The sequence below is a fragment of the Microbacterium sp. ZXX196 genome, assembly GCF_009709595.1.
Taxonomy (GTDB): domain Bacteria; phylum Actinomycetota; class Actinomycetes; order Actinomycetales; family Microbacteriaceae; genus Microbacterium; species Microbacterium excoecariae.
The window spans coordinates 1-43784 of sequence record NZ_WMEE01000016.1; the positions used below are offsets into that span (position 1 = coordinate 1).

Annotated in this window: 44 protein-coding genes, 1 tRNA gene, 1 other RNA gene and 1 pseudogene; 32 read left to right on the forward strand and 15 right to left on the reverse strand. The window is 70.5% G+C overall.

The features are described from left to right. Positions 1–222: 222 nt before the first annotated feature. The 4 genes and pseudogenes from GJQ66_RS11035 to erm form a co-directional block, all read right to left on the reverse strand. Positions 223–381 (reverse strand): annotated as a pseudogene (locus GJQ66_RS11035) (IS256 family transposase); the annotation flags it as partial. A 23-nt stretch (positions 382–404) separates the two neighbouring features. Then, on the reverse strand, positions 405–713 hold the full coding sequence (locus GJQ66_RS11040) for a helix-turn-helix transcriptional regulator (RefSeq protein WP_196215865.1): 309 nt from the start codon (positions 711–713) through the stop codon (positions 405–407). Between the two features lie 62 nt (positions 714–775). After that, positions 776–1291 carry an AraC family transcriptional regulator gene (locus tag GJQ66_RS15405; RefSeq protein WP_155049426.1) on the reverse strand — a complete coding sequence of 172 codons (516 nt, stop codon included), beginning with the start codon at positions 1289–1291 and terminating at the stop codon, positions 776–778. Beyond that, positions 1210–2028, reverse strand: a complete 819-nt coding sequence (gene erm / locus GJQ66_RS11050) for a 23S ribosomal RNA methyltransferase Erm (protein WP_187722554.1) — start codon at positions 2026–2028, stop codon at positions 1210–1212. Before erm ends, GJQ66_RS15405 begins: the two co-directional genes overlap by 82 nt. A 491-nt stretch (positions 2029–2519) precedes the next feature. Between erm and GJQ66_RS11055 the strand changes: the two genes are divergently transcribed. Both GJQ66_RS11055 and GJQ66_RS11060 read left to right on the forward strand, forming a co-directional pair. Further along, positions 2520–3005: a GNAT family N-acetyltransferase gene (locus GJQ66_RS11055; protein ID WP_368732901.1), complete on the forward strand. Its 486-nt coding sequence runs from the start codon at positions 2520–2522 to the stop codon at positions 3003–3005. Beyond that, the gene (locus GJQ66_RS11060; protein WP_368732902.1) at positions 3002–3298 is read left to right on the forward strand and encodes a putative quinol monooxygenase; all 297 of its coding nucleotides are present in this window, start codon (positions 3002–3004) and stop codon (positions 3296–3298) included. Before GJQ66_RS11055 ends, GJQ66_RS11060 begins: the two co-directional genes overlap by 4 nt. Positions 3299–3314: 16 nt before the next feature. On the opposite strand, the gene GJQ66_RS11065 is transcribed toward GJQ66_RS11060, so the two are convergent. Further along, a complete protein-coding gene (locus GJQ66_RS11065) occupies positions 3315–3803 on the reverse strand; it encodes a tetratricopeptide repeat protein (protein ID WP_155049427.1) in 489 nt (162 codons plus the stop codon). Between the two features lie 107 nt (positions 3804–3910). Here GJQ66_RS11065 and GJQ66_RS11070 point away from each other — a divergent pair, with 107 nt between their 5' ends. Next, positions 3911–4132 (forward strand): dihydrofolate reductase family protein, encoded by a 222-nt coding sequence (locus tag GJQ66_RS11070; protein ID WP_155049428.1) that lies wholly within the window; start codon positions 3911–3913, stop codon positions 4130–4132. 15 nt (positions 4133–4147) lie between these two features. Here the strand turns inward: GJQ66_RS11070 and GJQ66_RS11075 are convergent, their stop codons facing one another. Beyond that, entirely contained in the window at positions 4148–4309 is a 162-nt protein-coding gene (locus tag GJQ66_RS11075) for a hypothetical protein (protein WP_155049429.1), read from the reverse strand. A gap of 108 nt (positions 4310–4417) precedes the next feature. On the opposite strand from GJQ66_RS11075, the gene GJQ66_RS11080 reads away from it, so the two are divergent. Continuing rightward, entirely contained in the window at positions 4418–4783 is a 366-nt protein-coding gene (locus GJQ66_RS11080; protein WP_155049430.1) for a hypothetical protein, read from the forward strand. Further along, a complete protein-coding gene (locus GJQ66_RS11085) occupies positions 4780–5400 on the forward strand; it encodes a mismatch-specific DNA-glycosylase (protein WP_368732903.1) in 621 nt (206 codons plus the stop codon). Before GJQ66_RS11080 ends, GJQ66_RS11085 begins: the two co-directional genes overlap by 4 nt. A gap of 49 nt (positions 5401–5449) precedes the next feature. Here GJQ66_RS11085 and GJQ66_RS11090 read toward each other — a convergent pair whose 3' ends face one another. Further along, the gene (locus GJQ66_RS11090; RefSeq protein ID WP_155049431.1) at positions 5450–5998 is read right to left on the reverse strand and encodes a type 1 glutamine amidotransferase domain-containing protein; all 549 of its coding nucleotides are present in this window, start codon (positions 5996–5998) and stop codon (positions 5450–5452) included. A gap of 126 nt (positions 5999–6124) precedes the next feature. On the opposite strand from GJQ66_RS11090, the gene GJQ66_RS11095 reads away from it, so the two are divergent. Together GJQ66_RS11095 and ssrA are read left to right on the forward strand one after the other, a co-directional pair. Further along, positions 6125–6793 (forward strand): DNA alkylation repair protein, encoded by a 669-nt coding sequence (locus tag GJQ66_RS11095; RefSeq protein WP_155049432.1) that lies wholly within the window; start codon positions 6125–6127, stop codon positions 6791–6793. Positions 6794–6928: 135 nt separating this feature from the next. Next, positions 6929–7298: a transfer-messenger RNA gene (ssrA, locus tag GJQ66_RS11100) on the forward strand. A 71-nt stretch (positions 7299–7369) separates the two neighbouring features. Here ssrA and GJQ66_RS14120 read toward each other — a convergent pair. From GJQ66_RS14120 to GJQ66_RS11115, 3 genes are all read right to left on the reverse strand, one after another. Then, positions 7370–7990 carry a GntR family transcriptional regulator gene (locus GJQ66_RS14120; protein ID WP_196215866.1) on the reverse strand — a complete coding sequence of 207 codons (621 nt, stop codon included), beginning with the start codon at positions 7988–7990 and terminating at the stop codon, positions 7370–7372. 180 nt (positions 7991–8170) lie between these two features. Continuing rightward, a complete protein-coding gene (locus tag GJQ66_RS11110) occupies positions 8171–8686 on the reverse strand; it encodes a hypothetical protein (RefSeq protein ID WP_155049433.1) in 516 nt (171 codons plus the stop codon). Next, a complete protein-coding gene (locus GJQ66_RS11115; RefSeq protein ID WP_155049434.1) occupies positions 8683–9489 on the reverse strand; it encodes an inositol monophosphatase family protein in 807 nt (268 codons plus the stop codon). The genes GJQ66_RS11110 and GJQ66_RS11115 overlap by 4 nt, the downstream gene beginning before the upstream one ends. Positions 9490–9629: 140 nt before the next feature. Between GJQ66_RS11115 and GJQ66_RS11120 the strand changes: the two genes are divergently transcribed. The 8 genes from GJQ66_RS11120 (at position 9630) to GJQ66_RS11155 (ending at position 17992) form a co-directional block, all read left to right on the forward strand. Next, a tRNA-Lys gene (locus tag GJQ66_RS11120) sits at positions 9630–9705 on the forward strand. A gap of 71 nt (positions 9706–9776) precedes the next feature. Beyond that, on the forward strand, positions 9777–10781 hold the full coding sequence (locus tag GJQ66_RS11125; RefSeq protein ID WP_196215867.1) for a LacI family DNA-binding transcriptional regulator: 1005 nt from the start codon (positions 9777–9779) through the stop codon (positions 10779–10781). An 89-nt stretch (positions 10782–10870) separates the two neighbouring features. After that, on the forward strand, positions 10871–12502 hold the full coding sequence (locus GJQ66_RS11130; protein ID WP_155049436.1) for a xylulokinase: 1632 nt from the start codon (positions 10871–10873) through the stop codon (positions 12500–12502). Beyond that, positions 12499–13191, forward strand: coding sequence for an L-ribulose-5-phosphate 4-epimerase (locus GJQ66_RS11135; protein ID WP_155049437.1), 693 nt, complete (start codon positions 12499–12501; stop codon positions 13189–13191). The genes GJQ66_RS11130 and GJQ66_RS11135 overlap by 4 nt, the downstream gene beginning before the upstream one ends. A gap of 29 nt (positions 13192–13220) precedes the next feature. Then, positions 13221–14726, forward strand: a complete 1506-nt coding sequence (gene araA / locus GJQ66_RS11140) for an L-arabinose isomerase (protein ID WP_155049438.1) — start codon at positions 13221–13223, stop codon at positions 14724–14726. 158 nt (positions 14727–14884) lie between these two features. Beyond that, entirely contained in the window at positions 14885–15661 is a 777-nt protein-coding gene (locus GJQ66_RS11145) for an ABC transporter substrate-binding protein (RefSeq protein WP_155049439.1), read from the forward strand. A gap of 29 nt (positions 15662–15690) precedes the next feature. Then, positions 15691–16965 carry a D-arabinono-1,4-lactone oxidase gene (locus GJQ66_RS11150; protein ID WP_306461817.1) on the forward strand — a complete coding sequence of 425 codons (1275 nt, stop codon included), beginning with the start codon at positions 15691–15693 and terminating at the stop codon, positions 16963–16965. 22 nt (positions 16966–16987) lie between these two features. Continuing rightward, the gene (locus GJQ66_RS11155; RefSeq protein ID WP_368732904.1) at positions 16988–17992 is read left to right on the forward strand and encodes a LacI family DNA-binding transcriptional regulator; all 1005 of its coding nucleotides are present in this window, start codon (positions 16988–16990) and stop codon (positions 17990–17992) included. 5 nt (positions 17993–17997) lie between these two features. Here GJQ66_RS11155 and GJQ66_RS11160 read toward each other — a convergent pair whose 3' ends face one another. The 3 genes from GJQ66_RS11160 to GJQ66_RS11170 form a co-directional block, all read right to left on the reverse strand. Next, complete coding sequence (locus GJQ66_RS11160; RefSeq protein WP_155049441.1) at positions 17998–19224, reverse strand: MFS transporter; 1227 nt, start codon at positions 19222–19224, stop codon at positions 17998–18000. After that, positions 19221–19670 (reverse strand): MarR family winged helix-turn-helix transcriptional regulator, encoded by a 450-nt coding sequence (locus GJQ66_RS11165; RefSeq protein ID WP_368732905.1) that lies wholly within the window; start codon positions 19668–19670, stop codon positions 19221–19223. The genes GJQ66_RS11160 and GJQ66_RS11165 overlap by 4 nt, the downstream gene beginning before the upstream one ends. 88 nt (positions 19671–19758) lie before the next feature. Further along, positions 19759–19998, reverse strand: a complete 240-nt coding sequence (locus tag GJQ66_RS11170) for a hypothetical protein (protein ID WP_155049443.1) — start codon at positions 19996–19998, stop codon at positions 19759–19761. An 87-nt stretch (positions 19999–20085) separates the two neighbouring features. Here GJQ66_RS11170 and GJQ66_RS11175 point away from each other — a divergent pair, with 87 nt between their 5' ends. From GJQ66_RS11175 to GJQ66_RS11205, 7 genes are all read left to right on the forward strand, one after another. Next, complete coding sequence (locus tag GJQ66_RS11175; RefSeq protein WP_155049444.1) at positions 20086–21510, forward strand: trehalose-6-phosphate synthase; 1425 nt, start codon at positions 20086–20088, stop codon at positions 21508–21510. Beyond that, the gene (gene otsB, locus GJQ66_RS11180; protein ID WP_368732906.1) at positions 21507–22274 is read left to right on the forward strand and encodes a trehalose-phosphatase; all 768 of its coding nucleotides are present in this window, start codon (positions 21507–21509) and stop codon (positions 22272–22274) included. Before GJQ66_RS11175 ends, otsB begins: the two co-directional genes overlap by 4 nt. A 75-nt stretch (positions 22275–22349) precedes the next feature. Then, the gene (ilvD, locus tag GJQ66_RS11185; RefSeq protein ID WP_368732907.1) at positions 22350–24059 is read left to right on the forward strand and encodes a dihydroxy-acid dehydratase; all 1710 of its coding nucleotides are present in this window, start codon (positions 22350–22352) and stop codon (positions 24057–24059) included. 45 nt (positions 24060–24104) lie between these two features. Next, on the forward strand, positions 24105–25907 hold the full coding sequence (locus tag GJQ66_RS11190; protein WP_155049445.1) for an acetolactate synthase large subunit: 1803 nt from the start codon (positions 24105–24107) through the stop codon (positions 25905–25907). 5 nt (positions 25908–25912) lie between these two features. Next, complete coding sequence (gene ilvN / locus GJQ66_RS11195; RefSeq protein WP_155049446.1) at positions 25913–26419, forward strand: acetolactate synthase small subunit; 507 nt, start codon at positions 25913–25915, stop codon at positions 26417–26419. A 39-nt stretch (positions 26420–26458) separates the two neighbouring features. Continuing rightward, positions 26459–27484: a ketol-acid reductoisomerase gene (gene ilvC / locus GJQ66_RS11200; RefSeq protein WP_368732908.1), complete on the forward strand. Its 1026-nt coding sequence runs from the start codon at positions 26459–26461 to the stop codon at positions 27482–27484. Positions 27485–27649: 165 nt separating this feature from the next. Continuing rightward, positions 27650–28111, forward strand: a complete 462-nt coding sequence (locus GJQ66_RS11205; RefSeq protein ID WP_155049447.1) for a hypothetical protein — start codon at positions 27650–27652, stop codon at positions 28109–28111. Between the two features lie 30 nt (positions 28112–28141). Here the strand turns inward: GJQ66_RS11205 and GJQ66_RS11210 are convergent, their stop codons facing one another. Together GJQ66_RS11210 and GJQ66_RS11215 are read right to left on the reverse strand one after the other, a co-directional pair. Continuing rightward, positions 28142–29290, reverse strand: a complete 1149-nt coding sequence (locus tag GJQ66_RS11210; protein ID WP_155049448.1) for an FxLYD domain-containing protein — start codon at positions 29288–29290, stop codon at positions 28142–28144. A 151-nt stretch (positions 29291–29441) separates the two neighbouring features. Next, positions 29442–29831 carry a DoxX family membrane protein gene (locus GJQ66_RS11215; protein ID WP_155049449.1) on the reverse strand — a complete coding sequence of 130 codons (390 nt, stop codon included), beginning with the start codon at positions 29829–29831 and terminating at the stop codon, positions 29442–29444. A 137-nt stretch (positions 29832–29968) separates the two neighbouring features. Between GJQ66_RS11215 and GJQ66_RS11220 the strand changes: the two genes are divergently transcribed. The 10 genes from GJQ66_RS11220 (at position 29969) to whiA (ending at position 43643) form a co-directional block, all read left to right on the forward strand. Continuing rightward, on the forward strand, positions 29969–30751 hold the full coding sequence (locus GJQ66_RS11220) for an SDR family oxidoreductase (protein ID WP_155049450.1): 783 nt from the start codon (positions 29969–29971) through the stop codon (positions 30749–30751). A gap of 237 nt (positions 30752–30988) precedes the next feature. Then, on the forward strand, positions 30989–32446 hold the full coding sequence (gene rpsA / locus GJQ66_RS11225) for a 30S ribosomal protein S1 (RefSeq protein ID WP_155049451.1): 1458 nt from the start codon (positions 30989–30991) through the stop codon (positions 32444–32446). A gap of 136 nt (positions 32447–32582) precedes the next feature. After that, positions 32583–33080, forward strand: coding sequence for a hypothetical protein (locus GJQ66_RS11230; protein WP_155049452.1), 498 nt, complete (start codon positions 32583–32585; stop codon positions 33078–33080). A gap of 197 nt (positions 33081–33277) precedes the next feature. After that, entirely contained in the window at positions 33278–33985 is a 708-nt protein-coding gene (locus GJQ66_RS11235) for a hypothetical protein (protein WP_155049453.1), read from the forward strand. Positions 33986–34007: 22 nt separating this feature from the next. Next, complete coding sequence (coaE, locus tag GJQ66_RS11240) at positions 34008–34610, forward strand: dephospho-CoA kinase (RefSeq protein WP_155049454.1); 603 nt, start codon at positions 34008–34010, stop codon at positions 34608–34610. 62 nt (positions 34611–34672) lie between these two features. Continuing rightward, positions 34673–36757: an excinuclease ABC subunit UvrB gene (gene uvrB, locus GJQ66_RS11245; protein WP_155049455.1), complete on the forward strand. Its 2085-nt coding sequence runs from the start codon at positions 34673–34675 to the stop codon at positions 36755–36757. Positions 36758–36809: 52 nt separating this feature from the next. Further along, positions 36810–39719, forward strand: a complete 2910-nt coding sequence (gene uvrA, locus GJQ66_RS11250) for an excinuclease ABC subunit UvrA (RefSeq protein ID WP_368732909.1) — start codon at positions 36810–36812, stop codon at positions 39717–39719. A 6-nt stretch (positions 39720–39725) separates the two neighbouring features. Then, positions 39726–41633 carry an excinuclease ABC subunit UvrC gene (gene uvrC, locus GJQ66_RS11255; protein ID WP_155049456.1) on the forward strand — a complete coding sequence of 636 codons (1908 nt, stop codon included), beginning with the start codon at positions 39726–39728 and terminating at the stop codon, positions 41631–41633. A 24-nt stretch (positions 41634–41657) separates the two neighbouring features. Then, the gene (gene rapZ / locus GJQ66_RS11260; RefSeq protein WP_368732910.1) at positions 41658–42536 is read left to right on the forward strand and encodes an RNase adapter RapZ; all 879 of its coding nucleotides are present in this window, start codon (positions 41658–41660) and stop codon (positions 42534–42536) included. Between the two features lie 126 nt (positions 42537–42662). Beyond that, the gene (whiA, locus tag GJQ66_RS11265; protein ID WP_368732911.1) at positions 42663–43643 is read left to right on the forward strand and encodes a DNA-binding protein WhiA; all 981 of its coding nucleotides are present in this window, start codon (positions 42663–42665) and stop codon (positions 43641–43643) included. Positions 43644–43784: the final 141 nt, after the last annotated feature.

Below are 43784 nucleotides of genomic sequence, written 5' to 3' on the forward strand. Positions count from 1 at the left end.
AGTTCGAAGCCAAGCTAGCCGAGCCGCTCACACTCGCGGCCTAAGCCGAAACTGTCACCAGTTCGTTCCTCACGCCCGCCGCCCGCAGAATTTCAGGAGAGGCAGGGACGCAGGCGCGGGGCAGTTTTGCTGCGGTCCGAACGTCTACCTCTGACGTAACTCGCTGGAGTTCCGCTTCAACGTGTGGTCAAGTCCGGCGGAGTGGTGTAGCGATTCCTTCGGTTAGGCAGTGAGTGCGAGGGGTTCGGTCACATCCTCAACGGGGTTAGTGATGGTGGTGAGTCGGCAACGGGTGAGAACGTCGAGGCCGAGGTAGCGACGGCCTTCTGCCCATTCATCGGTCTGTTCGGCCAAGACTGCGCCGACGAGGCGGATGATCGCCTGCCCGCACCACAAGCAACCCGTCAGATCGTCTGCCGGGTCCGCTGGTGATACTGGTTGCGGTATGCGGTTGGGGTGACGCCCATGATCTTGGCGAACTGCTCCGCCGCATGACCACGATTCCGCCACCCCACCCGGACCCCGATCTCGCCGACCGTCATGTCCGACTCCCGCAACAGCCGAGCCATCTCCCGCACCCGCAACCGAGCCAGCAACATGATCGGCGGGACGCCGAACTGCTCCACGAACAGGCCCCCGAGCCGCGACGGCGACAGATGGGCATCCAGTGCGAGTTCGGCTAAGGTCCACCGGTGAGCGAGATCAGCTCGCATCCGAATGACCGTGTCACGGATCTCTGTCCTGGTAGGGCCGAGGCCAGAGTGCTCTGTGGCCGTCATCGGGGCAACTCGCTTCGCTGTCCACAGCACGGGCATTCCAGGCTTGCTCGTTGGGTCGCGGTACGTCGATACGCGGATGGGCTGACCCCGACGATGGTGGTGAACTGTCGTGCGGCGTGGCCGCGGCTGCGCCACCCGACCTGTGTCATGGCGACACCGACCGGAAGATCAGTCTCTATCAGGAGCTCGGCCAGTCTGTGGGCGCGAAGGTGAGCCAGGTACTGGATGGGAGGCATCCCGAAACGTTGGCTGAAGGCCCTGCCCAATTGTGACGTGGACAGGTGCACGAGGTCGGCAAGGTCACGAAGTCGCCAATCCCGTCCGGGGTCTTGAGCGAGGAGCCGTGCTGCATGGTGTACGGCTGTCTCGGTCCAGCACGTATGGCTGGGTGTGGTCTCGTCCGGGCAGACTCGCCACGAGGGGTCGATGCTCATCGCCGCCGCCTTCCTGAGGACGACTGCGTGCGGTGGGGCGGTGGCGAGGAGCCTGTGGTCTTGAACAAGTCCACCCATGCCTCGACGGGCAGGTCCTTCGGCAGTCCGGCAGCGTTCACGCCCTGGCGTGTCAGCCACGCCTGTGCCGCCTGTGGCGAGCCGAGCGAGGTGTTGCGTGCGAGGATCTGGGCCAGCCCACGTCCGGGACCGGTGTAGACGCGGTGGACCAGGGCGTGGAACTGGCGTCGCCGCGCCGGGGGCAGCAGCGGGTGTTCGCGGCGGTGGATGGTGAGGATTCCGCCGTCGACGCCCGGACGTGGGGTGAACGCGCGAGCGGGAACACGACTGTGCAACGTGAAGGTGAACCAGGGCGCCCATTGCGCGGTCATCATCGTGGCACCGCCGACGCCCGCTCTGCGCCGCGCAACTTCCCATTGCACGAGCACGATTGCATCGGTCCATGCCGGGGCATGCAGGATGCGTCGCAGCATGGCCGTGGTCTGGTGAAACGGCAGGTTCCCGACGAGCACATGCGCCGATGTTGGAAGCCGGTAGTCCAGGAAGTCGTCGGCGACGACCTCCACATGCGACGGCAACCGCTCGGCCAGGCGTTGGGCGAGCCGGGTGTCGATCTCGACGGCTGTCACCGGTGGCCCGAGCTGGGCCAGCGGGGTGGTGAGTGCTCCGTCACCGGGGCCGATCTCGATGATCGGGCCATCGGTGGCGGCCACGAGCCGGGTCATCGTGGCAATGATGGATGGGTCAGTCAGGAAGTTCTGGCCGTGCTCATGACGGCCACCTCGATAGATAGGCACTGTTTGCTCCGTGGTTGTTGCGGAGCCGGGCACGCTGAAAGAGCCGCCCGGCCGTGATCACCGGGGCGGGAGCAACAACCTGTGGAGGGTGCTCGCCGCTGTTAGCGGCTGCGCAGACGCAGCGAAGCGGTGCCGTAAACCAACATGCCAACCAGCGTAGGTCACCCCACCGCCACTCGGCGACCCAATAACCCGTCCATGCGTCAAAGACGCGCAGATCCGTATCACCACAGGCCAGAACCGACTTGCAGGCCGTCCGTGCCCGACGAACCTCCACCTCCGCGAGTGATCCCATAGAGCTGCCACGCGTCTTGCAGATCGAGGACTGGCGCCCCCTGGGTGCCCCGATGATGCTGCACCGGGTGGTCGCTGAAGATGGCTGCATGTGACCTTCTGCGCGGAGGAATAGGATCCGCCCGCGCCGCCGGGTGGCGCCTGCTCCCCACGGGCCCGTCCCGAATCCGTGTGCCTCGGGCAGCTAGGCTCATCGGGTGACAGGCGAGCGGAGCTTTCGACCTAGCACGTCGGCGGATGCCGCTTGGATTGCGGAGCTGCGCGCGGTGGTCCTGCGTCCCGATCTCGAGCGTCTCGGGCGCTACGACGCGACGCGCGTGCGGCGGCGATTCCTTGACGCGTTCGTTCCGGCGCACACTCGGGTCATTCAGGTTGCGGGGGCCGACGTCGGCGTGGTCGCGGTGCGCCCCGACGAAGACGTGGTGTGGATCGAGCACTTCTATCTTGACCCGGCGGAGCAGGGCCAGGGCGCCGGGGGCTGGGCCCTGGCGCAGGTCCTGGCCATGGACACCGCGGGGCGGCCATTCCGCCTCAATGTGCTGCAGGGAAGCCGCGCTCGCCGCCTCTATGAACGCTACGGCTTCGTCCTCGCGAGCGAGGACTCGGTCGATGTCTACCTGACGCGGCCCGCGCCCGGCGAACCACCGGCTGGATCCGCGACGCAGACGGAAGAACACCTGTGACGGCGATCGAGCTCCGGGGACGGCTCGTCTGCCGCACGCCCGGCGAGGCGGAGGTCGTGCGCCGCGAGCTTCCGCGGCACACCGCGCTGTCGCGCTCCGAGACCGGGTGCGTCCGGTTTCTCGTCGAGCCGACGGCGGATCCGCTCGTCTGGAGCGTGTCCGAGCGATTCGTCGACCGGGCGTCGTTCGAAGCGCACCAGGAGCGGGTGCGGCGGAGTGCGTGGGGCCGGGCCACGCAGGGCATCCCGCGCGACTACGTGATCGAGTTCGCGCCCGAGCGATCCGCGACGTGAGCCGGCGCCGCGAACGTCAGCGCGACTCCGTGAGCGCGGCGGCGTACGCGCGCATCGAGCGCTGGTAGCGGGGGAGTGCGTCGATCTGCGCCTCCAGTGCGACGCGCAGCGCCTCGTCCGCGCGGCCGGCGCTGTGCAGCGCGAGCGCGAGCACGATGCGGGGCGCGGATCCGGTCGACGCGTGCACGGGGGCCGCGCGGAGGACGGCGATCGCCTCGTTCAGCCGACCGAGGTTGCGGAGCGTTGAACCGTACTGCACGGCGAGCTGGGCGTGCCGGGCGTCGTCGAGCCCGAGGTCGAGGGCGCGCTCGTACCAGGCCGCGGCCTCCGCCTCGTCGTCGTGCGTGTCGTACATCCCGGCGAGCTCGAACGCCGCGCGGCCGTCCGACGCGGGGCACTTCGCCGCAAGCGCGCGCATCTGCGCCACGCCCTCCTCGCGGCCGAGGGCATCCGAGCGCTCCCACAGGTCCGCGACGGCGCGCTCCCACGACTCGACGGTGTGCATCCGTCCAGTCTCTCACCGGCCCGCCTCCCGCGGATCCGCGGGCGGGTGTAGGTTCTCATGCGCGCGATCGGCGTCGCCGCCGCGACTGGCACCCGACGGAGGACCCCATGGGCACGCTCACCTTCGGCCTGAACGTGACGCTCGACGGGTGCACGGATCACCGGGCTGGCCTCATCGACGAGTACCGCTTCCTCGTGCAGCCGATTCTCGCCGGCGCGGGCCCCACGCTCTATGCCGGCGCGCTGGCGGATCCGCTGCGCCTCCAGCTCGTCCGGGCCCGCGCCCTGCGCTGCGGCGCTATCGATGCGCATTACCGGCGGGGCCGGTGAGCCGCGGGCGAACGGCTACGGGTCGTAGCTGACGCGGCCGTAGTCGAGCGGGAAGATCCGCATGACGACCTCGGAGAGGAACCACGTGGATCCGCTCACGATCGCCGCGCCGACCGCGATGAGGATCGCGAGCGCCGCGATGAACGCCACGATGGCGAGCGCCGTCCGGACGGTCATGCCGCCGCCCGAACGGTGGCGGGGAGAACGCGACGCATACGCCGAGAGTGCCGCGCAATGGCGCCGGCGCGCAAATCGAGCGGGGTGGATCCCGGATACCCTGGCGGCATGCGCCGACTCGCCCTGGTTCCCCTCCTCGCCGTGCTGAGCTTGGCCGGGTGCGCCCAGGCCGCGCAGGTCGCGGGCGACGCCCTCGGCATCGACGTCGCGGAGATCTGCGCGACCGCCGACGGCGCCTACGCCCAGTACTCCGCCTTGATCGACAGCGGCAACGCGACGGAGGCCGAGATCGCCGCGGCCCGTGACGACCTCGTCGCCACGCTCGAGACGCTCGCGGAGGACGTGGGCGGGAGCGCGGGCGACATGATCGCCGACGGTGCGGACCGCCTCGCCTCCGCCCGCGATCTCACCTCGCCCGACGCGATCCAGGCGGTCGAGGACGCGCACGACGCGCTCGGCTCGATCTGCGCGTGACGCCCGTCCCGCGTCGGCCGTCGCCGCTGGGCGGCGCCCGACCGACGCGCGCCGACCTTGCGCGGTTCGCGACCGCCGACCCCGCGCCGCGCGACGACGTCGTGCCCGGGGGCGATGCTCGGTTGCGCCTGCTCATCGTGGGCATCAACCCCGGCCTGTGGACCGCGGCCGTGAACGCCCCGTTTGCGCGCCCCGGCAACAGGTTCTGGCCCTCGCTATTTCGTGCCGGGCTCACCTCTCGCGAGGTGGACGCCTCCCGGGGGCTGGATGACGCCGATGCCGCCGACCTCGTCGCCCGGGGCATCGGGATCACGAACCTTGTCGGCCGCGCCACCGCGCGCGCCGACGAGCTCACGCGGGAGGAATTGCGCGCCGGGGCCCGGCGGCTCGTCGAGCGGGTCGCCCAGATGCGCCCCGGGCTCGTCGCGGTCGCGGGCATCACGGCGTTTCGCGCGGGCTTCGATCGCCCGAAGGCGGTGCTCGGCCCGCAGGACCCGCCGGACGGATGGCCGGACGGCGTGCGCCTCTGGGTGGTGCCGCAGCCCAGCGGTCTCAACGCGCACGAGAACGTCGAGACGCTCGCGGCGAAGTGGGCCGACGCCTGGCGCCACGCCTGAACGCGTACGTGCCCGCGACCGGGGCGGTCGCGGGCACGTGGCGGTTCGGTTACGCGGTCTGGCCGCTGTGCGGTCCCTCCGCGATCTCCTCGATCATGCGGGCGGTGAAGGCGGGCAGGTCGTCGGGCGTGCGGCTCGAGACGAGGCCCTGGTCGACTACGACCTGCTCGTCGACCCACGTCGCACCCGCGTTGACGAGGTCTGTCTTCAGGCTCGGGTAGCTCGTCAGGGTGCGCCCGGACAAAACGTCCGCATCGGCGAGGATCCACGCGCCGTGACAGATGACCGCCACGGGCTTGTGCTGGGCGAAGAATTCGTGCGCCAGGCGGACGGCCTCGGCGTCGAGTCGGAGCGCGTCGGCGTTACCGACCCCGCCCGGGAGCACGAGCGCGTCGAAGTCGTCGGCGCTCGTCGCGCGCGTGGAGGCGTCGACCGCCTGGGTGTATCCGTGCTCCCCGGTCACGGTGCCGGACGCGGGGGAGACGAGGTGCGCCTCCGCGCCCGCGTTGCGGGCCGCCTCCCATGGTGCCGTCAGTTCGCTGTCCTCGAAGCCGTCGGTCAAGAGAAATGCGACGCGCTTTCCGTCGAGTAGAGCCATGATGCCTCCTCGGTTGGTGGATCGGATGCGTCGCCCACGCTACGCCTGCGCTCCCGTCACGCGGCGCGGAAGCGTCGCCTCGGAGGGGATCCCCAGCCTCGTGCCCGGCCGCGTACCTTGAGTCGTATGACGGATGCGACGGTCGACAGCGTGCGCGCGGCGCTCGCGGCGCTGGAGGACGACAAGACGCGCGCGGTCAACGAGCGCCACGGCGACGATCATGGCGTGAAGCTCAGCGCGCTGCGCCAGGTCGCGAAGGAGGCGGGCAAGGATCAGTCACTTGCCCGCGCGCTGTGGGCGACGGGGGAGACGGCGCCGCGGCTCGTGGCACTTCTCGTGTGCCGCGTCCGCGAGTTCGACGCCGCCGAGCTCGATCAGATGATGCGTGAGGCGCGCGCGCCGAAAGTGCTCGACTGGCTGACCAACTATGTGGTGAAGAAGAGCCGCCATGCGGAGGCGCTGCGCGTGGCGTGGCACGGGGATCCGGAGCCGAACGTCGCGGCCGCGGCGTGGGCCCTGACCGCGGAGCGCGTCGCGAAGCAGCCTGACGGGCTGGACCTCGACGCGCTCCTGGAGGAGATCGAGGCCGGGATGCGCGAGGCCCCCGGGCGCGAGCAGTGGGAGATGAACACGACGCTCGCGCAGATCGGCATCGAGCACCCCGACAAGCGCCATCGCGCGCTCGACATCGGCGAACGCCTCGAGGTGCTCAAGGACTATCCGACGCCGCCGAACTGCACGTCGCCCTTCGCGCCGATCTGGATCCGCGAGATTGTCGCCCGCCGCGAGGGGTGAGCGGGCCGGGGAATGGACGCGCGTGCCCGGACGTTGTAGGCTGGAGTGCTCGGAGAGATCCGAGCTGGGGCGCGACACGTCGCGCTGACAACTCCACAGCGTGCGATGCGGTTTCCTTCTCGCGAAGGGTCACACGGGGCTGATCGGTTTCGACAGCGTCTGCTGATCTGAGGGAAGCGGGCCGAGGATGCAGGGTTATCTCGTTAACGCCCCCTGCAAACACATAAGTGCCAACTCCAAGCGCACTGACTTCGCCCTCGCTGCCTAAGCGAGCCCGATAGTCCGTCAGACCGTGGGTGATCCCGCCACGGATCCTGGCGTCATTTAGGGATCTTGCTCCGTAGTGGTGTCGGGACGCTACGGGGGACTTTTCCTCGACTGGGCTCGTCGACCTATGTGTCTGTGCTGAAGGTCGGAGCCGATGAGAACGTCTCCACAGAATGCGCCCGGAGAAACCCCAGTGAACCAGTGCTGGACGGGGGTTCGATTCCCCCCAGCTCCACGACCGCACCGCACAACGAACGACGCCCCGCCCCTCGCTTTCGAGGGGCGGGGCGTCGTTCGTTTTGCGGTGCGTCAGATGCCGTACTGCGCGCGCACCAGTATCTCGGCCTCGTCCGCGTCGCCGGCGCGCACCGCCTCGCGGAGCGCGCGATAGTTTTCGGCGAGCTCGCCCGGGCCGTCGAGGGGCAGAGCGAGGCCCTGGAGGTTTCGGGCGATGGCGAGGTCGGCGTCGCGGGCCACGGTCTGGACGAATTCGTTGCCGGACAGCTCCACGAGGAGGCGGTACATGGCGCGCCGCGTGGCGACGGTAGCGGCGCCGTTCTCTACCTCGGCGACGATCTCGTCGATCCGCACGGCGGCCGCATCGCGCTGATCCGCCGTCATCCTCGGGAGGGTCATGCGCATCGTGATCGCGGCGTACTCGCCCGCAAACGCGCGCGTGTCGGCCGCCAGCTTGTCGGTGACCTCGGTGACGCGCGTGTAGCGGCTGGGCGACATCTCGACCAGACCGATGCGTTCGAGGCGCTGCAGGGCCTCGCGCACGGGCATGCGCGACACGCCCATAGTCCGCGCGAGTTCCGCGTCGCGGAGCCGCTCGCCGGGGCCGAGGGATCCGCCGACGATCGCGTCGGCGAGGCGCCCGAACACGGCGTCGGCCAGGCGGACGGTGGGGGATGCGACAGGCTGCAACATGCGGTGTTCCTCTCCGTCGTGCGGGGGGGGGGGGGGGGGCACGAGGCGTCGAACGGGGTCGCTGCCGTGCGCGCCGACCCGGTCGAATCAGGCTAGGTGAGGCACCCTGAATGTGACCCGTTGTCAGATCGATATCGGACGAATCGCCGGAAACACCCAGTGACAGCCGGGATGTCGGTGTTATTCGCCCGCCTGCCACACGACGAGCTCGAGACCCGTCTTGGTGTCTGCGAGGGCGATCGTGCCGTCGCGGAAGCGGTAGGTCATGCCGTAGCCGTCGTCGCCGACGGCGAGTGCGTAGTCGGGGTTCTCCGTGATGTAGACGGTGTCGCCGTCTTCCTCGCGAATCCATCCCTGGGCCTCGAGGTACTCCTGCATCTCGGCCGCCGTATCCGCGTCGGCCGGCGCCCAGCCGTACATCTGCGCCACCTCGGATCCCGTCTCGGCGTCTCCCCAGATGCACTGGATCCCGTCGTCGAACACGTGCTCGCCGATGCGGAACGGCTCTTCGCGGGCCGACCAGCCCAGCTCGCCGAGCCGCGACGAGAAGGTCGTCGGAACGATCGTGTCGCACGACATCTCGACGGGCGTGGGATCCGGGGTGGGCGTCTCGGTCGCCTCCTCGGCGGCGGGGGAGCAGGCGGTGAGGAGGACCGCGAGGCCGAGGGCGCCCGCAAGCGCGCGTGCACGCGTCATGGCGTGCGTCCGTGCAGGGCGTCGAGCGTGGCGTCGTGGAGGAGCCCATTGGTCGCGAGCGCAGACAGCGTGTCGAGCGAATCGGAGCCCTCGAAAGAGGTGAACCGGCCGCCCGCCTCGCGGACGATGGCGGCGGCCGCGGCGATGTCGTACTCCTTGACGTCGAACTCGCCGACGATATCGACGCGACCCTCCGCCAGGAGCATGTACGACCAGACGTCGCCGTATGCCCGGTCGCGCCACACCCTTTCCTGCAGAGTGAGCAGCGCGTCCAGGTGCCCGGCGTCGCGCCACTGGGCGATCGACTGGAAGCTCAGGGACGCCTCGTCGAGGCGGTCCACGCCGGAGACGGCGATGGTGCGCGGCTCGCCTCCCGCGAGCGTCCACGCGCCCATTCCGCTCGCCGCCCACCAGCGGCGGCCCATCGCGGGCATGCTGACGACGCCGGCGGACACGACGCCGTCGATCTCGAGGGCGATCATCGTTCCCCACGCGGGCACGCCCCGGAGGTAGTTGGCGGTGCCGTCGATCGGATCCACGATCCAGCGTCGGGCGGCGCTCGAGGTTGTGCCGTACTCCTCGCCGAAGATGGCGTCGTCCGGGCGGTCGGCCGCGATGATCTCGCGGATCGCGCGCTCGGCGGCCAGGTCGGCGGCCGTCACGTGCGAGCGATCGGCCTTCTGGCCGATCTCGAGGTCGGGGCGGTCGAACCGCCCCATGGACTCGGCGTCGGCCGCGTCCGCCAGCCGCAACGCGAGCGCGAGGTCGTCGGCGAGCGAGGCGGGGGCGGCGGAGGGGCTCATCGCCCCATGGTATCGGCGCGGGCGCGACGATCAGTCCGCACTCAGACACGCCGGGCGTGGGTGCCCGATTGGCGTCCGGCGGGGAAAATCGGTAATGTCATTCCTCGGTTCGGCACGAGTTCTTCTTTCGCTCGGATCCTGCGCCTCTAGCTCAATCGGCAGAGCAACTGACTCTTAATCAGTGGGTTCTCGGTTCAAGTCCGAGGGGGCGCACCACTTCTCAGACGCCTCCGGCCCTCTCGGGCCGGAGGCGTCTTCTGTCTGGCGGATCCGTCAGGATGGGTCCCATGGCAAGGACAAATCGGCCGTCGATGGCCGACGTGGCGGAGCGCGCGGGCGTCTCGCACCAGACCGTGTCGCGGGTGCTGAACGACCACGCGTACGTGCGGGAGGAAACGCGGGCCCGCGTGCTCGACGCGATCGGGGAGCTCGGCTACCGCCGCAACCAGGCCGCGCGGACGCTCGTCACCACCCGCACCGCCACGATCGGCGTCGTGACGACGTCGACGGCGCACTCGGGGCCGGCCCAGACGGTGCTCGCGATCGAGGCCGCGGCGCGCGATCGCGGGTACTTCGTCTCCCTGGCGTCCGTAGGCTCCCGGGATCCGCGGGAGGTGTTCGACCAGCTGCTGAACCAGGGCGTCGACGGCATCGTCGTCGTCGCGCCCCTCGCCGAGGTCGCGGACGTCATCGACCGGCACCCGCTCGCCGTGCCCTGCGTCGTGGTGGCGGCGCGCGGGGAGGGCGCCGCGCTCGATGTGGCGGTCGACCAGCGCCGCGCGGCGCGCGACCTCACGCGTCACCTGCTCGCCGAGGGGCACACCCGGATCGCGCACCTCGAGGGGCCGCGCGGATGGTTCGACGCGATCGAGCGGTCGGGCGGGTTCGCCGAGGCGATGGCGGAGGGTGGCGCCGAGCCGCGGATCGTGCCGGCCGGAGGATGGGCCGCGGCCGACGGCTATCGCGCGGGCGCCCTGCTCGCGGACGAGATCGCGGCGGGGGAGATCACCGCGATTCTCGCGGCGAACGATCTCCTCGCGATCGGCGCCCTGCGCGCCTGCAGTGAGCGCGGGATCGAGGCGCCGAGTGATGTCGCGGTCGCCGGGTTTGACGACATCGACGGCGCGGCCTTCCTCCGCCCGTCGCTGACCACGGTAGCTCAGCCCTTCGCCGACCTCGGCGCGGCCGCGGTCGAGGCGCTGGTCGCCGCGGGCCAGGGCGCGCCGCCCGCGGGCCCCATCCGCATCCGCGCGCGGCTCGTCGTGCGGGAGAGCACGACACGGGTGGGCTGACTCCCGCGCCGGGGTATCGCATCGTGTATGTGAGCGCTAACATATAGACGTACCGCGACAGCGGCGACGCCGCCGATGAGAGGACGACGATGACGACGACGCCACACCCCGACGCCGCGATCCGGGAGGGATCCGCGAGCCTCGGAATCGAGCTCGGCTCGACGCGGATCAAGGCGTGCCTCACGACGCCGTTCGGGCGCGTGATCGCGACCGGATCCCACGCCTGGGAAAACCAGTTCGTCGACGGGCACTGGACATACGCGCTGGAGGACGTGCGCGCCGGGGTGCGCGCCGCCTACGCCGATCTCGTGTCGCGCGTCGAAGCCGACGGCGGGTCGCGCCCGGGCGCGCTCGCCGCGATCGGCGTGTCCGCGATGATGCACGGATACCTTGCCTTCGACGCCGCGGGCGAGCTGCTCGTGCCGTTCCGAACCTGGCGCGACGTGACGACGGGGCCGGCGGCGGCCGAGCTGTCGGACGAGCTCGACATCACCATCCCCCTGCGCTGGTCCGTCGCTCACCTCGCCCAGGCCGTGCGCGACGGCGAGGAGCACGTCGCGCACGTGGCCCACGTCACGACGCTCGCGGGCTACGTCCACGAGCTGCTGACGGGCGTGCGCGCGCTCGGGATCGGGGACGCGTCGGGGATGTTCCCGATCGACTCGGCGACCGGCACCTACGACGCCGCCCGGCTGCGGCGCGCGGACGCGGTCCTCGCGCGCCGGGGAGCGGGCCGCCTGAGCCTGGCCGACCTCCTGCCCGAGGTGCGTCGGGCGGGCGAGGACGCGGGCCGCCTCACCGAGGCGGGCGCACGCCTGCTCGACCCGACGGGATCGCTCGCCCCCGGTGCCCTCGCGGCGCCACCCGAGGGGGACGCGGGCACGGGGATGGTCGCGACGAACGCCGTCACGCCCCGGTCGGGCAACGTCAGCGCGGGCACGAGCATCTTCGGGATGGTCGTGCTGGAGCGTCCGCTCGCGCGGCGACACGACGACATCGATCTCGTCACGACGCCGGCGGGGGACGCCGTCGCGATGGTGCACTGCAACAACGGCGCCAGCGAGACGGGCGCCTGGGTGGGCGTGCTGCGCGAGTTCGCTGCGGCGATCGGTCACCCGGTCGCGGAAGACGAGGCGTTCGCCGCGTTCCTCGGCGGCGCCCTCGAGCCAGACGCGGACGCCGGGGTGCTCGCGTACAACCACCTCTCGGGCGAGCCCGTGGCGGGCCTGTCGGAGGGGCGCCCCCTCGTCGTGCGGACCCCGGGATCCGCCCTCACGCTCGCGGGGTTGGCGCGCGCGCAGGTGCGCGGATCCTTCGCGACCCTCGCGCTCGGCATGCGCGCGCTCCACGAGGAGGGCGTGACGATCGACGAGATGCGCGCGCACGGCGGGATCTTCCGCACGGCGGGCGTCGCCCAGCGGCTCCTGGCCGCGGCGCTCGGATCCGACGTCGTCGTCGGAGACCAAGCGAGCGAGGGCGGGGCGTGGGGCATGGCCATCCTCGCCGCCTATCGCGCCGCCGTGGCGGGCGGAGAGAGCGCGCCGCTGGCGGACTGGATCGCGCGCACCGCCTTCGCCGACGAAACCGTGGCGCGCGTCACGCCGTCCGGCGACGACATCCGCGACCACGACGCGTACCTGGCGACGTGGGAGGCGGGCCTCGAGATCGAGCGGGCCGCCGTCACGGCGCTCCCCGTCACAGAAGAAGGAGACCAGGCATGACCGCAATCCCCGCCGAGATGGCCGGCGCCGTCCAGGCCGCGCGCGAGCGCGTCGCGGCGCTGCACGCCGAGCTTCCCCGATGGGAGCTCGTCGCGTGGACGGCCGGCAACGTGTCCGAGCGCGTTCCCGGGGTGGCCGGGCACGACGATCTGCTTGTCATCAAGCCCTCGGGGGTGTCCTACGACGACCTCTCGCCGGCCGCGATGGTTGTGTGCGCCCTCGACGGCGCGCTCGTCGAGGGCGACCGCAGCCCGTCCTCCGACACGGCCGCGCACGCGTACGTCTACCGCCACATGCCCGACGTGGGCGGGGTCGTGCACACCCATTCGACCTACGCCACCGCGTGGGCGGCCCGCGGCGAGGAGATCCCGTGCGTCCTGACGATGATGGGGGACGAGTTCGGCGGGCCGATCCCCGTCGGCCCGTTCGCGATCATCGGTGACGACTCGATCGGTCGCGGCATTGTGGAGACGCTGCGCGGCCGCCGGAGCCCCGCCGTGCTCATGCAGAACCACGGCCCCTTCACGATCGGGCGCGACGCGCGCTCCGCCGTCAAGGCGGCCGTGCTCCTCGAGGAGGTCGCGCGCACGGTGCACATCTCGCGCCAGCTCGGCGCGCCGCTCCCGATCCCCACAGAGCTGGTCGACCGGCTCTACGACCGCTACCAGAACGTGTACGGCCAGCGCTGACGCGGCCCGCGAAGAGAACAGGAATCGTCATGACCAAGCCCTACCAGGACAAGCAGATCTGGTTCCTCACGGGGAGCCAGGGACTCTACGGCGAGGAGACCCTCGCGCAGGTCGCCGAGCAGTCGCGCGAGGTCGCGCGCGAGCTCGACGCCAGCGAGAGCGTGCCCGCACCGATCGTGTGGCGCCCCGTGCTGACGGATCCCGCCGCGATCCGCCGCGCGATGCTCGACGCCAACGCCGACGACGACGTCATCGGCGTGGTCGTGTGGATGCATACCTTTAGCCCGGCGAAGATGTGGATCGCGGGCCTCGAGGCGCTCTCCAAGCCGCTGTTGCACCTGCACACGCAGGCGAACGTGGCGCTCCCGTGGGACTCGATCGACTTCGACTTCATGAACCTGAACCAGGCCGCGCACGGCGACCGCGAGTTCGGCTACATCCAGAGCCGCCTCGGCCTGGCTCGAAAGACTGTCGTGGGTCACGTCAGCGACGCGCGCGTTGCGGGCGAGGTGGGCACGTGGATCCGCGCCGCCGCAGGCCTCGCGGAGGCCCGGAGCCTCAAGGTGGTCCGATTCGGCGACAACATGCGCTACGTCGCCGTCACGGAGGGGGACAAGACCGAGGCCGAGATCGCGCTCGGCGTGCAGGTCAACACCTGGGGCGTGAACGAGCTCGTGGAGCGCGTCGAGGCGGCCACCGACGCCGAGATCGACGCGCTCGTGGCGGAGTACGAGCGGCTCTACGACATCGTCGACGAGCTGCGCGCCGGCGGCGAACGGCACTCCTCGCTGCGAGACGCGGCCGCGATCGAGATCGGGCTGCGCGCGTTCCTCGTCGAGGGCGGCTTCCGCGCCTTCACCGACAATTTTGAGGACCTCGGCGGTCTGAAGCAGCTGCCCGGCATCGCGGTGCAGCGCCTCATGGCCGAGGGCTACGGCTTCGGGGGCGAGGGCGACTGGAAGACCGCCGTGCTCGTCCGCATCGCCAATGTCATGGGTCGCGGCCTCGCAGGCGGCGCGAGCCTCATGGAGGACTACACCTACGACCTCACGCCGGGCCAGGAGCGGATCCTCGGAGCGCACATGCTCGAGGTGTCGCCGTCGCTCACGGCGGGTCGTGTGCGGGCGGAGATCCACCCGCTGGGGATCGGCGGCAAGGAGGATCCCGTGCGCCTCGTGTTCACGGCGGATCCGGGCCCCGCGCTCGTCGTCGCGATGAGCGACATGCGCACGCGCTTCCGGCTGACGGCCAACGTCGTCGAGAACGTCGAGGCACCGGACCTGCCGAAGCTGCCCGTGGGGCGCGCCGTGTGGCGGCCCGAGCCTGACCTCCCCACGAGCGCCGCCTGCTGGATGACGGCGGGCGCGGCGCACCACACGGTCATGACGACCGCCGTGGGGATCGACTGCTTCCGCGACTTCGCGGAGATGGCGGGCATCGAGCTGCTCGAAATCGACGAGTCGACGACCGTGAACGGGTTCCGCAACGCGATGCGCTGGAACCAGGTCTACCACCACATCAACCAGGGCGTCTAAGCCCCCCGTCCTCGCGCCGCGCCCGGCCGCGTGCCGCCCCGTTCACGAGGGGGTTGACACGCGACCGGGCGCGGCGTCACACTGCCTTTACAACGTTTACCTACAACGTTGTAAATCTGCGGGAGACATCGGAGTCTCTTCCCCGAGAGGACACAGCAATGAAGCAGAAAATCCTCGCCGCCGGCGGCACGGTTGCCGTCGCCGCGACCGCGTTGACGGGTTGCTCGGGCGGCGCCGCCGAGGCGACGTGCACGAATGACATCGTCAACGAGGACGCCACCCAGGTCAGCGTCTGGGCCTGGTATCCGGCGTTCGAGGAGGTCGTCGACCTGTTCAACTCCTCGCACGACGACGTCCAGATCTGCTGGACGAACGCCGGGCAGGGCAACGACGAGTACACGAAGTTCTCGACCGCGATCGAGGCCGGCAGCGGCGCGCCCGACGTCATCATGCTCGAGTCGGAGGTGCTCTCGAGCTTCTTCATCCGGGACGCGCTCGTCGACCTCAGCGAATACGGCGCGGCCGACGTCGAGGGTGACTACACCGAGGGCGCCTGGCGCGACGTCTCGAGCGGGGATGCCGTCTACGCGATCCCCGTCGACGGCGGTCCCATGGGCATGCTCTACCGCCAGGACATCCTCGACGAGTACGGCATCGCGGCCCCGACCACGTGGGAGGAGTTCGCCGCGGCGGCCGAGACGCTGAAGGAGAACGGCGCGCCGGGCGTGCTCGCCAACTTCCCGCCGAACGGCCGCGCCTACACGCAGGCCCTGTTCGCGCAGGCCGGGAGCACCCCCTTCACCTACGACAGCGGGAGTCCGCTCGAGAACACCGAGCGCGTGGCGCCGAAGGGCAACGACACGGCCGCCGTCGCGGGCGGCGCTCTGACGATCACCCTGCCGCCCGTATCCTGGACCGCGGTGGGCCTGTCCTGACGCAGGCCAGCGAGAACGAGGGGCGGACCATGGCGACGATGCCGGACACGAGCGAGCGCAACTGGGCGGGAAACGTCGCCTACCGGGCCGAGCGGATCCTCGAACCCACCTCGATCGCGGAGCTGCGCGGCGCCGTCTCGGCGGGCGGGCGCGTTCGCGCGCTCGGGTCGCGGCACTCGTTTACGGACATCGCAGACACGGACGGCGCCCTGATTTCGCTTGCGCGGATGCCGCGCGAGATCGAGATCCTGCCGGGCGCCGTCCGCGTCGCGGGCGGCCTGCGCTACGGGGACATCGTCGGCGAACTCGACGCGGCGGGTCGCGCGCTCGCGAACCTCGCCTCGCTGCCGCACATCTCCGTCGCCGGGGCCGTCCAGACGGGAACGCACGGATCCGGCGACCGGGTGCCCTCGCTCGCGGCCGCCGTTCGCGCCGTCACGCTGGTCGGCCCCGACGGCGAGCTCCGCACGGTGCGGCGCGGCGACGCCGAATTCGGCGGATCCGTCGTCTCGCTCGGGTCCCTGGGCATCGTCACGAGCCTGGAGCTCGACACCGAGCCGGCCTACGAGGTCGCGCAGACGGTGTTCGACGGGCCGCTGTGGGACCGGATCCTCGAGCGCTTCGACGAGGTCAGCGCCCTCGGGCACAGCGTGAGCATCTTCACGACCTGGGCGCCCGGGGACCGCGCGCAGGCGGTGTGGGTCAAGCGGCGCGCGCTCGCCGCGGGGCCGGGCGATGCCGCGGTGGCGGATCTGCTCGGGGCCGTGCGCGCCGACGGACCGCGCCACCCGATCGCGGGAGCGGTCGCGGAGGCCTGCAGCCCGCAGCTCGGTGAGCCGGGCCCCTGGTTTGCCCGCCTGCCGCACTTCCGCCTGGACTTCACGCCGTCGGTCGGTGACGAGGTGCAGAGCGAGTACCTCGTGCCGCGGCAGCACGCCGCCGCGGCGATCGCCGCCGTGCGCGCGCGAGGGGAGGCGATCTCCTCGATCCTGCACGTGTGCGAGATCCGCACGATCGCTGCCGACGACCAGTGGCTGAGCCCCTCGTCGGGGCGGGACAGCGTCGGGCTGCACTTCACGTGGCACCGCGACGAGCAGGCCGTGCGCCGGGTGCTGCCGGTCCTGGAAGGGGCGCTGGAGCCCTTCGACGCGCGCCCCCACTGGGGCAAGGTGTTCGACATGGGGGCGGAGCGCCTCCGCCCGCTCTATCCCCGGTTCGCGGACTTCCGGGCGCTCCGCGCGCGGGTGGATCCGTCGGGCGTGTTCGGCAACGCCTTTCTCGACCGCGTGGGGCTTGGGGCATGACCGCGGGCGTTCGGCGGGCACCGTGCCCGCGACGCTGAAGGACGTCGCGCGCGAGGCCGGCGTATCGATCAAGACGGTCTCGAACGTGATCCACGACTACCCCCACATCCGCCCGGACACGCGCGATCGGGTTGAGCGCGCGATTGCGGCGCTCGGGTACACGCCGAACCAGACGGCGCGGAATCTCCGGTCCGGACGCACGGGCGTCATCGGCCTGGCGCTGCCCGATCTCGCGCTGAGTTACTTCGCCGAGCTCGCGGCCGCCGTCATCGCGGCCGCCGAGCGGCGGGGCCTCGCCGTGCAGGTTGAGCAGACCGGGGGCACGCGCGAGCGCGAGCTGGCGCTTCTCGGGGCCGCGCGCGTGAAGATGACCGACGGGCTCATCTTCAGTCCGCTGGAGATGGGGCAGGACGACGCGGGGGCCCTCGCCGTCGACTATCCGCTCGTCCTCCTCGGCGAGCGGATCTTCGGCGGGCCGGCCGATCACGTGACGATGCATAACGTGGAGGCGGCGCGCGCCGCCACCGACTTTCTCCTGGACAGCGGGCGACGCCGCATCGCGCTCGTGGGCGCGCACGAGGGCGAGGTCATCGGATCCGCGGGCCTGCGACTGCGGGGCTATCGCGAGGCGCTCGAGGGCCGCGGACTCGCGGTCGACGAGGCACTCATCGCGCCCGCGGGGGAGTGGCACCGCGTCGACGGCCTCCACGCGACGCGGCGCCTACTCGCGAGCGGCGCGCGGTTCGACGCCCTGTTCGCGCTCAACGACACCCTCGCGTTCGGGGCGCTGCGCGCGCTCGATGAGGCCGGGCTCGAGGTGCCCGCGGACGTCGCCGTGGTGGGATTCGACGACATCGACGAGGCCGCGTACTCGATCCCCACGCTCACGACGGTTGACCCGGGGCGCGCGTGGATCGCGGAGCGCGCCGTCGACGCCCTCATCGAGCGGATCGCGGATCCGGACGCCGCCCCGCGGGAGCTACTCGCCGATTTTCGCGTCATCGAGCGCGAGTCGGCGTCCGGCTGATCCGCCTAAGCGGCGTCGCCCTCGGTGACCGCCAGCGCCTCGTCCTCCGCGTCGACCCGGCGACCGTCGGCGACCCGGAGGAGGGGGCGTCCGGCGAACACGATGGCGGCGGTGACGAGGGCCGCGATGGTGCCGAAGAGGTACGGGGCCACGTCCCCGAAGTGGTGTGCGAGGAGCGTCGCGACGGGCGGGGCGACCGCGCCGCCCAGGAAGCGCACGCCCGAGTAGGCGCCCGACGCGATCGGCCGCGGCAGGTCGGTGGCCTCCATGACGGTCTCCGTGAGGATCGTGTTCATGAACCCGAACAGGAGCCCGCCCGCGACGATGCACGCGACGAGCGCGCCGGGGTGCGCGGCCACGAGCCCGGCGACGAGGAGGTCCGCCGCGATCAGCGGCATGACGATGACGATCGCCGTCGAGCGCTTCACGAGGCGCAGGAGCGCGGGGGCGCCCCAGATCGACGTGACGGCGAGGCCGACGCCCCAGCCGAAGAAGGTCAGGCCGATGCCGAGCGCGTCGAACCCGAGCGGGAACGGCGAGTAGGCCAGCAGGACGAAGAAAGCCATGTTGTAGAACACGGCCGCGGCCGCGAGCAGCCCGAGCGCGGGGCGGCCGAGGGCGCGCAGCGACGCGGTGAACCGGACCGGCTGCGGGCGCGTGGCGGGGGCTTCGAGCAGGACGATCACCGCGATGAACGCGATGGCCATGAGCACCGTCACGCCGAAGAAGGGAGCGCGCCACGAGACGCTGCCGAGGAGACCGCCCGCGAGCGGCCCGATCGCGAGCCCGAGGCCGAGCGAGGCCTCGTAGAGCATGATGGCGCCGGCGCTGCCGCCCGCGGCGCTTCCCACGATCGTCGCGAGCGCCGTGGAGATGAACAGCGCGTTGCCAAGCCCCCAGCCCGCGCGGAATCCGATCACGGCGTCGACGGATCCGCTCAGCGCGCAGAGCAGCGAGAAGACCAGGATGATCGCGAGGCCCGCGAGGAGAGTCCTCTTGGCTCCGATGCGGCTGGACACGAAGCTCGTGAACAGCATCATCGCGCCGGTGATGACGAGGTAGCTCGTGAACAGCAGCTCCGTCTCGGTCTCGGAGGCGACCAGCGCCTCGGCGATCGCGGGCAGAATCGGATCCACGAGGCCGATTCCCATGAACGCGACGACGCTCGCGAACGCGACCGCCCAGACGGCTCGCGGCTGCTTCCAGAGGGACGAGGGTGCGGCCTGGCTCATGGCGCGATCTCCTTCGGGGTCGAGGGGTGGGGGGATGCGACGCGGTCGGTCAACAGCCGCGCCGTGCGCCGCAGGGCGTCCCAGTCGCCGTCGTCGAGGTCGGCGAAGCGGGGGAGCAGGGCGCCCGTGAGCTGGCGCCGCCAGGCGAGGTAGGCCTCGTCGCCCGCGGCGGTGGCCGCGACCCGCACGGCGCGCGAGTCGTCGGCGTCCGCGGCGCGCTCGACGAGTCCTGCCTCGGTCATCGTCCGCACGAGTCGCGTCGCGCCCGGCTGGGTGATGCGGCTCAGGCGGGCGAGGTCCCCGATGCGGAGGGCGCCGTGCTCGCGCAGGATCGCGAGCGTGCGCCACTGCGCGGACGGCGCCTCGTTACGGGTATCGAGGGCGGCGATGCGGGTGAGCGCGTGTGCCGCGACGATGATGGCCTCGAGATCGTCGGATGCAGTCACGTCCAGCTATATTACACCGTTATATAACTATGTGATGTATTCGATCGAAGAGCAGGGCGACGGTCGCCCGTCGCCCTCGGTCGCCGCGCTAGCTGCGGCGGTACTTCGACTCGCGCCCCGCGATCGGCGAGTCCGCGGGGATCGGCTGCCCCTGCGACGCGCGCCGGATGTCGCGGATCATGCCGATCGACAGCGCCATGGAGATGGCCCATCCGGCCCATGAGAGCGCCACGCGCCAGGTGAACTCCTGATGGGTCGCGCCCCGGAGGAGCGACCAGCCGGTCGAGACGGCGCCGATGATTCCCGTGCCGAGCAGGTATTTGCGCATGGCCCCACGCTACCCGGTCGTGCGCGGATCCGTCATTGCCCCGCAGCTCGTCGGATCACTAGGCTGGCGACGACACCAAGGAGTGCCATGTCTCGCGCAGATCTCGTCGTCGTCGCCAATCGCCTTCCCGTCGACCGCGTGGAGGGGCCGGACGGCGAGCCGGTGTGGCGCCGCTCGCCCGGCGGCCTCGTCACGGCCCTCGAGCAGGTGATGCAGAACCTCGACGGCGCGTGGGTCGGGTGGGGAGGGAAGGCCGACCTCGACGTCGAGCCGTTCGAGTTCGACGGGAACCTCCTGGTCCCGGTGCCCCTGAGTACCGAACACCTGCGGGACTACTACGAGGGCTTCTCGAACGGCACGATCTGGCCGCTCTACCACGACGTCATCGCCGCACCGGAATTTAAGCGGTCGTGGTGGGACGCGTATGTGACCGTCAACCGCCGGTTCGCCGCCGCGGCGGCCGAGGTGGTCGCCGAGGGCGGCTTCGTCTGGGTCCAGGACTACCAGCTGCAGCTCGTGCCGCAGATGGTGCGCGCCCTCCGCTCGGATGTAACCATCGGCTACTTCCACCACATTCCGTTCCCCGCATACGCGTTGTTCGCGCAGCTGCCCTGGCGCGCGCAGGTCCTCCAGGGGCTCCTCGGGGCCGACGTCGTCGGCTTCCAGCGCGTCGCGGACGCGGGCAACTTCCAGCGATCGATCCGGCGCCTGTTGAACCATCCCACGAAGGGTGACACGGTGCAGGTGCCGGACGGCGACGGGTCGCGGCTCGTCATCGCGAAGCCGTACCCCATCTCGATCGACGCGGAGCATTTCCTGGAGCTCGCGCGGCGGCCCGACATCATCGCGCGCGCCCAGGCGATTCGCGAGCAGGTGGGATCCGCGAAGCTCATGCTGGGCGTCGATCGCCTCGACTATACGAAGGGGATCCGCCACCGGCTCAAGGCCTATGGCGAGCTGCTCGCCGACGGCGACATCTCGGGACACGACGCGACGCTCGTCCAGGTCGCGAGCCCCAGCCGGCCCGGTGTCGAGGCGTACCAGGACCTGCGCGACGAGATCGAGATGACGGTCGCGCGCATCAACGGCGACTATTCCACCGTGGAGAACACGGCGATCCGGTACCTCCACCAGGGCTACCCGCGCGAGGAGATGGTGGCGCTGTACCTCGCGGCCGACGTCATGCTCGTGACGGCGTTGCGCGACGGCATGAACCTGGTCGCGAAAGAGTACGTGGCCGTGCGCGCTGACAACACGGGCGTCCTGGTGCTCAGCGAGTTCGCCGGCGCGGCCGACGAGCTGGGGAGCGCGCTGCTCGTGAATCCCCACGACATCGAGGGCATGAAGGAGACGATGATGCGCGCCCTGGAGATGCCCGTCGCGGAACAGGCCCGGCGGATGAAGACCATGCGGCGCAAGGTGCTCGACAACGACGTCGAGAAGTGGGGGCGCACGTTCCTCGCCGACATCGACGAGCTGCGGCGGCGGCGCGCGGACGGGGAGGGCGCGTGAGCGACCTCGACGAGACGCTCGCGCGGCTGGGGTCCGCGCCGCGGCTCCTTGTTGCACTCGACTTTGACGGCACGCTTGCGCCGCTCGTCGACGAACCGATGTCGGCGCGCGCGACCCCCGACGCCGCCCGCGCGGTGGCCGCGCTCGCGGACACCCCCGGCACGACGGTCGCGCTCGTGTCGGGCCGCACGCTCGCCGACCTGCGCGTCATCGCCGAGCACCGCGACGACTCGCCGATCTGGCTGGTCGGCTCCCACGGGGCGGAGCGGTGGCGCCCGGGGCAGGAAGACGCCGCGCCCGGCGAGGGCGCGGCCGCGGGCGGATCCGCGCGCCTCGCTGACGATGCGGAGCGGGCGGTCACCGGGATCGACGGGGCGTGGATCGAGAACAAGGCGTTCGGATTCGCCCTGCACACGCGCCTCGCGGATCCGGCGGGCGAGGCCCGGGCGCAGGCCGCGGTCGACGAGCTCATGGAACGCGAGGCGCCGGGCTGGCGCCGGCGCACGGGGAAACACGTCGTCGAGTTCGCCGACCGCCACGAGGGCAAGGACGTCGCGATCGCCGAGCTGCGGCGCGAAACGGGCGCCTCGGCCGTGGTGTTCGCGGGCGACGACGTCACCGACGAGGACGCGCTGCGCTCGCTCGAAGACGGCGACCTGGGGATCCGCGTGGGCGACGGCGAGACCGCCGCGCGCGTCCGCGTCGGCGACACGCCGGAGCTCGCCGCCGTGCTCACGCGCCTCGCGCAGCATCGCGCATCCTGATTGCTTCGCTCGCGTCTCCGCGGGCAGAACGGCAAGCCGTTCGGGGGCGCGCGAATCTGGGAATAGACTGCGTGCGTGAGTGACAACGTTAGTGCGGGAATCGACATCAAGCCGCGCAGTCGCGTGGTGACCGACGGCATCGAGGCCACGACGTCGCGCGGAATGCTGCGCGCGGTGGGCATGGGCGACGACGACTGGGAGAAGCCCCAGATCGGCATCGCGTCGAGCTGGAACGAGATCACCCCCTGCAACCTCTCCCTTGACCGGCTCGCGCAGGGCTCCAAGGAGGGCGTCCACGCCGGCGGCGGCTACCCGCTGCAGTTCGGCACGATCTCCGTCTCCGACGGCATCTCCATGGGCCACGAGGGCATGCACTTCTCGCTCGTGAGCCGCGAGGTCATCGCCGACAGCGTCGAGACCGTCGTCATGGGCGAGCGCCTCGACGGCACGGTGCTCCTCGCGGGCTGCGACAAGTCGCTCCCCGGCATGCTGATGGCCGCGGCGCGCCTGAACCTCGCCAGCGTCTTCCTGTACGCCGGATCCATCGCCCCGGGCTGGGTCAAGATGGACGACGGCACCGAGCGCACGATCACGATCATCGACTCGTTCGAGGCCGTCGGCGCGTGCAAGGCCGGTCAGATGAGCGAATCCGACCTCAAGAAGATCGAGTGCGGCTTCGCGCCGGGCGAGGGCGCCTGCGGCGGGATGTACACGGCGAACACGATGGCGTGCGTCGCCGAGGCGCTGGGGATGAGCCTGCCGGGCTCGTCGACGCCGCTGAGCGCGGATCGGCGCCGCGACATGTACGCGCACAGGTCGGGCGAGGCCGTCGTCGAGATGCTGCGCAAGGGCATCACGACGGGCGACATCCTCACGAAGAAGGCGTTCGAGAACGCCGTGACGGTCGCGATGGTCCTCGGCGGATCCACCAACGCCGTCCTCCACCTCCTCGCGATCGCGCGGGAGGCAGGCGTCGACCTGACGCTCGATGACTTCCGGCGGATCGGGGAGCGCTCGCCGCACCTCGCCGACGTGAAGCCGTTCGGGCAGTTCGTCGCGCAGGACTTCGACCGCGCCGGCGGCATGCCGGTCGTCATGAAGGCGCTGCTCGACGCGGGGCTCCTGCACGGTGACGCGCTGACCGTCACGGGCAAGACGCTCGCGGAGAACCTCGCGGATCTCGACCCCGAGCCGCTCGACGGCACGGTCGTGCGCGAGCTCGACAACCCCATCCACGCGACGGGCGGGTTGACGATCCTCGACGGCTCGCTCGCCCCCGAGGGCGCGGTCGTGAAGACGGCCGGCTTCGACGCCGAGGTGTTCGAGGGCCCCGCGCGGGTGTTCGAGCGGGAGCGCGCCGCCATGGACGCGCTCACGAACGGCGAGATCCAGGCGGGCGACGTCGTCGTGATCCGCTACGAGGGCCCGAAGGGCGGCCCCGGGATGCGCGAGATGCTCGCGATCACGGCGGCCATCAAGGGCGCCGGCCTCGGCAAGGATGTACTACTGTTGACGGACGGTCGATTCTCCGGCGGCACAACCGGCCTGTGCATCGGCCACATTGCACCCGAGGCGGTGGACGCAGGTCCGATCGCATTCGTGCGCGATGGCGATCTGATCCGGGTCGATGTCGCCGCTCGCACTCTCGACCTACTCGTCGACGAGGCTGAGCTCGCCTCCCGCCGCTCTGGCTGGGAGCCGCTTCCCCCGCGCTACACCCGCGGCGTTCTTGCGAAGTACGCCAAGCTCGTCGGTTCCGCCGCCGTCGGCGCCGTCACCGGCTGATCCGCGTCCTCGCCCACGTCGTCCCCAACTGATCAGGGAATCACTATGCCCGCAGATCCCACGACCGCCTTCCCGCGTCCCCCCGCGACCAGCTCGCACGCGCCCGTCATGACGGGCGCTGCGGCCGTCGTCCGCTCGCTCGAGCTGCTTGGCGTCGACGACGTCTTCGGCCTTCCGGGCGGCGCGATCCTTCCGGCGTACGACGCGCTCATGAACGCGGAGTCGCTCAACCACATCCTCGTGCGCCACGAGCAGGGAGCCGGCCACGCCGCGGAGGGCTACGCCGCCGCGACCGGTCGCGTGGGTGTCGCGATCGCGACGTCGGGCCCCGGTGCGACGAACCTCGTCACGGCGATCGCCGACGCCTACATGGACTCGGTGCCGCTCGTCGCGATCACCGGTCAGGTGTTCTCGACGCTCATGGGGACGGACGCCTTCCAGGAGGCGGACATCGTCGGTATCACGATGCCGATCACGAAGCACTCCTTCCTCGTGAAGGACGCCGCCGACATCCCGCGCGCGATCGCGCAGGCCTTCGAGATCGCGAGCACGGGGCGCCCCGGGCCCGTGCTCGTGGACATCACGAAGGACGCGCAGCAGGCCGAGGTGCCCTTCATCTGGCCGCCGAAGTTCGACCTTCCGGGCTACCGCCCGGTGACGAAGGCGCACGGCAAGCAGATCCAGGCGGCGGCCGCGATGATCGCGGAATCGGCCAAGCCCGTCCTGTACGTGGGCGGCGGCGTGATTCGCGCCCGCGCGTCCGAGCAGCTGCGCACCTTCGCCGAGACGACCGGCGCGCCGATCGTCACGACGCTCATGGCGCGCGGGGCGTTCCCGGACTCGCACGACCAGCACCTGGGCATGCCCGGCATGCACGGCACGGTGCCCGCGGTGCTTGCGCTCCAGGAGGCCGACGTGATCGTCGCCCTCGGGGCGCGGTTCGACGACCGCGTGACGGGCAAGGCCGCGCTGTTCGCGCCGAACGCGAAGGTCGTCCACGTCGACGTCGACCCGGCCGAGATCGGGAAGATCCGCCATGCCGAGGTGCCCATCGTGGGCGACGTGAAGGACGTCCTCGTCGACCTCGACACGGCGTACCGGTCGACGACCGCCGGCGACCGCCCCGACTTCGCGGGCTGGTGGCAGTACCTGCGCGGCCTGCAGGACCAGTATCCGCTCGGCTACACGCCGCCCACGGACGGCCTGCTCGCCCCCCAGCACATCATTCAGCGCATCGGCGAGCTCACGGGCCCCGAGGGCGTCTTCGTTGCGGGCGTCGGCCAGCACCAGATGTGGTCGGCGCAGTTCATCCGCTACGAGCGGCCGAACTCGTGGATCAACTCGGGCGGCGCGGGCACGATGGGCTTCTCGGTGCCCGCGGCCATGGGCGCGAAGGTCGGCGAGCCGGACCGCCCCGTGTGGGCGATCGACGGCGACGGCTGCTTCCAGATGACGAACCAGGAGCTCGCCACCTGCGTCCTCAATAACATCCCCATCAAGGTCGCCATCATCAATAACTCGTCGCTCGGCATGGTGCGCCAGTGGCAGACGCTGTTCTACGACGGGCGCTACTCGCACACCGACCTGAACACGGGCCACGACACGCGCCGGATCCCCGACTTCGTGAAGCTCGCCGACGCCTACGGGTGCCTCGCGATCCGCGTGGAGACGGAGGAGGAGATCGACGACGCGATCCGGCTCGCCCTCGAGACCAACGACCGGCCCGTCGTCATCGACTTCGTCGTCTCGAGCGACGCCATGGTGTGGCCGATGGTGCCGCAGGGCGTCAGCAACAGCTACGTCCAGTACGCCCGGGAACACTCTCCCGCGTTCGGTGAGGAGATCTGAGCGCCATGTCGAAGCACGTTCTGAGCCTCCTCGTCGAGGACACCCCGGGCCTGTTGACGCGCGTGGCGGGGCTGTTCGCCCGCCGCGGCTTCAACATCCATTCCCTCGCCGTCGGCGTGACGGAGGTGCCGGGGCTGTCCCGGATCACCGTCGTCGTCGACGTGGAGGACCTCCCGCTCGAGCAGGTCACGAAGCAGCTCAACAAGCTCATCAACGTCGTGAAGATCGTCGAGCTGGATCCGGCGGCGTCGGTGCAGCGCCAGCACATGCTGGTCAAGGTGCGCGCCGACAACTCCTCGCGCGCGAACGTCCTGGAGGTCGTGAACCTCTTCCGCGCGAACGTCGTCGACTACGCGCCCGACTCGCTCGTGATCGAGATCACCGGCGACCAGGGCAAGGTCGACGCGTTCCAGCGCGCGATCACGCCCTTCGGGATCAAGGAGATCTCGCAGTCGGGCTTGTTGGCGCTCGGCCGCGGTCCGAAGTCGATTTCCGAGCGCGTCCTGCGCTAACCCCGTTTCCTCACCGAACCACCAAGCAAGGAGCACACTGTGGCAGAGATCCTCTACGACGCAGACGCCGATCTGTCGATCATCCAGTCCAAGAAGGTCGCGATCGTCGGCTACGGCTCGCAGGGCCACGCCCACGCGCAGAACCTTCGCGACTCGGGCGTCGAGGTCGCCGTCGCGCTGCGCGAGGGCTCGAAGTCGGCGCAGAAGGCGTCGGACGACGGCTTCCCGGTCAAGACAGTCGCGGACGCGACCACCTGGGCCGACGTCATCATGATTCTCGCGCCGGACCAGAACCAGCGCGCGATCTACGCCGAGGGCATCCAGCCGAACCTCGCGCCCGGCAAGGCGATTGCCTTCGCGCACGGCTTCAACATCCGCTTCGGGCTCATCGAGGCGCCCGAGGGCGTCGACGTCATCCTCATCGCGCCGAAGGCGCCGGGCCACACGGTCCGCCGCGAGTTCGCCGCGGGCCGCGGGATCCCCGACATCATCGGCGTCGAGAAGGACGAGACCGGATCCGCGTGGGACCTCGCGCTCTCGTACGCGGCGGGCATCGGCGGCACGCGCGCCGGCGTCATCAAGACGACCTTCACGGAGGAGACCGAGACCGACCTGTTCGGTGAGCAGGCGGTCCTCTGCGGCGGCATGAGCCACCTCGTCCAGGCGGGCTTCGAGACCCTCACCGAGGCCGGTTACCAGCCGGAGATCGCCTACTTCGAGGTCCTCCACGAGCTCAAGCTCATCGTCGACCTCATGTGGGAGGGCGGCATCGCCAAGCAGCGCTGGAGCATCTCGGACACGGCGGAGTACGGCGATTACGTCTCCGGCCCCCGCGTCGTCGACCAGCACGTCAAGGACAACATGAAGGCGGTCCTCGCCGACATCCAGTCCGGCGCGTTCGCGAAGCGCTTCATCGACGACCAGGACGCCGGTGCCCCGGAGTTCACGAAGCTCCGCGCCGAGGAGGAGCAGCACCCGATCGAGACGACGGGCAAGCAGCTCCGCTCGCTGTTCTCCTGGAAGAACAGCGACGACGACTACGTCGAGGGAACCGCCGCGCGCTAAGCCGCGCGGGAATCGACCGGCCCCCGTCGGGCTCGCGCAACGCGAGGCCGACGGGGGCCGGTCTGCGTGCGGTCTGTCTCGTCCCCAGGGCGAAACGCGGGGGAGTTGTCCCCGATCGGGGCGTGCGGGGGATCGCGCCGGCCGCCGCTACGCGAGGCTGGGCGCATGAACGACAACGAGATCGACGCCCTCAAGGATCGCCCGCTCACACGCGATGATGACCTCGTGCGCCTCGTCGCCTCCCTGTTGGACACGGCGACGGTCGCGCGGGTCTGGCTGCTCCTGCTCGACGCGCGGATGCGCTCGACCGGCGTGCTCATCCCCCTGGACGACCGCGCGGCAGACCCGTCAGACGTCGCCGCCATGCCGTCCTCCGGCGCCATCACCGCGGCGGAGCTGACGGGGCAGGTCATCGCCCGCGTCGTGCGTCAGACGCCCGCCTCCTATGCCGTGGTCGCGTGGGAGCGCCCGGGCCCCGCGCGCCTCACGCTCGCGGATCGGTCGTGGATCCGGCAGATGACGCGGGCGTTCGCGGACGATCCCGAGGCGCTGCGCGCGCAGCTCGTGGTGTCGGACGAGGGCGTCGCGTTGGTGGTCGACTCGGAGGGATCCGCCCGCGCCGCGTGAGGGATCGCCCCCGCGGCGCGGACGGGGCGATCAGAACGCGGGGGCCTGCACGAACGCCTCGTACGAGGCGCCCTCGGGCACGCTGTCGTACAGGTCGATCGAGAACCGCGCGCTGCCCTCGGCGGGTATGCGCTCGACGTACGTCCAGTCCAGGCCGGCAATCTCGCCGTCGGCGTCGCGAATCAGCAGCTCGACCTCGACGCCCTCCGCGTCGACATCGTCGAGGTTCGACACCGCGCCCGAGACCACGGTCCACCCGTCCTCCGTCTCTGCTTCCAGCTCGCCGACCTCGAAGCCGCCGAACTCGTCGCTCGGAATGCTGCTTATCCCGTAGCCATCGAAGACGACGTTGAGGTCGGCGATCTCGTCCTCTGTCGCCGCCGCGAAGTACCCCGACGCGATCGACGTGCCGGGCGTGAGCGTGACGTAGTCCCACGTCGTGTCGAGGATCGTGCCGTCCTCGCCGACGGCTTCGATCGTGACATCCACCCCCGGGAGCACGACGTCGTCGGGGTTGTCGATGAGGACGACCACCTGCGCGCTGTCGTCGTACGGGGCGGTCCACAGGGCCTGTTCCGCGACGGTGAGGTTCTCAAGGGCCGCCCGCTCCTCGCCCGCGAGGTCGTCGACGTACTCATCAACGATGGACCCGCCGTAGGGGTCGGACGTGTAGCCGGCGTCCTCGTAGAACGCGAACCCCACGAGGATGAACGCGGTCAGGGCCGCCATGACAAGGCCGACGAGGAAGGCGACGCCGCCGACAATGATCGCGGCGATCCCCTGGCCGCGGCCGGCGGACTTCTTTGCGACGGTGACGATGCCGAGGATGATCGCGACGATCACCAGCGGGAGCCCGAGGAAGACTGCGAACGGAATCAGACACATCACGCCGCCGACGATCGCCAGGACGAGCGCCGTGATCGCGCGCCCCTTTCCGCCGCTCGGCGGCGCCGGGGCGTAGGGCGATCCGCCAGCGGGCGGGACGGGGGAGCCCGCCGCGGGGTAGCCGTAGGGGCTGCCCGCGCCGGGATTCGCCGCGGGGGCACCCGCGCCGGGCGGCGGCGCGTAGACGGGCGGCTGCGGGGGCGCCGGCGGGGTGGGCGCGTCGCCGGGCCCAGGTTGCGCGGGCGGCTCGTTACGGGCCGGGCCGGCGCCGTTCGGCGGGGGGATGTCGGACATGTCGCTCCTCGGGGACGAAGGCCTGCGAGGCGGTCGCCCCGCGCGACGGCTGTGCGGGTGCCTCCCCCCGGCGCCAGACCGCGCCCTCAGCATATCGGCGCACGCGCCGTCGCATCAGGGGCAGATGTCCCCATACGCCCGCGCGGGGGCGTCAGCGCGCGGGGCGCGACGTCGACCAGAGGGCGAGGGCGATCAGCGCGGGCTGGAAGAACAGCCGCGCAAAGCGGCGGTCGTCGGTGTCGAGCCCGAATCCGTCGCGGCGATGGATCCACTGCGAGATGTTCCCGGGGAAGACGGCGGCGAAGAACACCGCGGCCACGCGCCCGACGGCCCGTCGCCGGCGGCGCGCGGTGAGGAGCGCGGCGCCGAGTGCGACCTCGGCGACGCCCGACGCGACGACCGTCGTGTCCGGCGAGGACGGGACGATCTCCGGCACCTGCGCCTGGAATTCCTTCCGCGCGAAGGTGAGGTGCGCGACGCCGGCGAAGGCGAGCGCGGATCCGAGGGCGAGGCGGCCGAGTGTGCGTGCGGGGCTGGTCATGGCGTCAGCCTAGTTTGCGCGCGGGTGGGCGGGGGAGGAGCCGTGCGGATGGCGTCCGGCGGCGCCCGAAGGCTCTAGATCGACTAGTGTCGAATTGTGCGCGAGGATGCGCACCGCATCACGAAAGGAGGCTCGTCATGAGCCGATTTGCAGGACAGGTCATTCTGATCACGGGCGGCGGCTCCGGCCTGGGCCGCGCGACCGCCGTGCGCGTGGCGGACGAGGGCGCGAAGCTTGCGCTCGTGGACGTCTCGGAGGAGGGGCTGGCGGCCTCGAAGCAGGCGGTCCTGGATGCCGCGCCGACCGCGGAGGTGCTGACCGTCGTGGCCGACGTGTCGAAGGAGGCCGACGTCGAGGCGTACGTCGCCGCGACCACGGAGCGCTTCGGTCGCATTGACGGCTTCTTCAACAACGCGGGCATTGAGGGGCGCCAGAACCTGACGGAGAACTTCACCGCCGCCGAGTTCGAGCGTGTGATCTCCATCAACCTCACCGGGGCGTTCCTCGGGCTCGAGAAGGTGCTGGCCGTCATGCACGAGCAGGGCAGCGGATCCGTCGTGAACACCGCGAGTGTCGGCGGCATCCGCGGCGTCGGCAACCAGTCGGGGTACGCGGCGGCGAAGCACGGCGTCGTCGGCATGACCCGCAACTCGGCGGTCGAGTACGGCCAGTTCGGTGTCCGCGTGAACGCGATCGCGCCGGGCGCGATCTGGACGCCCATGGTCGAGAACTCGATGAAGCAGATCGACCCGGACAACCCCCGCGCCGCCGCGGAGCAGTTCATCCAGGCGAACCCGACCAAGCGCTACGGCGAGGCGCACGAGATCGCGGCGGTCGTCGCGTTCCTTCTCTCGGCCGACTCGAGCTACGTCAACGCGGCCGTGCTGCCGATCGACGGCGGACAGTCCGCGAAGTACTGACGCGCACTGCGCGGAGCCCGGAATCGCTCGCGGCGGATCCGGGCCCCGTCGTGCTACCCTGGAGCGTCACGCGTGCGCGCGTCGATGCCTCGTGCCCTCGGTACGGAGCGTGAGACTGCCGTGTGACGCGGTGTATCCCATTCATCGCCCCGGTTCCACAGACCACGTCGCGTCCCTGCGGGGAGGCGGCCGGAACACGAGGCCCGATCATCACAACCCCTGAAGGCAAACCACTACATGACTAACGCAACGACCGCCTCGGCCACCACGCAGGTCGCGATCAACGACATCGGCTCTGCAGAGGACTTCCTGGCCGCGGTCGAGAAGACTCTGAAGTTCTTCAACGACGGCGACATCATCGACGGCGAGATCGTCAAGATCGACCGCGACGAGGTTCTGCTCGACGTCGGATACAAGACCGAGGGCGTCATCCCCTCGCGCGAGCTGTCCATCAAGCACGACGTCAACCCCGACGATGTCGTCAAGGTGGGCGACCACATCGAGGCCCTCGTTCTCCAGAAGGAGGACAAGGAAGGCCGTCTGATCCTGTCGAAGAAGCGCGCCCAGTACGAGCGCGCCTGGGGCGACGTGGAGCAGATCAAGGAGAACGACGGTGTCGTCAAGGGCACGGTCATCGAGGTCGTCAAGGGTGGTCTCATCCTCGACATCGGCCTCCGCGGCTTCCTCCCGGCCTCGCTCATCGAGCTGCGCCGCGTGCGCGACCTGACGCCGTACCTCGGCCAGGAGCTCGAGGCGAAGATCCTCGAGCTCGACAAGAACCGCAACAACGTGGTGCTCTCGCGTCGCGCCCTCCTCGAGGAGACGCAGTCGGCGACCCGCGCGCAGTTCCTCAACGGCCTGCACAAGGGCCAGGTCCGCAAGGGTCAGGTCTCGTCGATCGTCAACTTCGGTGCGTTCGTCGACCTGGGCGGCGTGGACGGCCTCGTGCACGTCTCCGAGCTGTCCTGGAAGCACATCGACCACGCCAGCGAGGTCGTCGAGGTGGGCCAGGAGGTCACCGTCGAGGTTCTCGAGGTCGACCTCGACCGCGAGCGCGTCTCGCTGTCGCTCAAGGCGACGCAGGAGGACCCGTGGCAGGTCTTCGCCCGCACGCACCAGATCGGTCAGATCACGCCCGGTAAGGTCACGAAGCTCGTTCCGTTCGGCGCGTTCGTGCGTGTCGCGGATGGCATCGAGGGCCTCGTGCACATCTCCGAGCTGTCGCACAAGCACGTCGAGATGGCCGAGCAGGTCGTCTCGGTGGGCGAGGAGCTCTTCGTCCGCGTCATCGACGTGGACCTGGACCGCCGCCGCATCTCGCTGTCGCTCAAGCAGGCCAACGACATGGTTGACCCGAACGGCACCGAGTTCGACCCGTCGCTCTACGGCATGACCACGGAGTACGACGAGAACGGCGAGTACAAGTTCCCCGAGGGCTTCGACCCGGAGACGAACCAGTGGCTCGAGGGCTACGACGAGGCGCGCGAGGCCTGGGAGCAGGAGTACGCCCAGGCGCAGGCTCGTTGGGAGCAGCACAAGGAGCAGGTCGCCAAGGCCATCGAGGCCGAGGCGAACGCCGAGGAGGCTGCGCCGGCCGGTGCCGCGAGCAGCTTCTCGACGGAGTCGAACGGCGCCGGCGCCCTCGCCGACGACGAGGCTCTCGCCGCGCTGCGCGAGCAGCTCGCGGGCAACTGATCGCTGATCGCGCTCTGAGCTGAGACGGGCCGGATCCTTCGGGATCCGGCCCGTCTCGCGTTTCCGGCTCCCTTCCCGCGGCGGCCCCCTGTGGAGAACTTCTGCGCGCGCCGCCGGATCCTCGTAGCGTGTGGGGATGCATTCTTCCGTCGTGATCGCCGCCCTGAGCGCCGCCGCGTCCCTGGTGCTGCTCGCCGGTTGCGCGCCCGAGCCGGAGCCCGAGCCCGCGTGGACCGAGGAAGAGGCCTACGCCGCGGCGGAGGAGACTTATCGGGAATACAACTCGTTGAGTCTGCCTTACGGGGAGAATGAAGATGCACTGGACTACCTTGCGCCAGACCTTCGCGCCGATGAAGAGCAGACAATTCGCGACATAAGTGAACGCAATATTCGGATCGAAGGTGAATCGCAAATCGTGAACTTCCAGCCAATCCAGTTCGATCGCGCTGGTAAATCAATCGCGGTCCTGGCGACGGTGTGTCATGACGACAGTGGTGTATACCTCGTCACTGAGGACGGCGAAAAGCAGGGAGCACGCGATAATCCACGATATGCACTGGAAGTTGAGTTCGCGACTATTGAGGGCGATTTCTCGATTGTGAGTTTCGCTGAGATCGCGAGTACAGAATGTTAATTCTTGCGGCATATTTAGTGCTCGGGTATTTGGATAGTGGAGTTCAGGGAACGGTCGCACATACGTCGCAATGCACGCGCGGTGAATTGTTCTCAAACACATGTGGAGCAGGCGGTGACTCTTCCCTCGACATCTGGGACGAGATCGCGACCGGAGGCGGAGGCGGGGGCGGCGACACCGGGAGCGGTGGGGGCGGCGTGGCGCCGGGCGGATCCGTGCCGGTCGTCGAGACGGGCGGAGGCGACGGGCTTCCTGCGCCCCCCGCGCCATCGCCGGAGCTCATCGAGGGCTGGAACTGCCTTGGGCCGGGGGAGGACGTCCTCGGCCCCGCGTGCGCGGAGGCCGCGGAGGAAGAACCGGCGGATCCCGGGGCCCCGGAGGACCCCGAGCCCGAGGCGCCTGTCATCCCCGCGCTGGCCGCGCGCGACGTCGCCTCGTTCGCGCCGGGCGCCGGCGAACCGGTGATCGAGCCCTACGGAATTGCGATCGCGGACGCGCCGATGAACGTGGCGTTCGCGCCGAAAGCGCACACCGTCGGCGGCGAGCTCTTCGGCCTGCCGATTGAGGTGACGTTCACGCCCGAGCTCCTCACGGTGGACTACGGCGACGGCACGGTCGTGAAGTCGGGACCGAGCGCGGCGACCTGGGAGGCGCTCGGGCAGGAGCAGCTGACCCCCACGTCGACGAGCCATGCGTACGCCGACCGCGGGACGTACCCGGTGCGCGTGTCGACCTCCTACGCCGCGAGCGTGGACTTCGGGCCGTGGGGCGTGCACGAGGTCTCCGGGTTCGTCGTGTCCGACGCGCCCGCCGTGGACGTCACCGTGTACGAAAAGCAGTCGTTCCTCGTCGCGCGCACGTGCGAGGAGAACCCGGCGGGGCCGGGGTGCGCGGCCGTAGGGTGAGGGGGATCGCTAGGCTCGAGTCATGCCCCTCATCGCCCTCACTGGCGGGATCGCGTCGGGGAAATCGACGATCGCGCGCCGGCTCGCCGAGCGCGGTGCCGTCGTGATCGACGCCGACCGCGTGGTCCGCGACCTGCAGACCCCCGGCCAGACCGTGCTCGCCGACATCGCGAAGGCCTTCGGGAACGACGTGATCGCGCCAGACGGGACCCTCGACCGCGCCGCGCTCGCCCGCATCGTTTTCCACGACGACGTGCGCCGCGCCGAGCTGGACGCCATCGTCCACCCCGCCGTGCGCGAGGAGACCCAGCGCCGGTTCCGCGCCGCACTCGAGACGGACCCGCGCGCCGTCGTCGTCTACGACGTGCCCCTGCTCGCCGAGGCCCGCGGGGCGGACGAGTGGGACCTGATCGTCGTCGCCCACGCGCCCGCGGCGACGCGCGTCGAGCGGCTCGTCGCGGACCGCGGCATGGACCGCGCCGATGCCGAGGCGCGGGTGCGCAGCCAGGCGTCCGACGCCGAGCGCCTCGCTCTCGCCGACGTCGTCGTCGACACGAGCGGATCCGTGGCCGACACCCTCCGTGGCGCCGACGCCGTGTGGGACCGCGTCGCCCCCGCAGCCTGATAGGCAGCAGGGCATCGGCGCCCGCTCGAACCGATGTCGGTGGTCGGGCATAGCCTGGGATCATGCAGACGACGCGCAGTGTCCGGCCCTTCGAGGTGGTCAGCGAGTACCAGCCCTCGGGCGATCAGCCGCGCGCGATCGCCGAACTCGCGCAGCGGATCAACGCGGGCGAGACCGACGTGGTGCTCCTCGGCGCGACCGGAACCGGCAAGTCGGCGACGACCGCCTGGCTCATCGAGCAGATCCAGCGACCGACGCTCGTGCTCGCCCACAACAAGACCCTGGCGGCGCAGCTCGCGAACGAGTTCCGCGACCTCATGCCGCACAACGCGGTCGAGTACTTCGTGTCGTACTACGACTACTACCAGCCCGAGGCGTACGTCCCGCAGACCGACACCTTCATTGAGAAGGACAGCTCGATCAACGCCGAGGTCGAGCGGCTCCGGCACTCGACGACGAACTCGCTCCTCAGCAGGCGCGACGTCATCGTCGTGAGCACGGTCTCCTGCATCTACGGCCTCGGATCACCGGAGGAGTACCTGCGGTCGCTCGTCGCGCTGCAGGTGGGGGAGCACTACGACCGAGACGCGCTGATCCGCCAGTTCATTGGCATGCAGTACAACCGCAACGACGTGGACTTCTCGCGCGGCAACTTTCGGGTGCGCGGCGACACGATCGAGATCATTCCCGTGTACGAGGAGTACGCGATCCGGATCGAGCTGTTCGGAGACGAGATCGAGGCGATCCAGCGGCTGCACCCGCTGACGGGCGAGGTCATCGAGAAGATGGACGCGGTGGCGGTCTTCCCCGCGACCCACTACGCGGCCGGCACCGACACCGTCGCGCGCGCCATCACGACGATCGAGGACGAGCTGCAGGAGCGCCTCGCGGAGCTCGAGGGGCAGGGCAAGCTGCTCGAGGCGCAGCGCCTCAAGATGCGGACGACCTTCGACATCGAGATGCTCCAGCAGATCGGCTTCTGCTCCGGCATCGAGAATTACTCGCGTCACCTCGACGGCCGCGAGGCGGGGGAGCCGCCGCACACCCTGCTCGACTTCTTCCCGGACGACTTCGTCATCGTGATCGACGAGTCCCACGTCACGGTCCCGCAGATCGGGGCCATGTACGAGGGCGACGCGTCACGCAAGCGCACGCTCGTCGACCACGGCTTCCGGCTCCCGAGCGCGCTCGACAACCGGCCCCTCCGCTTCGACGAGTTCAAGGAGCGGATCGGGCAGGCTGTGTACCTCTCCGCGACCCCGGGCAAGTACGAAATGGGGATCGCCGACGGGGTGGTCGAGCAGATCATCCGCCCGACTGGCCTGATCGACCCGGAGATCGTCATCAAGCCCTCCGAGGGGCAGATCGATGACCTCCTCGAGGAGATCCGGGCCCGCGCGGAGCGCGACGAGCGTGTTCTCGTCACGACCCTCACGAAGAAGATGGCCGAGGAGCTCACCGACTTCCTCGACGAGCACGGGGTGCGCGTGCGATACCTGCACAGCGATGTCGACACGCTGCGCCGCGTCGAGCTGCTCACCGAGCTGCGCCAGGGTGTGTACGACGTGCTCGTGGGCATCAACCTCCTGCGCGAGGGGCTCGACCTCCCCGAGGTCTCGCTCGTCGCGATCCTCGATGCCGATAAGGAGGGCTTCCTCCGCAGCGAGACCTCGCTCATCCAGACGATCGGCCGCGCCGCCCGCAACGTGTCGGGACAGGTCCACATGTACGCCGACAAGGTCACCGACTCGATGCAGCGGGCCCTCGACGAGACGAACCGGCGCCGCGAGATCCAGACCGCCTACAACGCGGAGCACGGCATCGACCCGCAGCCGCTGCGCAAGCGGATCGCGGACATCACCGACGCCCTCGCGCGCGAGGAGGCCGATACCGCCGAGCTCCTCGCGAAGCGGGGGCGCGACCCGCGCGTCAAGGACGGCGGGCGCGGGAAGGCGCCGGCGCCCGCGACGCATGAGGGGCTCGCCGCGGAGGGCGCTGATCAGCTCGAGCAGACGATCGCCGACCTCACCCAGCAGATGCTCACGGCGGCCGAGGAGCTCAAGTTCGAGCTCGCGGCGCGGCTGCGCGACGAGGTCAAGGACCTCAAGTACGAGCTGCGACAGATGGTCAAGGCGGGCCACGCCTGAACCTGGGCGTTTCCGTGCCGAACGAACATAGTTTCGAACTAGGATTTCTCACGTGCCGATCATTCCTGTAGACACCGATCAGAAGATCACCGTGCGCGGCGCCCGCGTGCACAACCTCCAGAACGTCGACCTGGAGGTTCCGCGCGACAAGATGATCGTGTTCACGGGCCTGTCCGGGTCCGGCAAGTCGAGCCTCGCGTTCGACACGATCTTCGCCGAGGGGCAGCGCCGGTACGTCGAGTCCCTGAGCGCCTACGCGCGCCAGTTCCTCGGTCAGGTCGATCGCCCCGACGTCGACGCCATCGATGGCCTCAGCCCGGCCGTCTCGATCGACCAGAAGTCCACCAACCGCAACCCGCGCTCCACGGTCGGCACGATCACCGAGATCTACGACTACATGCGCCTGCTGTGGGCCCGGATCGGGATCGCGCACTGCCCCGTCTGCGACGCCCGCATCGAGCGCCAGACCGTCCAACAGATCGCCGACCAGCTCGTGGCGCTTCCCGAGGGCACGCGCTACCAGGTGGTCGCGCCGATCGTGAACCAGAAGAAGGGCGAGTTCGTCGACCTCTTCGCCGAGCTCGGATCTAAGGGCTACGCCCGCGCGATCGTCGACGGCGAGCTCATCCAGCTCGCCGAGCCGCCGAAGCTCAAGAAGTCCTACAAGCACGACATCTCCGTCGTTGTCGACCGCCTCGTCGCCCGCGGCGACGGCATGATCGGCCGCGTGACCGACTCCGTCGAGACGGCGATCGGGCTCGCCGACGGCGTGATCCAGGTCAACTTCGTCGACGAGGAGGGCGACGACGCCTGGCAGTCCTTCAGCGAGAAGCTCTCGTGCCCGAACGGGCACGCCCTGCAGCTCACCGAGATCGAGCCGCGCACCTTCTCGTTCAACGCGCCGTTCGGTGCGTGCCCCGCCTGCTCAGGCCTCGGCACGAAGATGTCGGTCGACGTCGACCTCATGCTCGCCGACGAGGAGCTGTCGATCGCCGATGGCGTCATCGTCCCCTGGACGACGCAGGGTAAGGGGCTCTTCCAGTACTACGAGCGCCTCCTCGAGGGCCTCGCCGACGACCTCAACTTCTCGTTACACACCCCGTGGCTCGCCCTGCCCAAGGCCGTGCGGGAGGCCGTCCTCTACGGGCAGGACTACCGCGTCAACGTGAAGTACAAGAACCGCTGGGGTCGCGAGGTGCGCTACGCGAGCGGCTTCGAGGGCGTCGTGCCCTACATCGAGCGGCAGTACGCCCAGGCCGAGTCCGACACCCAGCGCGCGCGCTGGGCCGACTACCTGCGCGAGATCCCGTGCTCCGTGTGCCACGGCGCGCGGCTCAAGCCCGAGGTGCTGGCCGTCAAGGTCGCGGGCCGCTCCATCGCCGAGACGGCGGAGCTGAGCCTCGACGACGCGATGGAGCTCGTCGAGTCGATCGTGCTCACGGAGCGCGAGGCGATGATCGCCGCCCAGGTCCTGCGCGAGATTCGCGTGCGGCTCGCGTTCCTCCTCCGCGTGGGGCTGAACTACCTCACTCTCAGCCGCGCCGCGGGGTCGCTCTCCGGCGGCGAGGCCCAGCGGATCCGGCTCGCCACCCAGATCGGCACGGGCCTGACGGGCGTGCTCTACGTGCTGGACGAGCCGTCGATCGGCCTGCACCAGCGCGACAACCGCCGCCTCATCGAGACGCTCGAAGCGCTCCGCGACCTGGGAAACACGCTCGTGGTCGTCGAGCACGACGAGGAGACGATCGAGTCGAGCGACTGGGTCGTCGACATTGGCCCGCGCGCGGGCGTCGGCGGCGGCGAGGTCATCCACTCCGGGCCGTACCGGGAGCTGCTCGGCGAGGAACGCTCGATCACGGGCGACTACCTGTCGGGCCGCCGCGAGATCGCCGTGCCGAAGAAGCGGCGGCGCATCGATCGCAAGCGCATGATCCGCGTCGTCGGCGCCCACGCCAACAACCTCCAGGGAGTCGACGCGGACTTCCCCGTCGGGGTCTTCACAGCGGTCACGGGCGTGAGCGGATCCGGCAAGTCCACGCTCGTCAACGACATCCTCTACCAGGTGCTCGCTCAGAAGCTCAACGGAGCGCGGACGGTCCCCGGCAAGCACAAGCGCGTGACGGGCCTGGAGCACCTCGACAAGGTCATCCACGTCGACCAGGCGCCCATCGGGCGCACCCCGCGGTCGAACCCCGCGACCTACACGGGGGTGTTCGACCGGATCCGCACGCTGTTCGCGGAGACCCCCGAGGCGAAGGTGCGCGGGTACCAGGCCGGCCGGTTCAGCTTCAACGTCAAGGGCGGCCGGTGCGAGGCGTGCTCGGGCGACGGCACGCTCAAGATCGAGATGAACTTCCTCCCCGACGTGTACGTCGACTGCGAGGTGTGCGGCGGAAAGCGCTACAACCGCGACACGCTGCAGGTGCACTACAAGGGCAAGAACATCGCCGAGGTGCTCGAGATGTCGATCGCCGAGGCAGCCGAGTTCTTCGAGCCGATCCAGGCGATCCACCGCTACATGAAGACCCTCGTCGACGTCGGGCTCGGATACGTGCGGCTCGGCCAGGCCGCGACGACCCTGTCGGGGGGCGAGGCGCAGCGCGTCAAGCTCGCGACCGAGCTGCAGAAGCGCAGCAAGGGCCGCAGCGTCTACGTGCTCGACGAGCCGACCACCGGCCTGCACTTCGAGGACGTGCGCAAGCTCCTCGAGGTCCTGAATAGCCTCGTCGAAAAGGGCAACACGGTCGTCGTCATTGAGCACAACCTCGACGTCGTCAAGTCGGCGGACTGGGTCGTCGACCTCGGCCCCGAGGGCGGATCCGGCGGCGGCACGATCGTCGCGACGGGCACGCCCGAGCAGGTCGCGCGCGTCGCGGACAGCCACACCGGCGCCTTCCTCGCGGAGACCCTCGGGATGACGCAGCGTGCGAGCGCCGCGAAGGCCCAGCGCGCGGACCGATAGGCGCACATGACGTCGCCGCTTCCCTATAAGCCCGGCCCGGGAGAGATCCCGACGAACCCGGGGGTGTACCGCTTCCACGACGCCGACGGACGCGTGCTGTACGTCGGCAAGGCGAAGAACCTCCGGCAGCGCCTGTCGAACTACTTCGCGCCGCTCCACACGCTGCACGAGCGCACCCGCCGCATGGTCACGACCGCCTCGGGCGTGGAGTGGACGGTCGTCCCGACCGACGTCGACTCGCTCCAGCTCGAGTACCAGTGGATCAAGCAGTACGACCCGCCGTTCAACGTCAAGTACCGCGACGACAAGTCATACCCGTTCCTGGCGATCACGATGGCCGACGAGGCGCCGCGGGTCATGGTCACGCGCAACCGTAAGATCCGCGGGGCGAAGTATTTCGGCCCGTACCCGAAGGTGTGGGCGGTCCGCGACACGATCGACCTCATGCTCAAGGTGTTCCCGATCCGCACCTGCAGCGACGCCTCCTACAAGCGGGCGATGCAGACCGGCAAGCCCTGTTTTCCCGGTCAGATCGGGAAGTGCGGCGGGCCGTGCTCGCGCCGCGTGACCGTCGCGGAGCATCGGGCGATCGTTGACGACTTCGTGGCCTTCCTGCAGGGCGGGGACAAGCGCTTCACCCGCGAGATCTCGGCGCGCATGCGCGAGGCCGCGGCGGCCATGGACTACGAGCGGGCGGCCGTCTACCGGGACCAGCTCGAGTCGCTCGACGCCGTCCTCACCAAGAGCGCGCTCGTGCTCCCGGAGGACGCGGACGCCGACCTCTTCGGCATCGCCGAGGACGAGCTCGACGCCGCCGTGCACCACTTCGTGATCCGCCAGGGACGCGTGCGCGGCGTCGCGTCGCACACGATCGTCAAAGAGCTCGACATCGGCGGCGGCGAGCTCGTCGACCAGATCCTCCAGCGCACGTACGGCGACGCCGAACGCGCGGACATCCCGCGCCGCGTTCTCGTCCCGGAGCTCCCGCCCGCCCACGACGAGCTCGAGGCGTTCCTCAGCGAGCGGCGCGGCACGCGGGTCGAGATCCAGGTCGCCCAGCGCGGCCAGCGCGCCGAGCTCATGCGCAACGCGACGCTCAACGCGCAGCAGGCGCTCGTGCGCCACAAGTCGCAGCGCACGAGCGACTACGCGACGCGCTCGCAGGCGCTCGCCGACCTGCAGAGCGCGCTGGGGATGGCCGAGGCCCCGCTGCGGATCGAGTGCTACGACATCTCGCACCTGCAGGGCACGAACGTCGTCGGCTCGATGGTCGTGTTCGAGGACGGGCTCCCGCGCAAGGATCAGTACCGGTCGTTCTCCATCGCGTCGACGACCGACGACACGGACAGCATGCACCAGGTCCTCACCCGCCGCCTCGCTCACCTCGACGAGCCCGAGGAGGTCGTGCCGGACGCCGCGGACGTCGCGACGAGCGCGGAGGAGGGGGTCGTGACCGAGACCGGCACGCGGCGGCGATTCGCCTACCCACCGCAGCTGCTCCTCGTCGACGGCGGCCAGCCTCAGGTGGCGGCGGCGCGCCGCGCGCTCGAGGAGTCGGGCCACACGGAGATCGCGCTCGCCGGCATCGCTAAGCGCCTCGAGGAGCTGTGGCTCCCGGGCGACGACTACCCCGTCATCCTGCCCCGCTCGTCCGAGGCGCTCTACCTCGTGCAGCGCCTGCGCGACGAGGCGCACCGGTTCGCGATCCGACACCAGCGCGCGAGGCGCAAGCGCGACATCCGCACGGTTCTCAGCGAGGTGCCCGGGCTGGGGGAGCAGCGCATCAAGGCGCTCCTGACCCACTTCGGGTCCGTCGCGGCGCTGCGTCAGGCGACGACGGAGCAGATCGAGGAGCTCCCGGGGATCGGGCCGACGCTGGCGCAATCGGTGCACGCGCATCTGGCGCGGGGGTAGGGCGCGCGCGATAGTGTGAGGGGCGTGAGCGAGGAGCCGAGCGCCCGAGGAGAAGTCCTCATCGTCACCGGCATGTCCGGGGCCGGGCGGACGACGGCCGCCAACGCGCTCGAGGACCACGGGTGGTACGTCGTCGACAACCTGCCGCCGCAGATGCTGCGGCCGTTGCTCGAACTCGCGGGGCGGGTCGGGTCCGAGCTCCCGCGCGTGGCCGCCGTGGTCGACGTCCGCGGCGGCGACCTGCTCGCCGAGCTGCCCGCCACGGCCCAGCAGCTCCGGGACGCGAACAACCTGCGGATCCTCTTCCTCGACGCGAGCGACGATGCACTCGTGCGCCGGTTCGAGCAGGTGCGGCGCCCTCACCCGCTGCAGAGCGCCGGCACGATCCTCGACGGGATCCGCGAGGAGCGGCGGCAGCTGCAGAGCATTCGCGAGGGCAGCGACATCGTCGTGGACACGACGGGGCTGAACATCCACCAGCTGGCGTCGCGCACGGCGGAGCTGTTCGAGGAGGAGGGCGCCCCGCGCCACCGCACGACGATCCTGAGCTTCGGGTTCAAGTACGGCCTGCCCGCCGACGCCGATCTCGTCGCCGACATGCGGTTCCTTCCGAACCCCTTTTGGCGCGACGACCTGCGCGCGCTCACGGGCGAGAGCGAGGCGGTCAGCGACTACGTCCTGGCGCAGGAGGGCGCGACGGAGTTCCTCGACGCGTACGTCCAGGCGGTGACGCCGATCATCGAGGGCTATCAGCGCGAGAACAAGAGTCACTCGACGATCGCCATCGGGTGCACGGGTGGGAAGCACCGCTCCGTGGCGATGTCCCTCGCGCTAGCCGCGCTGCTGGAGCGGATCCCCGGGTTGCAGGTGCGCGTGCGGCACCGCGATCTCGGGCGCGAGTGACGGGGTGCGCTGACCCCGTTATAGCGCCGTCCGCTGAGAGTTCGGCCACGGTGGATCCGGGCCCCGGCCGGTAGGCTGAAGCACCGCTCCCGACGGAGCCCCCAGCCTTTTCATGTGAGGAGTCCCGTGGCACTGACCGCCGAAGTGAAGGCCGAACTCATCGCCGTGCGCGACCCGCGCCCGAACGTGCGTGTGGCCGAGACGACCGCGCTTTTGCGCTTCGCCGGCGGCCTGAAGTCGATCGCCGGTCGCGTGGCCGTCGAGGCCGAGGTCGATGATCGCCGCCTCGCCGTGCGCACGGCGCGCGACATCGCCGAGATCTACGGCGTGCGCCCCGAGCTGGCCCACATTCAGGCGTCCGGCGCGCGCGACGGCGAGCGCTTCGCGGTGCGCGTCGTCCGCGGCGGCGAGACCCTCGCCCGGCAGACGGGCCTGCTCGACATGCGCCGGCGCCCCGTGCGCGGGCTCCCCAACCGGCTCACGACGGGCAACACGGACGACCTCGCGGGCATCTGGCGCGGGGCGTTCCTCGCGTCCGGCTCCCTCTCCGAGCCCGGCCGTTCCGCCTCGCTCGACGTCGAGTGCCCCTCCGGCGAGGCCGGCATGGCGCTCGTCGGCGCCGCGCACCGCCTGGGCGTCGCCGCCAAGCAGCGGGAGGTGCGCGGGGTGCCGCGCGTCGTCGTGCGCGACGCGGAGGCCATCCGCGGGATCCTCCTCGCCATGGGCGCGGAGAAGGCCGCGGAGTCCTGGGACGAGATGCGCCAGCGTCGCGAGGTGCGCGCGGGCGTGAACCGCCTCGTGAACTTCGACGACGCGAACCTGCGCCGCTCCGCCCAGGCGGCCGTGGCAGCCTGCGCGCGCGTGGAGCGCGCGCTCGCGATCCTCGGGGACGACGTGCCGGCGCACCTCAAGCAGGCGGGCGACCTGCGCCTGGCGCACCGCGACGCGAGCCTCGACGAGCTCGGGCATCACGCGGATCCGCCCCTCACCAAGGACGCCGTCGCGGGCCGCATCCGCCGCCTGCTCGCCATGGCGGACAAGCGCGCGGTCGCCCAGGGCATCCCCGGCACCGAGTCGGCCGTGCCGGCGCAGGGCGAGCCCGCGTAATCCCGCCCGACTTTGCGCGCGACCCCCGGATGAGACAGACTCACCCGGGGGTCGCGCGCATTTTCGCGCGAGTCGCAACGAGATGTCGGCGCCCGACCACCATCGGCGCCACCGTCACTAGGATGATGACTGTCCGCTCGG

Excerpts from the sequence above, each read along its gene's own strand:
- GJQ66_RS11215 (WP_155049449.1), bottom strand. The coding sequence starts at position 29,831 with ATGACCAGCCCCGCACGCACACTCGGCCGCCTCGCCCTCGGATCCGCG.
- GJQ66_RS11040 (WP_196215865.1), bottom strand. The coding sequence starts at position 713 with ATGCGAGCTGATCTCGCTCACCGGTGGACCTTAGCCGAACTCGCACTG.
- GJQ66_RS11095 (WP_155049432.1), top strand. The coding sequence starts at position 6,125 with ATGACGGATGCGACGGTCGACAGCGTGCGCGCGGCGCTCGCGGCGCTG.
- GJQ66_RS15405 (WP_155049426.1), bottom strand. The coding sequence starts at position 1,291 with ATGGGTGGACTTGTTCAAGACCACAGGCTCCTCGCCACCGCCCCACCG.
- GJQ66_RS11145 (WP_155049439.1), top strand. The coding sequence starts at position 14,885 with ATGAAGCAGAAAATCCTCGCCGCCGGCGGCACGGTTGCCGTCGCCGCG.
- araA (WP_155049438.1), top strand. The coding sequence starts at position 13,221 with ATGACCAAGCCCTACCAGGACAAGCAGATCTGGTTCCTCACGGGGAGC.
- GJQ66_RS14120 (WP_196215866.1), bottom strand. The coding sequence starts at position 7,990 with ATGTTGCAGCCTGTCGCATCCCCCACCGTCCGCCTGGCCGACGCCGTG.
- GJQ66_RS11090 (WP_155049431.1), bottom strand. The coding sequence starts at position 5,998 with ATGGCTCTACTCGACGGAAAGCGCGTCGCATTTCTCTTGACCGACGGC.
- GJQ66_RS11070 (WP_155049428.1), top strand. The coding sequence starts at position 3,911 with ATGGGCACGCTCACCTTCGGCCTGAACGTGACGCTCGACGGGTGCACG.
- GJQ66_RS11175 (WP_155049444.1), top strand. The coding sequence starts at position 20,086 with ATGTCTCGCGCAGATCTCGTCGTCGTCGCCAATCGCCTTCCCGTCGAC.
- GJQ66_RS11170 (WP_155049443.1), bottom strand. The coding sequence starts at position 19,998 with ATGCGCAAATACCTGCTCGGCACGGGAATCATCGGCGCCGTCTCGACC.
- GJQ66_RS11130 (WP_155049436.1), top strand. The coding sequence starts at position 10,871 with ATGACGACGACGCCACACCCCGACGCCGCGATCCGGGAGGGATCCGCG.
- GJQ66_RS11190 (WP_155049445.1), top strand. The coding sequence starts at position 24,105 with ATGCCCGCAGATCCCACGACCGCCTTCCCGCGTCCCCCCGCGACCAGC.
- GJQ66_RS11210 (WP_155049448.1), bottom strand. The coding sequence starts at position 29,290 with ATGTCCGACATCCCCCCGCCGAACGGCGCCGGCCCGGCCCGTAACGAG.
- GJQ66_RS11125 (WP_196215867.1), top strand. The coding sequence starts at position 9,777 with ATGGCAAGGACAAATCGGCCGTCGATGGCCGACGTGGCGGAGCGCGCG.
- GJQ66_RS11160 (WP_155049441.1), bottom strand. The coding sequence starts at position 19,224 with ATGAGCCAGGCCGCACCCTCGTCCCTCTGGAAGCAGCCGCGAGCCGTC.
- GJQ66_RS11080 (WP_155049430.1), top strand. The coding sequence starts at position 4,418 with ATGCGCCGACTCGCCCTGGTTCCCCTCCTCGCCGTGCTGAGCTTGGCC.
- GJQ66_RS11075 (WP_155049429.1), bottom strand. The coding sequence starts at position 4,309 with ATGACCGTCCGGACGGCGCTCGCCATCGTGGCGTTCATCGCGGCGCTC.
- rpsA (WP_155049451.1), top strand. The coding sequence starts at position 30,989 with ATGACTAACGCAACGACCGCCTCGGCCACCACGCAGGTCGCGATCAAC.
- GJQ66_RS11115 (WP_155049434.1), bottom strand. The coding sequence starts at position 9,489 with ATGAGCCCCTCCGCCGCCCCCGCCTCGCTCGCCGACGACCTCGCGCTC.
- GJQ66_RS11230 (WP_155049452.1), top strand. The coding sequence starts at position 32,583 with ATGCATTCTTCCGTCGTGATCGCCGCCCTGAGCGCCGCCGCGTCCCTG.
- GJQ66_RS11065 (WP_155049427.1), bottom strand. The coding sequence starts at position 3,803 with ATGCACACCGTCGAGTCGTGGGAGCGCGCCGTCGCGGACCTGTGGGAG.
- GJQ66_RS11135 (WP_155049437.1), top strand. The coding sequence starts at position 12,499 with ATGACCGCAATCCCCGCCGAGATGGCCGGCGCCGTCCAGGCCGCGCGC.
- uvrC (WP_155049456.1), top strand. The coding sequence starts at position 39,726 with ATGACGTCGCCGCTTCCCTATAAGCCCGGCCCGGGAGAGATCCCGACG.
- uvrB (WP_155049455.1), top strand. The coding sequence starts at position 34,673 with ATGCAGACGACGCGCAGTGTCCGGCCCTTCGAGGTGGTCAGCGAGTAC.
- ilvN (WP_155049446.1), top strand. The coding sequence starts at position 25,913 with ATGTCGAAGCACGTTCTGAGCCTCCTCGTCGAGGACACCCCGGGCCTG.
- coaE (WP_155049454.1), top strand. The coding sequence starts at position 34,008 with ATGCCCCTCATCGCCCTCACTGGCGGGATCGCGTCGGGGAAATCGACG.
- GJQ66_RS11150 (WP_306461817.1), top strand. The coding sequence starts at position 15,691 with ATGGCGACGATGCCGGACACGAGCGAGCGCAACTGGGCGGGAAACGTC.
- GJQ66_RS11220 (WP_155049450.1), top strand. The coding sequence starts at position 29,969 with ATGAGCCGATTTGCAGGACAGGTCATTCTGATCACGGGCGGCGGCTCC.
- GJQ66_RS11205 (WP_155049447.1), top strand. The coding sequence starts at position 27,650 with ATGAACGACAACGAGATCGACGCCCTCAAGGATCGCCCGCTCACACGC.
- GJQ66_RS11110 (WP_155049433.1), bottom strand. The coding sequence starts at position 8,686 with ATGACGCGTGCACGCGCGCTTGCGGGCGCCCTCGGCCTCGCGGTCCTC.